At 54.6% G+C, this 57,671-nt stretch carries 52 protein-coding genes (2 of these 52 cut by a window edge); 22 read left to right on the forward strand and 30 right to left on the reverse strand.

The genetic code is table 11. From position 1 onward, the window contains the following. A protein-coding gene (locus tag VHE34_RS19960; RefSeq protein ID WP_325590929.1) for a response regulator transcription factor crosses the window boundary here: on the forward strand, window positions 1-595 show its 3' portion. It extends 65 nt beyond the left edge of the window; only the last 595 of its 660 coding nucleotides appear in the window; its start codon lies beyond the left edge, outside the window; the stop codon is at window positions 593-595. Here VHE34_RS19960 and VHE34_RS19965 read toward each other — a convergent pair. Beyond that, complete coding sequence (locus VHE34_RS19965; protein WP_325590932.1) at window positions 592-2,931, reverse strand: efflux RND transporter permease subunit; 2,340 nt, start codon at window positions 2,929-2,931, stop codon at window positions 592-594. The two genes, VHE34_RS19960 and VHE34_RS19965, sit on opposite strands and share 4 nt — an antisense overlap. A 41-nt stretch (window positions 2,932-2,972) precedes the next feature. Here VHE34_RS19965 and recO point away from each other — a divergent pair, with 41 nt between their 5' ends. Further along, a complete protein-coding gene (gene recO / locus VHE34_RS19970) occupies window positions 2,973-3,713 on the forward strand; it encodes a DNA repair protein RecO (RefSeq protein WP_325590935.1) in 741 nt (246 codons plus the stop codon). Here the strand turns inward: recO and VHE34_RS19975 are convergent. Next, the gene (locus VHE34_RS19975; protein WP_325590939.1) at window positions 3,710-4,897 is read right to left on the reverse strand and encodes an amidohydrolase family protein; all 1,188 of its coding nucleotides are present in this window, start codon (window positions 4,895-4,897) and stop codon (window positions 3,710-3,712) included. The genes recO and VHE34_RS19975 overlap by 4 nt on opposite strands. A gap of 49 nt (window positions 4,898-4,946) precedes the next feature. Here VHE34_RS19975 and prfA point away from each other — a divergent pair, with 49 nt between their 5' ends. After that, window positions 4,947-6,011, forward strand: a complete 1,065-nt coding sequence (prfA, locus tag VHE34_RS19980) for a peptide chain release factor 1 (protein WP_325590942.1) — start codon at window positions 4,947-4,949, stop codon at window positions 6,009-6,011. Window positions 6,012-6,558: 547 nt separating this feature from the next. Here prfA and VHE34_RS19985 read toward each other — a convergent pair. The 7 genes from VHE34_RS19985 to VHE34_RS20015 form a co-directional block, all read right to left on the reverse strand. Next, window positions 6,559-6,984 (reverse strand): VanZ family protein, encoded by a 426-nt coding sequence (locus VHE34_RS19985; RefSeq protein ID WP_325590946.1) that lies wholly within the window; start codon window positions 6,982-6,984, stop codon window positions 6,559-6,561. A 28-nt stretch (window positions 6,985-7,012) separates the two neighbouring features. Then, window positions 7,013-7,558 carry an anti-sigma factor domain-containing protein gene (locus tag VHE34_RS19990; RefSeq protein ID WP_414709910.1) on the reverse strand — a complete coding sequence of 182 codons (546 nt, stop codon included), beginning with the start codon at window positions 7,556-7,558 and terminating at the stop codon, window positions 7,013-7,015. Window positions 7,559-7,776: 218 nt separating this feature from the next. Next, window positions 7,777-8,325 carry an RNA polymerase sigma factor gene (locus VHE34_RS19995; RefSeq protein ID WP_325590948.1) on the reverse strand — a complete coding sequence of 183 codons (549 nt, stop codon included), beginning with the start codon at window positions 8,323-8,325 and terminating at the stop codon, window positions 7,777-7,779. Between the two features lie 37 nt (window positions 8,326-8,362). Beyond that, complete coding sequence (gcvH, locus tag VHE34_RS20000; RefSeq protein WP_325590951.1) at window positions 8,363-8,743, reverse strand: glycine cleavage system protein GcvH; 381 nt, start codon at window positions 8,741-8,743, stop codon at window positions 8,363-8,365. 67 nt (window positions 8,744-8,810) lie between these two features. Continuing rightward, window positions 8,811-9,536, reverse strand: a complete 726-nt coding sequence (locus VHE34_RS20005) for a peptidylprolyl isomerase (RefSeq protein WP_325590954.1) — start codon at window positions 9,534-9,536, stop codon at window positions 8,811-8,813. Next, complete coding sequence (locus VHE34_RS20010) at window positions 9,533-9,901, reverse strand: hypothetical protein (RefSeq protein WP_325590956.1); 369 nt, start codon at window positions 9,899-9,901, stop codon at window positions 9,533-9,535. The genes VHE34_RS20005 and VHE34_RS20010 overlap by 4 nt, the downstream gene beginning before the upstream one ends. A 19-nt stretch (window positions 9,902-9,920) precedes the next feature. Continuing rightward, window positions 9,921-10,253, reverse strand: coding sequence for a YbjQ family protein (locus VHE34_RS20015; protein ID WP_325590958.1), 333 nt, complete (start codon window positions 10,251-10,253; stop codon window positions 9,921-9,923). A 52-nt stretch (window positions 10,254-10,305) separates the two neighbouring features. Between VHE34_RS20015 and serS the strand changes: the two genes are divergently transcribed. After that, window positions 10,306-11,580 carry a serine--tRNA ligase gene (serS, locus tag VHE34_RS20020; protein WP_325590960.1) on the forward strand — a complete coding sequence of 425 codons (1,275 nt, stop codon included), beginning with the start codon at window positions 10,306-10,308 and terminating at the stop codon, window positions 11,578-11,580. A 104-nt stretch (window positions 11,581-11,684) separates the two neighbouring features. Here the strand turns inward: serS and VHE34_RS20025 are convergent, their stop codons facing one another. Then, on the reverse strand, window positions 11,685-11,888 hold the full coding sequence (locus tag VHE34_RS20025) for a hypothetical protein (RefSeq protein ID WP_325590962.1): 204 nt from the start codon (window positions 11,886-11,888) through the stop codon (window positions 11,685-11,687). Window positions 11,889-11,929: 41 nt separating this feature from the next. After that, window positions 11,930-13,909 carry a DNA topoisomerase (ATP-hydrolyzing) subunit B gene (gene gyrB, locus VHE34_RS20030; RefSeq protein ID WP_325590964.1) on the reverse strand — a complete coding sequence of 660 codons (1,980 nt, stop codon included), beginning with the start codon at window positions 13,907-13,909 and terminating at the stop codon, window positions 11,930-11,932. Between the two features lie 229 nt (window positions 13,910-14,138). On the opposite strand from gyrB, the gene VHE34_RS20035 reads away from it, so the two are divergent. Continuing rightward, complete coding sequence (locus VHE34_RS20035) at window positions 14,139-15,095, forward strand: AraC family transcriptional regulator (protein WP_325590966.1); 957 nt, start codon at window positions 14,139-14,141, stop codon at window positions 15,093-15,095. Window positions 15,096-15,115: 20 nt separating this feature from the next. On the opposite strand, the gene hemL is transcribed toward VHE34_RS20035, so the two are convergent. The 7 genes from hemL to hemA are packed head-to-tail and all read right to left on the reverse strand — an operon-like array spanning window position 15,116 to window position 22,191. Then, window positions 15,116-16,399, reverse strand: a complete 1,284-nt coding sequence (hemL, locus tag VHE34_RS20040) for a glutamate-1-semialdehyde 2,1-aminomutase (protein WP_325590968.1) — start codon at window positions 16,397-16,399, stop codon at window positions 15,116-15,118. Then, complete coding sequence (hemB, locus tag VHE34_RS20045; RefSeq protein ID WP_325590970.1) at window positions 16,392-17,369, reverse strand: porphobilinogen synthase; 978 nt, start codon at window positions 17,367-17,369, stop codon at window positions 16,392-16,394. The genes hemL and hemB overlap by 8 nt, the downstream gene beginning before the upstream one ends. Before the next feature lie 16 nt (window positions 17,370-17,385). Next, window positions 17,386-18,339 carry an oxygen-dependent coproporphyrinogen oxidase gene (hemF, locus tag VHE34_RS20050; protein WP_325590972.1) on the reverse strand — a complete coding sequence of 318 codons (954 nt, stop codon included), beginning with the start codon at window positions 18,337-18,339 and terminating at the stop codon, window positions 17,386-17,388. Then, complete coding sequence (hemE, locus tag VHE34_RS20055; protein ID WP_325590974.1) at window positions 18,323-19,366, reverse strand: uroporphyrinogen decarboxylase; 1,044 nt, start codon at window positions 19,364-19,366, stop codon at window positions 18,323-18,325. The genes hemF and hemE overlap by 17 nt, the downstream gene beginning before the upstream one ends. Continuing rightward, entirely contained in the window at window positions 19,363-20,031 is a 669-nt protein-coding gene (locus VHE34_RS20060) for a uroporphyrinogen-III synthase (protein WP_325590976.1), read from the reverse strand. Before VHE34_RS20060 ends, hemE begins: the two co-directional genes overlap by 4 nt. A gap of 1 nt (window position 20,032) precedes the next feature. Beyond that, window positions 20,033-20,965, reverse strand: coding sequence for a hydroxymethylbilane synthase (gene hemC, locus VHE34_RS20065; RefSeq protein WP_325590978.1), 933 nt, complete (start codon window positions 20,963-20,965; stop codon window positions 20,033-20,035). After that, on the reverse strand, window positions 20,965-22,191 hold the full coding sequence (gene hemA / locus VHE34_RS20070) for a glutamyl-tRNA reductase (protein ID WP_325590980.1): 1,227 nt from the start codon (window positions 22,189-22,191) through the stop codon (window positions 20,965-20,967). Before hemA ends, hemC begins: the two co-directional genes overlap by 1 nt. Window positions 22,192-22,333: 142 nt before the next feature. On the opposite strand from hemA, the gene hemH reads away from it, so the two are divergent. The 5 genes from hemH to VHE34_RS20095 all read left to right on the forward strand — a co-directional run bounded on the left by hemH (window position 22,334) and on the right by VHE34_RS20095 (window position 31,896). Then, window positions 22,334-23,386 (forward strand): ferrochelatase, encoded by a 1,053-nt coding sequence (gene hemH, locus VHE34_RS20075; RefSeq protein WP_325590982.1) that lies wholly within the window; start codon window positions 22,334-22,336, stop codon window positions 23,384-23,386. A gap of 13 nt (window positions 23,387-23,399) precedes the next feature. Further along, window positions 23,400-23,936 carry a CopD family protein gene (locus tag VHE34_RS20080; RefSeq protein WP_325590984.1) on the forward strand — a complete coding sequence of 179 codons (537 nt, stop codon included), beginning with the start codon at window positions 23,400-23,402 and terminating at the stop codon, window positions 23,934-23,936. Window positions 23,937-24,739: 803 nt separating this feature from the next. Further along, entirely contained in the window at window positions 24,740-28,195 is a 3,456-nt protein-coding gene (ileS, locus tag VHE34_RS20085; protein WP_325590985.1) for an isoleucine--tRNA ligase, read from the forward strand. A 4-nt stretch (window positions 28,196-28,199) separates the two neighbouring features. Beyond that, entirely contained in the window at window positions 28,200-29,117 is a 918-nt protein-coding gene (locus tag VHE34_RS20090) for a TraR/DksA family transcriptional regulator (RefSeq protein WP_325590986.1), read from the forward strand. Between the two features lie 250 nt (window positions 29,118-29,367). Then, the gene (locus tag VHE34_RS20095; RefSeq protein WP_325590988.1) at window positions 29,368-31,896 is read left to right on the forward strand and encodes a S9 family peptidase; all 2,529 of its coding nucleotides are present in this window, start codon (window positions 29,368-29,370) and stop codon (window positions 31,894-31,896) included. Here the strand turns inward: VHE34_RS20095 and VHE34_RS20100 are convergent, their stop codons facing one another. Continuing rightward, window positions 31,897-33,711, reverse strand: a complete 1,815-nt coding sequence (locus tag VHE34_RS20100; protein ID WP_325590991.1) for an ABC transporter ATP-binding protein — start codon at window positions 33,709-33,711, stop codon at window positions 31,897-31,899. A gap of 77 nt (window positions 33,712-33,788) precedes the next feature. Between VHE34_RS20100 and VHE34_RS20105 the strand changes: the two genes are divergently transcribed. Continuing rightward, window positions 33,789-34,220: a ribosome-binding factor A gene (locus tag VHE34_RS20105; protein WP_325590993.1), complete on the forward strand. Its 432-nt coding sequence runs from the start codon at window positions 33,789-33,791 to the stop codon at window positions 34,218-34,220. Continuing rightward, a complete protein-coding gene (locus VHE34_RS20110; RefSeq protein WP_325590997.1) occupies window positions 34,217-35,440 on the forward strand; it encodes an ABC transporter permease in 1,224 nt (407 codons plus the stop codon). Before VHE34_RS20105 ends, VHE34_RS20110 begins: the two co-directional genes overlap by 4 nt. 36 nt (window positions 35,441-35,476) lie before the next feature. On the opposite strand, the gene VHE34_RS20115 is transcribed toward VHE34_RS20110, so the two are convergent. Next, window positions 35,477-36,343, reverse strand: a complete 867-nt coding sequence (locus tag VHE34_RS20115; RefSeq protein WP_325591468.1) for a transketolase — start codon at window positions 36,341-36,343, stop codon at window positions 35,477-35,479. A 227-nt stretch (window positions 36,344-36,570) separates the two neighbouring features. Between VHE34_RS20115 and VHE34_RS20120 the strand changes: the two genes are divergently transcribed. From VHE34_RS20120 to VHE34_RS20145, 6 genes are all read left to right on the forward strand, one after another. Next, the gene (locus VHE34_RS20120; protein ID WP_325590999.1) at window positions 36,571-37,707 is read left to right on the forward strand and encodes an MraY family glycosyltransferase; all 1,137 of its coding nucleotides are present in this window, start codon (window positions 36,571-36,573) and stop codon (window positions 37,705-37,707) included. Between the two features lie 80 nt (window positions 37,708-37,787). Then, on the forward strand, window positions 37,788-38,351 hold the full coding sequence (gene frr / locus VHE34_RS20125) for a ribosome recycling factor (RefSeq protein ID WP_325591001.1): 564 nt from the start codon (window positions 37,788-37,790) through the stop codon (window positions 38,349-38,351). A 78-nt stretch (window positions 38,352-38,429) separates the two neighbouring features. After that, entirely contained in the window at window positions 38,430-38,804 is a 375-nt protein-coding gene (mscL, locus tag VHE34_RS20130) for a large conductance mechanosensitive channel protein MscL (RefSeq protein ID WP_325591003.1), read from the forward strand. Between the two features lie 80 nt (window positions 38,805-38,884). Further along, on the forward strand, window positions 38,885-39,886 hold the full coding sequence (locus VHE34_RS20135; RefSeq protein ID WP_325591006.1) for a DUF3078 domain-containing protein: 1,002 nt from the start codon (window positions 38,885-38,887) through the stop codon (window positions 39,884-39,886). Window positions 39,887-39,944: 58 nt separating this feature from the next. Beyond that, entirely contained in the window at window positions 39,945-40,823 is an 879-nt protein-coding gene (locus VHE34_RS20140; protein WP_325591008.1) for a segregation and condensation protein A, read from the forward strand. Between the two features lie 7 nt (window positions 40,824-40,830). Next, window positions 40,831-41,544, forward strand: coding sequence for a pirin family protein (locus VHE34_RS20145; protein ID WP_325591012.1), 714 nt, complete (start codon window positions 40,831-40,833; stop codon window positions 41,542-41,544). 30 nt (window positions 41,545-41,574) lie between these two features. Here the strand turns inward: VHE34_RS20145 and dxs are convergent, their stop codons facing one another. Next, complete coding sequence (gene dxs, locus VHE34_RS20150) at window positions 41,575-43,506, reverse strand: 1-deoxy-D-xylulose-5-phosphate synthase (protein ID WP_325591016.1); 1,932 nt, start codon at window positions 43,504-43,506, stop codon at window positions 41,575-41,577. 310 nt (window positions 43,507-43,816) lie between these two features. Here dxs and VHE34_RS20155 point away from each other — a divergent pair, with 310 nt between their 5' ends. Genes VHE34_RS20155 through VHE34_RS20170 form a run of 4 tightly spaced genes read left to right on the forward strand, consistent with a single transcriptional unit; the run spans window position 43,817 to window position 48,189 of the window. Continuing rightward, window positions 43,817-44,863, forward strand: coding sequence for a sensor histidine kinase (locus tag VHE34_RS20155; RefSeq protein WP_325591020.1), 1,047 nt, complete (start codon window positions 43,817-43,819; stop codon window positions 44,861-44,863). Between the two features lie 9 nt (window positions 44,864-44,872). After that, entirely contained in the window at window positions 44,873-45,607 is a 735-nt protein-coding gene (locus tag VHE34_RS20160; RefSeq protein ID WP_325591025.1) for a LytR/AlgR family response regulator transcription factor, read from the forward strand. Between the two features lie 10 nt (window positions 45,608-45,617). Then, entirely contained in the window at window positions 45,618-46,904 is a 1,287-nt protein-coding gene (locus VHE34_RS20165; protein WP_325591028.1) for a M28 family metallopeptidase, read from the forward strand. A 16-nt stretch (window positions 46,905-46,920) separates the two neighbouring features. Beyond that, window positions 46,921-48,189 carry a hypothetical protein gene (locus VHE34_RS20170; RefSeq protein ID WP_325591032.1) on the forward strand — a complete coding sequence of 423 codons (1,269 nt, stop codon included), beginning with the start codon at window positions 46,921-46,923 and terminating at the stop codon, window positions 48,187-48,189. A 4-nt stretch (window positions 48,190-48,193) separates the two neighbouring features. Here the strand turns inward: VHE34_RS20170 and VHE34_RS20175 are convergent, their stop codons facing one another. From VHE34_RS20175 to VHE34_RS20215, 9 genes are all read right to left on the reverse strand, one after another. Continuing rightward, window positions 48,194-48,871, reverse strand: coding sequence for a TMEM175 family protein (locus VHE34_RS20175; protein WP_325591035.1), 678 nt, complete (start codon window positions 48,869-48,871; stop codon window positions 48,194-48,196). 16 nt (window positions 48,872-48,887) lie between these two features. Continuing rightward, window positions 48,888-50,321 (reverse strand): amidohydrolase, encoded by a 1,434-nt coding sequence (locus tag VHE34_RS20180; RefSeq protein WP_325591038.1) that lies wholly within the window; start codon window positions 50,319-50,321, stop codon window positions 48,888-48,890. An 8-nt stretch (window positions 50,322-50,329) separates the two neighbouring features. Further along, window positions 50,330-51,640, reverse strand: a complete 1,311-nt coding sequence (gene argH / locus VHE34_RS20185) for an argininosuccinate lyase (protein WP_325591041.1) — start codon at window positions 51,638-51,640, stop codon at window positions 50,330-50,332. After that, on the reverse strand, window positions 51,637-52,698 hold the full coding sequence (locus VHE34_RS20190) for a M20 family metallo-hydrolase (protein ID WP_325591043.1): 1,062 nt from the start codon (window positions 52,696-52,698) through the stop codon (window positions 51,637-51,639). The genes argH and VHE34_RS20190 overlap by 4 nt, the downstream gene beginning before the upstream one ends. Beyond that, window positions 52,691-53,473: an acetylglutamate kinase gene (gene argB / locus VHE34_RS20195; protein ID WP_325591045.1), complete on the reverse strand. Its 783-nt coding sequence runs from the start codon at window positions 53,471-53,473 to the stop codon at window positions 52,691-52,693. The genes VHE34_RS20190 and argB overlap by 8 nt, the downstream gene beginning before the upstream one ends. Window positions 53,474-53,477: 4 nt before the next feature. Then, complete coding sequence (locus tag VHE34_RS20200; protein ID WP_325591047.1) at window positions 53,478-54,431, reverse strand: acetylornithine carbamoyltransferase; 954 nt, start codon at window positions 54,429-54,431, stop codon at window positions 53,478-53,480. Between the two features lie 6 nt (window positions 54,432-54,437). After that, complete coding sequence (locus VHE34_RS20205) at window positions 54,438-55,592, reverse strand: aspartate aminotransferase family protein (RefSeq protein WP_325591051.1); 1,155 nt, start codon at window positions 55,590-55,592, stop codon at window positions 54,438-54,440. Between the two features lie 10 nt (window positions 55,593-55,602). Further along, complete coding sequence (argC, locus tag VHE34_RS20210) at window positions 55,603-56,568, reverse strand: N-acetyl-gamma-glutamyl-phosphate reductase (protein WP_414709916.1); 966 nt, start codon at window positions 56,566-56,568, stop codon at window positions 55,603-55,605. 285 nt (window positions 56,569-56,853) lie between these two features. Next, window positions 56,854-57,671, reverse strand: the 3' portion of a protein-coding gene (locus VHE34_RS20215; RefSeq protein WP_325591056.1) for an argininosuccinate synthase. The gene runs 379 nt beyond the window's last position; the window shows 818 of its 1,197 coding nt (coding positions 380-1,197); its start codon lies off the right edge, out of view — the gene reads right to left on this strand; the stop codon is at window positions 56,854-56,856.

Genomic DNA, 57,671 nt, shown 5'->3' on the forward strand with positions numbered 1-57,671 from the left:
GCTGGCAAAACTCATCGGCTCCTTCGAGTCATATGCGGTCCTGTTCGAAGGAGACAACGGCAAGGATCTCAAGAATACAATCTCGCAAAATATCATTCCCGACCTGGTCCTGCTGGACGTGAATATGCCGGACATGGACGGTTATGAGACCGTCCGGTGGTTGCACAAGAACTATCCCCAGATAAAAGTCCTCGCCCTCTCGATGTTCAGCGATGAGAACACCATCATCCGCATGCTCCGCCTCGGCGCCAAAGGCTACATCCTGAAGAATATCGAACCCGAAGAGCTGAAACTGGCCCTCGACTCCATCATGAAAAAGGATTTCTATCTCTCGGAATATATCTCGGGTAAGATCATCAGCGGTCTGCATAAAGACCTCGGCAATCCCGAAGACCCCATCGTGCTCAACGATAAGGAGAAGGAGTTCCTCCGCCTGGTCTGCTCCGAACTCTCGTACAAGGATATCGCCGACAAGATGTTCATCAGTCCCAGAACCGTTGACAACTATCGCAACACCCTGTTCGAAAAGCTGAAGGTGCGCACCCGCGTCGGTCTTGTCATGTTTGCAATAAAGAACAGTCTCGTCGAATTCTAGTCCGCCTTCTTCTTTTTTCTCGTCAATCCGAGCAATAATACCGGCAGGAACACCAGGTTCGTGACCGTGGAGATCACCAGCGTCAACGATGTCAGCCAACCCAATGCCAGGATACCGCCAAAATCGCTAAAGCAGAAGATCACGAAGCCCGCCGTCAGCACCAGCGAAGTATAAAGAATGCTGATCCCCGTCGTATTGATCGTGTCGATCACCGCCTTCTCCGCGCCCTCGGCATTTCCCACCTGTTTGTAATTCACCAAAAACCGGATCGTGATATCGATCGCGATCCCCAGCGCAATGCTGAACACGATCACGGTCGAAGGCCGCAGCCGGACCCCCGCCCAGCCCATGATCCCCGCCGTGATCACCAGCGGGATGACATTGGGCACCAGCGAACAGATGAGGATGCGCAGGTTCCGGAACAGGAAAAGCATACAGGCTGCGATCAGCACGAACGCCCAGAGGATACTATCCTTCAGACCTTTGATGATGAAGCTGCTGCCCTCCAGGTACGTCACGCTCGTCCCCGTAAAGGTCACCTTGTATTTTGAGGAATCGAACAGGCGGTCGGTTTGATGTTGGAGATCGCTCAACACCGCCGGGAGCCGCCTGCTGCCGATATCCGCCATCTGGATGCTCACCCGCAGCCGCTGCTGGTTGCTGTCCACAAAGCTCAAGAGCAACTTGGTAAGGTTGTTATTGTTCTTTGCTCCCTCGGCGCTCTTTGCGCCGTTCAGGTTGAGATAGGCGACGATCAATTCGAGGTCCACTCCATTGGGAACGATGTATCCCGTGCTGTCCGTTCCATAATAGGCCTGGCGGACGAACTTCAGGCCCTCCACCAGTGACAGCGGTCTTGCCATATCGGGCTGTGCGGCGATGTAAGCGGAAAGCCGGTCGATGCTGTCCAACGTCTTCACCATCCCCGCCCGTAAGCCCTTTCTCCGCTTGGTGTCGATCACGATCTCCAGCGGCATCACCCCTTTGAAATTCTTCTCGAAGAACTTCAGATCGGCGTGCAGCTTATCCTTCTGCGGGAGATCATCCACGATAAACCCTTCCGACCGCAGCCGGAGCATACCCACGATGGAGACGGCAACGGCCAGCGCCGTCAGGAAGTAGATCATTCCCTGGTGATGCAGGGTCCAGCGTTCGAGCCGCCTCAGCACCGCCGACAGCATACGGTTTTCCAGGTATCTCGTGTGACCCGGCCTGGGCGCAGGCAGATAACTGAGCACTACCGGAATCAGGATAAAGGAAATAAAGAACAACGCCATGATATTGATCCCGGCGACCACGCCAAACTCGTTCAGGATCGAACTTCGCGTCAGCGCAAAGACCCCAAACCCGATCGCTGCCGTCAGGTTACAAAACAGCGTAACGACCCCCATCCGGCCGATCATCACCACCAATGCCTCCCGCTTGTCACCCGTATCGCGGTAGGCCGTATGGTATTTGTTCATGAAATAGATACAGTTCGGGATGCCGATGACCACGACGAGGGTAGGGGTTAGGGCATTCAATAAGGTGATCTTATATCCCAGCAGATCCAGCGTTCCAAAGCTGAAAACGACGCCGATGATGACCACCGCGAGGGACAGCAGCATGGTGCTGACGCTCCGGAAGAAAAGAAAAAGGATCAGCGACAGCATCAATACCGATCCCAGCAGGAACCACCGGGTCTCCGACGCCACTTTCGTCGCCATCCGGGTCCGGATCAGCGGAAGGCCGCTATAGTGCATGTCCAGCCCGTTACGCTGTCCAAAACTGTCGACCAGCTTCGTAATGCCATTCACCGTGACGATCCGCTGAGCCGAGTTCATTACGGCCTTGTTGACATGCACGGCCGTCAGCCAGGTGCCGGTCTGCCGGTTGAAAAGGAGGCCTTCGTAGAAAGGCAGTCCCAATAACACCGCCTTGCCGCTGTCGATCGCGGCCTGTGAAACGGGATGTGCGGGAAAGATCGGCACGGCCCTCATCTTCTGGCCGACCGTATCCCGCTCGAGATTCACCGCCGAAGAGATCCCCAGCACATCATCCACCCCGGGCACCTTTTTCAGCGCCTCGTTCATCGCGATATAGTCGGTAAACACCGGCAGCTGGAAAAGTTTGTCCGTTTGTACGCCGATGACCAGCAGGTTCCCATCCTCGCCAAACAACTTTCTGAATTCCTGGTAGGCCTTGTATTTGGGATTATCGGTGGGGATCGCGCTGTTGAAATCGTAGCTCAGTTGGACCCGGGATGCCCGAAAAGCCATAAAGCCAGTGAGCGTCAACAACGCAATGAGCCAAAATAACCGGAATTTCAGGACCAGACGGGCGATGGATTCCCACATGTATGAAAAATTTTACTTTGCAAATAAACGTATTTTTATAAGTGCAATTACACAAGACCAAAGGAATCGTCCTCAAGGGGGTGAAATACGGCGAAACGAGTCTCGTCGTCACGATCTATACCGAGCTGTTCGGTATCCAGTCCTATCTTGTCAACGGAGTCAGGACAAACACCCGCAAAGGCCCCGGCAAGGCCAATCTCTTCCAGCCTGCCGCCATCCTCGATCTCATCGTCTACCACAACGAGCTGAAGAACCTCCAGCGAATCCGGGAGTTCAAATGGAGCATCCTCTACCAGCATATCTTCTTCGACGTGATCAAGAATGCCGTTGCCCTCTTCATGGTCGAGCTGCTGCAAAAATGTATCAAGCAGCCCGAACCCAACCCGGAACTGTTCTATTTCATCGAGGACGCCTTCCTGCACCTCGACGCCGCCGATGGCCGCGTACTGGCAAATTTCCCGCTGTTCTTCATTCTCCACCTCGCCGGCTTCTTCGGATTTAAGATCGAGGACATGTACAGCGAGCGGAATTCCTTTCTCGATCTCAAGGAAGGTCAATTCGTGGCAGAACATCCGCAACACCCCCAGGTGCTCGAAGGGTCGCTCAGCTATACCACCGCTCAGCTGCTGCGCGTCCAGCAGCCGGCCGAATTGCAGGAGATCCCGCTCAACCAGGAGACCCGACGGACCCTGCTACTGGCCTATCGGACCTTTTATACGCTTCATGTACCCGATTTCGGCGAGATGCGTACGCTCAACGTGATGCAAACCGTGTTGTCTTAGAGCAGCCGCTGCGGCCTTGCGCCGGCAAGCCGCTGCCCATCCCCTCCTTCGATCAAAACCACACCTGGCTGCTTTCCAGGGACAAAGCTCCCCAGCCCGGCCTCCATTCCCAGCGCGCGGGCCCCATTCAGGGTTGCCCATTGCAACAGCTCTTCAGCCCGCAATGCCGGAAAAGCCCGTTCCAGCGTCTTCAATTCCTCCAACAGGGAAAGCTCATGATTCGAGGCCAGGCTATCCGTCCCCACGACAATCGGATGTCCGCTCCGCACCAGGCCCCCCACATCCGGTAGTTCCCCGCCGATATAAAGATTTGCATTTGGACAGAGACAAAAGGTCAACGCCCGTCCCGCGGCCACCCTCAAATCCACCTCGTTCGTCGTCACATTATGCACTGCAATCACCGGCTGACTCGGGTCGAAATACCCCAGCCAGCTTTCCAGACTCCGCTTGCCCGTTCCCCTGAAAAAAGACACATCCAGTCCAAGCGCGGCATACAGCCGCAGAAATTCCCCCTTCCCCGTGAGCAGGAACTCATTCTCTGCTTCATCCTCCTGGTTATGGATCGTCAGGATACTACCTTTCGCATCACCGGCGATCAATCGGAAAAGGGCCGGCGATACCGAATAAGGCGCATGCGGCACGATCGAGCCGCCGCCCAGTTCCTCCAGCACCCGTAGGGCATGGTCGAACCTCATCCGCGCCCCACCCTCGACAAACCCGATCGTCTCGATAAAATTATGATAGCGTAACCTTCCCTTTCGTTTCTGTTCCACGGTATCGGCCGTATTGCAGATATCACCCACCGCCACGATGCCGCCGGCCAGCATTTCCTCCTCGGCCGCCGCGATCGCCTTCCGGACCGGATCCTGCTCATCGCCAGGCCCGTCTGCGCCACCGCCCGTGCGAGCCGCAGCCCCCCGACCCCGGATCACCGTGCTCAGAAACTCCACAAGACCCGTACCCTCCGGGATAAAACCCCGCATATGAGATAGCTCCAAATGGCAATGACAATTGACAAAGCCCGGACTCAACACCCCCGGATAATACTGCACATCTTCCCCCGCCGCCGCAGCCGGGACCACATCCTGTACCCTGCCTTCAGCGGTGGTAACCAATACGCTGTCCGCCGGTGCAAAACCCTCGCCCGTAAATAAATAATCAGCTTTGAATTTTCGATAAGTCATTCGTAAACATTGTAATTTTGCAGTCCGCCGGACAAGCCGGCCCAAATATATGCTAGATAAACTGGAAGCCATAAAAGCCCGGTTCGAGGACCTTGGAGTTGCTCTGAGCAACCCGGAGATCGTCAGCGATAACCGGAAGTTCAGCGCGATGAGCAAGGAATACCGCAGCATCGAGAAGATCGTCCGTGCCCATGACGAATACAAAGAGCTGTTGGATACCATCGAATTCAACAAGGAAGCCCTGAATGGCGACGATGCCGAACTGCGGGATCTCGCCAAGGCCGAGGCCCCGGGCCTGGAAGAACGCAAGCTCCGGATGGAAGCCCATATCCGGCAGCTCCTGATACCCAAAGACCCGCAGGACGAGAAGAACGCCATCCTCGAGATCCGCGCCGGAACGGGCGGCGACGAAGCCAGCCTCTTTGCCGGCGACCTGCTCCGGATGTATATCAAGTATTGCGAACGCCGGGGCTGGAAGACGGCGATCCTCAGCGAAAGCGAAGGTACCGTCGGGGGTTATAAGGAAGTACAGGTGGAAGTCATCGGCGAAGATGTCTATGGCACCCTCAAGTTCGAAAGCGGGGTTCACCGGGTACAACGGGTCCCCGACACCGAACAGAGCGGCCGCGTCCACACCAGCGCCGCGACCGTGGCCGTGATGCCCGAAGCCGAAGAAGTTGACTTTGAACTGAAGGAAAGCGATGTCAAGATGGAGACCGCCCGAAGCGGCGGCGCCGGCGGCCAGAACGTCAACAAGGTGGAAACAAAGGTATTCCTCACCCATATCCCCACGGGCGTTGTCGTGGTCTGCCAGACCGAACGCAGCCAGCTTGGCAACCGGGAAAAAGCCATGCAAATGCTGCGCACCAAGCTGTATGAGGACCAGGTGCGTAAACAGGAAGAAGAGATCGCCCGCCACCGGAAAAGCCTCGTCAGCACCGGCGACAGGAGCGCCAAGATCAGGACCTACAATTTCCCCCAGGGTCGCGTCACCGACCATCGTATCGGCCTAACGGTCTATAACCTCGACGACGTCCTCAACGGCGAGATCAAGGAGTTCATCGACGCCCTGCAATTCGCGGAGAACGCTGAAAAGATGGCTCGGCAGAACTAATTCAAAACCCGCCAAAGGCCCGCCAGGCTTGATTGCCATGCAATTATAAGGGACTCGCGGTCTCTTGAAAGGTCAGCTTGACATTAAAACGGGGTTAAAAGCAGTAAAAAAAGCAACAGAAAAAAGGGCCTTTCACGTTATTTTAACGGGAGAACATTAAACTTTGCAGTTAGACGTTTGTCTCTATATAAATGGGACAATCCCATCAGTTCTTTAAATAATGTGGCTAAAATTTGCTATAAAGCCGGAACTTTTGTAACTTAAGTAGGGTAATGCTAAATAAATGTTATTACTCCCAAAGAGGGAAACGAAACGCCGGTTTGCATCGTAAATTTGTAGTGTGGATCGGGTGATGAGAGCGACACAACATTGGCACCTGATTTGCGTTATATAAGTTGAAAATCCAGTCTTTTCTATTTGACTCACATAAAGCAGTCAATTTTCTCATAAGCAGTTAGTTTTGGTTACGACCCCTGTTTCTACAGGGGTTTATTTTTTTCAGATCGGGCGAAGCCCGGCCTACCCCGAAGGTTGTATTTTCCCTTACCTAACTTTTATGGCTAAACGCTTCCTCCTTCTTACCCGGCAACAGCAACAGATTACTGAGTCCATAGCCGATGCCCGCTCCGAACATATCAGCAATGATATCCGCAAGATCGTAATCCCTCCCGGGGATCCAATACTTCTGGACGTATTCCATGGCGACTCCAAAGCCATTGGCCAGCAGATAGAAGCAAAAGAAGCCAAGCAGCAGTCTGCCGGAGCGAGACCGGGATGTCGCCAAATAAAGGCTCCACAGAAAGACAAAGCCCCCGAACAGCCCCATATGGACCAGCTTGTCGAAATTGGGTAATTTAAATCCCTGCTCATTGGGGATATAATTGCCGGGAAGACACATCGCAATTATGATCAGCAGGGTCCAGACAATGGGAACATATAACGCCGATAAGTATTTCCTGATAAAACGAGGCATAGTCCGAAAATAGAAAAAAATCCCGTTCCTACTGTGTCAGCATCGTCTTTCCCAGGGATTGCATCTTTTCCAGGGTTGGGCCGGCGCTTCCTCCCTTCTTCTCAATCGTAATGGCAAAAGCCTGCGCCTTTTTCGTACCCTTCATCTGCAGGATCACCTTCTGATCCCGGGCATCGAAAACGCCGAGATCGGTGGGTTTGCCGTCGATTAGCGCCCAAAGCTGGTATTGCTGGTCCGATGGCAGCTCCGGCATGTTCCTGACCACCAGATACACCTTGGAGGAGGTTGAGTCCCAATATACATTGGCCGAGGATTTCGGAGCAACCTTGGTTCCTACCATGTTAACCACCACGGTATTCGAATCGCTGATCGCTTTCTGCTCCCCGATGATCTGCTTTAGGATACTGTCCGTCTCCGTCACCTTGTCCCTGAGCCGGTCATTGGCGCTGCTCAGATCCCTGTTCTCCCGGCGGGTCTGGAAATACAGGTAACCCATGGCGACAAGCAATACAATGGCGGCAGCAACCACGAATCTCAGCACGCCCGAAGACCGGGTGTTTGCTGAATTTTCCATATTGATGATAGCTTTAAAAACTTTCACCTTGACCTCTGGGGGTGGAGGCACCGCATTCTCAGATGCATATGCTTCCAGATTTTCTTCAAACTTCCTGCGTGCCGCGACCAGCTCCGGGTATTCGGCACAAAGCCGTTCAAATTCAGCCCTTTCCGACTGACTGGCCAGACCCATCACATAACTTTCAATGATGCCGCTTTCTATGTATTCTTTTATGTTCACTTTAGAAATTGCCGTAGTAGCAACAACGCGTTCCTTATGCGGGTCTTGACTGTACCCAGGGGGATCGCCATTATCTCCGCAATCTCTTCATGCGTAAAACCCTTGAAGTAAGCCATTTCTACAAGCACCCGATGCTCAGGCCTAAGTGTTTCCAGCACCTTTTTCAAGCCGATGTTATCGACGTTGGGCAGCGTGAATGGATTGGCCGCCTCCTTATATACGTTATCCGGAAGCTCCTGGTTTTTCTGGGAGTTCTGATAGCTTTTAGATCGAAGGGTATCGATGGATGCATTCCTGGCAATATTCAGCATCCAGGTAAAGAGCCGCCCCTTGGAAGGGTCGTAGGTTTCTATTTTCCGCCAGATATTGATGAATACCTCCTGCAGTACGTCGCTGGCCAGCTCGTTGTTATCGACGATGATCTGCTTGATAATGCTATAGAGCGCCCCAGCATAGTGATCATATAGAAAGCCGAATGCCTGGTTGTTCCTCTCTTTCAGGGCCAGCACAAGCTCCTGCTCTGTATAGGTGGTTGGTATTCCCAAGATTTGTGGATGGATACTCTAAAGTAAGAATAAAAGATCAGTGGACGATGTTGCCGTAGGCTGCGGCATCCATCAGCTTATCCAGATCTGCCGGGTCCTTGACGGTCATCTTGATCATCCATCCTTTTCCATAAGGATCGGAGTTGACCAGGTCCGGTGCGGTCGTCAATTCGGGGTTCACTTCCAGGATCGTTCCTGCAACGGGCAGATAGAGATCGGAGACCGTCTTTACCGCCTCGACCGTTCCAAAAACGGTTTCCGCGGCCAGGGCCTTTCCTACCGTCTCCACTTCGACATAAACGATATCTCCCAATTCCTTTTGTGCAAATTCCGTGATGCCGATAACGGCGACATTGTCCTTTTCCAGCCGGATCCATTCATGATCTTTCGTGTAACGCAATTCTTCTGGGAAGTTCATGGTTGTTAAATTTTTATGCTGCAAAGATTAGAAAAAGCCATCGAAAATGATCCCCTTCCGGGATGAATTATTTGTTTCGTGGTATGAGCTTCATTTTCAATATTCTGACATCCGTTTTCGGCCGGTCCAGCGGGGGACCGCCGGTCTCCGACGCCGCGATGGAATCCACCGCTTCCATTCCCCGGATCACCTCGCCAAAGACGGTGTAGGCCTGGTCAAGATGCGGCGATCCCCCGATCTCCTTATACACCTCCCGGTCAGCCGCCGGAATCTTCCTGCCTTTCAGCCGGTAGGCCTCCACCGAGTCCAGACCTGCATCCGTAAATCGTCTTCCCTGCACGATATAGAACTGACTGCCGCTGCTCGCCCGGGTGGGATTGACGTCGTCGTTCTGCCGGGCGGCGCCCACCGCTCCGCGATGATGAAACAGGTCGGGCCGGATCTCTGCCGGTATCGTATAGCCGGGCCCCCCCTTGCCGCCCTGGCTGAGCGGCTTGCCGGGTTCGCCGGTCCGGCTGTTGGGATCGCCCGTCTGGATCATGAACCGGCGGATCACGCGGTGAAACAGCAGTCCGTCATAAAAGCCCGTCTTCGCCAGCAGCAGGAAATTATCCCGGTGTAGCGGTGTACTGTCGGAAAGCCGGATCACAAACGTCCCCCGGGTCGTGATGACCTCCACGTCACGTCCAAGGTCTTTCTTCCGGAGCCCATTCGATAATTTGGGATTGCAAGAGAAAAGCAGGATGAGCCCTGCCGCCAAAAAACCGGAAAACATCCGGGTTGTATGGTTCATAAGCTGTCAGGTTCTTCGCCGATTTCGCTGTTTGAGAAATACAGCAGGATATGATCCTTCATGAAGTTCTCCTGCTCCACGACATTCATCACCGGCAAGGCCTTTAGCTGAATGAAGTGGGGCCAGCCCTGCTCGTCCACGCGGTCAAGCCGGTAATAACCGCTCTGCGCAAAGAGCGTACACACCGCGACATGCATGAGATCCTGCTTCTCTTCCTTGGTGAACTTCTTCCGGATATCCCCGAACTCCTGTACCCCGATAAGGAACAGAAGGGTCTCCATGTCCGGCTTCTTGCCAAAGCGCTCGACCAGCTGTGCTTCCAGGTTCCACCAACGGGCTTGCAGGTCGTCCTGTAATTGTTGCATACCCGCAAAGATACATCATCTACCCTTTTTCCACCACGACGGCCGTCCCATAGGCAAGTACCTCGGTAACTCCGTTCATCACCTCATTGGCGTCATACCGGACATTGATGATCGCATTGGCCCCGCGTTCGGCGGCATTTTGCAGCATGAACCGGAACGCCTCCTCCCGCGTTTTCTCGCAAAGCTCCACGTAGATGGATATCTGTCCGCCGAAGATGGTTTGCAGTCCGCCGGCCAGGTTACCCAGGATGCTGCGGCTCCGGACGGTAATGCCGCGGACAACGCCAAGATTTCGGGTAACGCGATGGCCATCCAATGCGGTACTGGTGGTTACCATGGTAGGGTCTATCATATAAAAGGTTTTGAGATGAAATTACATATTACATTTGCACAAAATTCAGAAAATGTTACAAGTGGCATTTATCCGTCAGAACGTCGACTTTGTAAAGGAAAGGCTGGGTGTCAGGAATTTCGCCGATATCGGACTGGTCGACACCGTCGTCGCCCTCGACGATCAGCGCAGAAAGCTCCAGCTCGAGTCCGACACCACCCTGTCGAAGATAAATGCGGCTTCAAAAGAGATCGGCGTCCTGATGGCAAAAGGTCAGAAAGCCGAGGCGGAACAAAAGAAACAGGAGGTTGCCGCTCTGAAGGCAACACAAGCGCCCATTGCCGAACAACTTGCGGCGGTCGAAGAGCAGCTCAACGACACCCTGGTACGCCTGCCCAATCTTCCGGCCGCCGCCGTGCCGCCCGGCCGCACGCCGGAAGACAACGTGACCATCCGCGAAGGCGGGCGCAAACCCGTCCTCCCCGCCGGAGCCATGGCCCACTGGGACCTCGCAAAAAAATACAACCTCATCGATTTCGAGCTTGGAAACAAGATCACCGGCAGCGGCTTCCCGGTATACATCAACAAAGGCGCAAGACTGCAACGCGCCCTCATCCAGTACTTTCTCGACTACAATACCGCCGCAGGCTATACGGAGTACCAGCCGCCGATCATGGTCAACGAGGCCTCGGCCCGGGGCACCGGCCAGCTGCCGGACAAGGAAGGCCAGATGTACTATGTCGGCGAAGACAACCTCTACCTCATCCCCACCGCAGAGGTGCCGGTGACCAATATCTTCCGCGACGAGATCCTCAAGGAAAGCCAGTTCCCCATCCGGATGACCGCCTATACACCCTGTTTCCGCCGCGAAGCCGGCAGCTATGGCAAAGACGTTCGCGGCCTCAACCGCCTGCATCAGTTCGACAAGGTCGAGATCGTACAGCTGGTAGATCCGGTAAGAAGCTACGACGTGTTGGAAGAGATGGTTCTACACGTCGAACGGCTGCTGCAAAGCCTGGATCTTCCCTATCGCATCCTTCGGCTATGCGGCGGCGATATGGGATTCACATCGGCCATGACCTACGACTTCGAGGTCTTCAGCGCAGCACAGGAAAAATGGCTCGAGGTCAGCTCCGTCAGCAATTTCGAGTCCTTCCAAACCAATCGCATGAAGATCCGCTTCAAGGACGCCGGCGGCAAGACCCTGCTGGCCCATTCACTCAATGGAAGCTCGCTCGCATTGCCCCGTATCGTGGCCTGCCTGCTCGAGAATCACCAGCAGGATGGGTTCATCGCGTTGCCGCAGGCGCTGCACGGGTACTTCGGCGCCGATTCGATCCGTTTATGACAAACATACGGCTGCAGGCCCTTTGCGGCCTGCAGCTAAATTATGTTATGTATGGGGGAAGGGATGTCGGGAGCTGTAAGCTCTACGGTTTATAAGATGGACTATTACCAACCTTGCTTGGCAATACCGGCCTGGATCGCCGCCAGCGCCTTTTCCTCGCCCAGCAACGTCGTCAGCTTATTGCCTTTGCCGTCATGTCCCTGCGCCATATATGCACCCTTTGCGGTCTTGGTGATAACGGCGTCCTGGATAGGCACATTCTTCTCTTTCGTCTTAACGTTGTAGGCCGTAAGTGTTACAGTTGACATATTTAATTCGTTGATTTTAATGCAATAATAAGTATTTTTAGCTACACGTCCAACTTTGCATACTTGGCGTGCGACTCGATAAAGTCGCGGCGAGGCGCTACCTCGTCACCCATCAGCATGCTGAAAATGCGATCGGCTTCCGCGGCGCTCTCGATCGTCACCTGCTTGAGGGTCCGGGTATCGGGGTTCATCGTCGTATCCCACAGTTGGTCCGAATTCATCTCACCCAGACCTTTGTACCGTTGTACGGTAACACTGTCCTCCTTGCCGTTGCCCAGCTTTTCAACCCAGACGCGGCGTTGTTCCTCGTTCCAGGCATAGGACTGTTCCTTGCCCTTTTTCACGAGGTACAGCGGCGGCTGCGCAAGATAGACATAACCCTGCTCCACCATCTCCTTCATGTACCGGTAGATAAACGTCAGGATCAGTGTGGCGATATGGCTTCCGTCCACATCGGCATCGGTCATGATGATCAGCTTGTGGTAGCGCAGCTTGGCGAGATTCAGCGCCTTGGGGTCGTCCGGCGTTCCAACCGTCACTCCAAGGGCCGTGTACATGTTGCGGATCTCTTCGTTCTCGTAGATCTTGTGCTCCATCGCCTTCTCCACGTTGAGGATCTTACCCCGCAGCGGCAGGATGGCCTGGAAGCTGCGATCCCGGCCTTGCTTGGCGGTCCCGCCTGCCGAGTCTCCTTCGACCAGGAACAGCTCGCAGCGATCCGGATCGCGGTCCGAACAATCGGCCAGTTTCCCCGGCAGCCCGCCGCCGCTGAGGACGCTCTTGCGCTGTACCAGCTCTCTTGCCTTTTTCGCCGCCGCTCTCGCCTGTGCGGCCAGGATCACCTTGCCGATGATATTCTTCGCTTCCCGCGGATTTTCTTCCAGGTAATCGTTCAACACTTTGCTGACCGTGGAGTCCACGACACCGGCAACCTCATTATTTCCCAGCTTGGTCTTCGTCTGCCCTTCGAACTGCGGCTCCGGCACTTTCACCGAGATGATGGTACTCAGACCTTCCCGGAAGTCATCCCCCTCGATCTCCACCTTCGCCTTCTCGAAAAGACCTTCGCGATCGCCATAGGACTTGAACACCCGGGTGAGCGCCCGGCGAAAGCCCGCCACATGGGTGCCGCCTTCTATCGTGTTGATATTGTTAACGTAAGAATAGATATGCTCGCTGTAGCTGTCATTGTAGGTCAGGGCTACCTCCACGGCGACATTGGTGGCCTCATCCCGGCCTTCCACATAGATGATCTTCGGGATCAGCGCCTGCCGCCCGGCATTCTTGTCCAGCATATCCACAAACTCCACGATCCCGCCTTCGCTGTAGAAGGTCTTGCTGTAGCTGGTGCCATCCTCTTCCTTTTCCCGCAGGTCGCGCAGCGTAATGCGCACGCCCCGGTTCAGGAAGGCCAGCTCGCGCAACCGGCCTTCAAGGATATCCTTGCTGTACACCGTCGTGATAAAGATGGACGAGTCGGGCCAGAAATGGATCGTCGTACCCGTTTTGTCGCTCGTACCGATCTCACGGACCTCATATTGCGGCACGCCGATCTTATAGGCCTGCTCGAATATCTTGCCTTCCCGGTATACCGTCGCATGCAGATCGGCGCTCAAAGCATTTACGCAGCTTACCCCCACACCGTGCAGACCACCGGAAACCTTGTAGGTGTTCTTATCGAATTTGCCCCCCGCATGCAGGATGGTCATAACCATCTCAAGGGCGCTTTTCTTCTCCTTCGTATTGATCCCCGTGGGAATACCCCGGCCGTCATCCACCACCTCGATAGAATTGTCTTCAAAGATGGTAACCACGATGTTCTTACAATATCCCGCAAGGGCCTCGTCGATGGAGTTGTCCACCACCTCGTATACCAGGTGATGCAGACCCTTGACGCCGATATCCCCGATATACATGGCCGGACGCTTACGAACCGCCTCCAAACCTTCGAGTACCTGGATACTGTCCGCCCCATATCCGTTGCCGGCTGAGGTCAGAACTTCCTGTGTTGTTTCACTCATATTTTTTCGACTGGAAAAGTGTAGTTAACAATAAATTAATAAGGTTCGCAAATGTACGAAAAATAAGGGGGTTGGCCCGTTTTAATATCCCCAAACAGCCCCCTTTTTTCGCCTCTTTTCCAGTCTTTTGCCGGCCCCGTCCGGTCACGGTTTTGTCAAAAAACACCCGGTCTGAACCAATCGGTCTACCCGGACGTATTTATTCCCGGTTTAGAAGTAAATTTGCCGAATGATGACCAAGGTAGCGTACCAGGCTCCGGATATTTTGACGATGGCGTACAAACAACCCGTCATGCAGGATCAATTGATCCCGTTGCAGGAAAAAGACCAGCAGATACCCGGCTCGGTGCAATACACCATCAAACGCTACCGGAAAAATCCCCAATGGTCCCTGGATGATATGGGGATGATGGTCTACAACTACAAAAAAGAAGACCCTTCCCGCAACTATCTCGAGCTCCGCTTCTGCATTGCCGGGAACGTCTACTGCCAGAAGAAAGACATAGAATGCGATTCCTGCAAGCTCGGCGCCAGTCCAGGCTGCTCCGAAAGGATCGATACCGTCGACGTCCTCAACTTCCGCTTTCTGCCCGTTCACCTTTCGCAGTTTGCAAAACCGCGGCGCACCGACAGCACCGTCAGCGAAGACCTGCTCGAATTCCGGCATCCCGCGTCTTTCAGCAAAACCCTCTCCCTCTGCGGCCGGACCCGCCTGGTCCTCGAGACGCTGCTCAACCATAGCTATACCGGCAGCCACGAGAATATCTATATCAATGCCCAGAGCCAGATGCTGCTTCTCTACAGCCTGGAATGCATGGTAGGGGAAAAAGAGGTCGAAGGCTTCCAGTGCAAGTTCCTGGCGAACGAAGCCGACCGCGAAAAGATCGTCCAGGCCCGCGAGATCCTCCTCCAGCACATCGGCGAGCCCCTGACCATCAAGGAATTGAGCCGGAAGGTCGCGATCAACGAATGCTATCTGAAAAAAGGGTTCAAAGAGATGTTCGGCACCACCATCTTCGATTTTTACCAGGGCCAGCGGATGGAACACGCCCGCTACCTGCTCTATGAAAAAGGGCTGAGCGTCACCGAAGTCTCCGTTATGCTGGGCTATTCCTCCATCTCCCACTTCTCCACCGCGTTCAAGAAGCACACGGGCTTGAAACCCTGCGAGCTTTTATTGCATTAACCCGTGTCGTACGGTGGCCGTCACAATTCGGTCAGGCTTTCCTGCGCGGCCTTCACCGTCGCGTCCAGATCGGCCGTAGTCAGCGCATTGTTCAAAAACCAGCTCTCAAACGCCGACGGCGGCAGATAAACCCCGCGCCGCAGCATTGCGTGAAAGAACAATTTAAAAAGCCCGTTATTCGCACCCGAAGCAGACGTAAAGTCCGTCACGGGATGATCGCTGAAATGCACGCTGATCATCGACCCCAGCTGATTGATCCGATACGGCTGTCCCCAGGCCCGGAAGACCTTGTCCAGCCCGTCGCGCAGGTACATCGTTTTTTCCTCCAGCTCCTGGTAGATCGCCGGCCGCCGTTTCAGCTCCGACAACATCGTATATCCCGCGATCATCGCGATCGGGTTACCGCTAAGCGTACCCGCCTGGTAGACATTTCCCAGCGGCGCGATATGCTGCATGATATCCTTTCTTCCGCCAAAAGCGCCAACAGGCATCCCGCCGCCGATGACCTTGCCATAAGTGATCAGATCGGCCCGGACTCCCAGCCGCTCCTGGGCGCCGCCCGGCGCCAACCGGAAACCCGTCATCACCTCGTCGAAGATAAAGACGATGCCTTCGCGGTCGCAGATAGCCCGTAGTCCCTCCAGAAAGCCCGGTTCGGGAAGGATGCAACCCATATTCCCCGCCACCGGCTCTACGATAATAGCCGCGATCGCGCCCGGATAGGCAGCTACCAGCTGCTCCACGCCGGGCAGATCGTTATAAGCCGCGGTCAGTGTGTCCTGCGCTACACCGGGCGTCACCCCGGGTACGGTCTGAATATTGAAAGTGGCTACGCCGCTTCCGGCCTTGACCAGGAAGGGATCTGCATGCCCATGATAGTGCCCCTCGAACTTGATGATCTTGTTCCGCCCCGTAAATCCTCTGGCCAGCCGGATCGCACTCATACAGGCTTCCGTTCCGCTGCTCACCATCCTGACCAGGTCAACTCCCGGGACCATGCTGCGGATCAGCTCCGCCATTTCGACTTCCAGCTCGGTCGGCGCCCCGTAGGAGGTAGAGAGCCCGGCATATTGCTGGATGGCCTTTACGACCGGGCCCCAGGCATGCCCGAGGATCATCGGCCCCCAGGAGGCGATATAGTCGATATAGCGGTTGCCATCCACATCATACAGGTATGGGCCCTCGGCCCGTTGCATGAACACGGGCGTCCCGCCGACGCTGCGAAATGCGCGAACCGGCGAATTGACGCCGCCGGGAATGCTTTGCTGGGCCCGTTCGAATAATTCCTTGCTCTTTTTATACATGCAGCAATTTTACGGCATCTTTTGCAAAATAGGTAGCGATAACATCGGCGCCCGCCCGTTTCAGCGAGGTCAGGGTCTCGATTATCGCCTTTTCCTCGTTGATCCAGCCCATCTTCGCGGCGGCCTTTATCATCGCATATTCCCCGCTGATGTTATAGACGCTGACCGGCACCCGGACGGCATTCTTCACTTCCCGGATGATGTCGAGGTAGGGAAGACCCGGCTTTACCATCACCATGTCGGCGCCTTCTTCGACATCCATCAACGCCTCTTTCACCGCCTCGGTCCGGTTGGCGGGATCCATCTGGTAGGTCTTCTTGTCCCCAAATCCGGGCGCGGAATCCAGCGCGTCCCGGAAAGGTCCGTAAAAGCAGGATGCGTATTTGGCGCTATAGGCCATGATCCCCGTTCCTGTAAAATTGTTTTCCTCGAACGCCTTGCGGATCGCCCCGATCCGGCCATCCATCATGTCGCTCGGTGCAACCCAGTCGGCGCCGGCCGCAGCATGGCTCAGGCTCATCCGGACCAGCGCTTCCACGGTGGGGTCATTGACGATCTCGCCATTCTCCACGATCCCGTCATGCCCATACGAAGAATACGGGTCCAGCGCGACATCCGTCATCACGAGGATCTCCGGGACGGCATCTTTGATTGCCTTGATGCTTCGCTGCATCAGCCCATCGGGATTCCATGCCTCCTTCCCGGTATTGTCCTTCAGCTCGTCCTTGCTTTTTACAAACAGAAGGACACTCTTGATCCCCAGGCCCCAAAGCTCTTTCACCTCTTTTACCGTTCCATCGAGACTCCGGCGGTAATAGCCGGGCATCGAAGCGATCTCCGTCTCGATCCCCTCCCCCTCGTCGATGAACAGTGGTACAATAAAGTCATTCGGTGTCAACACCGTTTCAGCGACCATCGCCCGGATCGCCGGGGTCTGACGCAAAATTCGATTACGTCTCTGCAAATACATATCCTAAAATGTTTTTTTATTTTACCCAATCCTTCGGATGCTGACAGGCATCCAGCAACACCGCCTCCGGACTCCCTTCCTCGGGCTGATAGTCATACTCCCATCTCGCCCGCGGCGGCAGGCTCATCAGGATGCTTTCCGTCCGGCCATTCGTCTTCAGGCCGAACAGCGTCCCGCGATCGTGGATCAGGTTGAACTCCACATAACGCCCCCGGCGGATCTCCTGCCATTCCAGCTCCCGCTCACCATAAGGCATAACCGCCCGTTTCTCAACGATCGGCAGATAGGCGGGCAGAAAGGCATTCCCATTGGCTTGTTGAAAGGAAAAAAGCCGGTCCGCATCTGCGGAATCGGCAGGTCGCAAATGATCATAGAACACGCCGCCGATCCCGCGCATCTCGTTTCCCCGGTGTTTATTGGCGAAATATTCGTCACACCATTGCTTGTATTTCGGATACCAGCCGGTGTCGAACGCGTCCATTGCGTCCTTGAAACTGCGGTGAAAATGCCGCGCATCTTCCCGGAAAAGATAATAAGGCGTGAGATCGGCCCCGCCGCCCATCCATCGGTCGCTCACATTCCCCGAATCGTCATATAGCTCAAAATATCGCCAGTTGCCATGCGTGGTGGGGACATAAGGGTTCACCGGGTGTATCACCAATGACAATCCGCAGGCAAACCAGTTCTTCCCGTCGATCTTCAGCTGCGTACGCATGGTGTCCGTCACCTTGCCCCAGACGACCGAACTGTTCACGCCGCCCTTTTCAAACACCCGCCCGCCGCTCAGCACCCGGGTCTTGCCGCCACCGCCATGCTCCCGTTCCCATTCATCGGTCCGGAAAAGCGCCTGACCATCGAGGTCTTCAAGTGCGGCGCAGATCCGGTCCTGCAGGCCGTGGATAAAACCGATCCAGCGCTCCCGGTAGGATGCCGTCTCGGTCTTGTATAAGGGATTATCGGGCTGGCTCATATTGATAGTTTTTTACCGTTTCGACGAACGCGATGGCGTTCTCCACAGGTACATTGGGAAGGATGCCGTGACCCAGGTTGGCAATATGCGGTCCTCCGGCAAAAGCATCCAACATCGCCCTCACCTCTTTTTCGATCACGGGGATCGGCGACAGCAATTTCGCCGGATCGAAATTCCCCTGCAACGCCACCCGCGGTCCGGCGAGCTCTCTCGCCATCTGCGGCCGGATACACCAGTCGATGCCGAGGCCGTTCGCTCCCGTGGCCGCCATGTTTTCCAGGCTATGCCAGGCGCCTTTGGCAAAGACGATGGTCAACACCTCATCCTTTAATGCGGTGACGATCTGCCGGATATATTGCAGCGACAGCTGTTCGAAATCATCCGGTCCCAGCAATCCGCCCCAGCTGTCGAAGATCTGGACCACGTCCGCTCCCGCGGCTACCTGTCCCCGAAGATACGCGATCGTCGTATCCGTTATCATCTGCAGCAGCCGGTGAGCCGCCTTCGGCTGGGTATAACAAAAGGCCTTGGCCTCGTCAAAGGTCTTGGAGCCCTTTCCCTGCACCATATAGCACAGTAAGGTCCATGGCGCGCCCGCAAAGCCGATCAGCGGCACCCGCCCGGCAAGCCTCCGCTTCGTCAGTCGCAAGGCATCGAATACATAACCCAATCGCTCTTCTACGTCGGGCAGGACGAGGCGGTCCAGATCGGCCATCGATTGTATCGGGTCGGGCAACAGCGGCCCCTTCGATTCTATCAATTGCACCTCCATCCCCATAGCTTGCGGAACGACCAGGATATCCGAGAAGATGATTGCCGCGTCCACCCCTACCTGCTCGACCGGCTGGATCGTTATCTCCGTTGCCAGCTCCGGGTTCTGACACCGTTCGAAGAATGAATATTTCTCCCGCAGGACACGGTAGTCGGGAAGATATCTCCCCGCCTGGCGCATCATCCATACCGGCGTCCGTTCCGTCTTCTCCCCCCGCAGGGTGCGTAGCAATAGATCGTTCTTGAGTGTATTCATATCTTAAAATGGGTGATCAGTTCGTTGATCAATATTTCCTTGTCGGGTTTGCTGGCGATGATGGCCTCTCTGCCTGTTATCGCTTTTACGGCCGCCGCCGTGGTCGGGCCGATGGCGAAATAGATCGTCGCGGCATTCACGGGGTTCGCCAAAAAAAAACTTTCAACTCCGCTGGGGCTAAAGAAAGCGATCCCGTGGTATTCCCGTTCCACCCGCCGCGGTGTGAGCACTGTCCGGTACACGACCCGCTCTTCGACGGCCAGTCCCGCCTGCCGCAGCAAAGACGGCAACTCTTGCCGGCGCAGGTTGCCGCAAAAAAAGACGACGCGCCCTCCGGGGCTGCTTGCAATGATCTTGTTCGCCAGCTCTTCGGCTGAAAAGGCAGTGCCCGTGACTTTTCTTTCCATCCGTTTTTCTACCAGTTGCCGTGTGGCCCCCTCAATACAGAATACCTTCCATTCCGGATCGATCGCCGGCAATGCTTCCGCCGCGTGCTGACTCGTAAACACCACGATCGCGGGTCCGGCAGGCAGCTCACCGGGTTCCAGCAGCTCGATGTGGATGAAGGGAACCGCATCCAATTGGATCCCTCTCCGCACAGCCGCATCAAGAAGCGGAGCAGACAGGGTTTGGGTCGACAAAACAAATATCTCTGGAGGTTCCATCCTATTCTTTCACCGGAGTCTCTGAAGCGCGTATGCGGTCGGCGATAGCCCGCCCGCCATTATTCAGCAATTCTTCGGCCGCCTGCCGGCCCAGGTAATCAGCCCTATCGGCGGGCAATATCTTTTCGATCTCTGCCATCTGCTTCCCATCCAATGAATGGATCTGTCCCCTGAAATAAACATCCCCGTCTTCCACCTCCGCCAATGCACTGATCGGGGTCGAGCACCCTCCCAGCAGCGTCCGCAGAAAATCCCGCTCGATCCGCGTGCAAAGCGCCGTATCCGCATCATTCAACGGCTGACAGGCCTGCAGCAGGGCTTCTTCATCCCGGCTGACGACCACGATGGCGCCCTGCGCCGGGGCAGGCAGCATCCAATCCAGCACCAGGCTGTTCTCGGGGCGCAGATGAATGCGTTCGAGTCCCGCCTGCGCAAAGATAGCCGCGTCCCAGCCTTCTTCGCCCAATTTTCTTAGCCGGGTGTTGACATTTCCCCGCAAATTCTCGATCTGGTGATTCGGATACCGGTGCAGCCACTGCGCCTTCCGGCGGATGCTACTCGTCGCGATCCGCGCTACGCCTTCCCGCATTTGAAGAATGTCGGCGGAATTTTTATACACCAGCAGGTCGTGTACGGGACCACGCTTTAACACGGCCGCTTGCCCGAGACCCCGGGGCAGTTGAGTGGGAACATCTTTCATCGAATGCACTGCAATATCGATCCGGTTGTTCAGGAGTGCGATATCCAGGCTACGGGTGAATACACCTTGTACGCCCATCTCGTATAGCGGGGTCTTCAGATCGATATCCCCCTCGCTCTTGATGGGCACCAGCACCGTGGCAATGCCTTCTGCTTCCAAAAGTTGTTTCACCTGGTTCGCCTGCCAGAGAGCCAGCTCGCTCTCTCTTGTGCCTATGCGGATGGGATTCGGCATCAGCTTCCGATATACTCGTTTATGGCTTGAATATAATGACAGCCGCCTTGGTTGTGCTGGCGCATCCGGGTGGCCATGCCATTGATCACCCGCTGGATCTGTTCGTCCATATCCCCATTGCCGGGGACGGCTTGTGCGGCAAGCCGGGTATATAACGGGTGCGTATGCAGTTCCTTTAATTTCGTTTTGACGGCCTTCAGGACGGGAACATGCTTGCGCATTTCGTACCAGTCCATAAATTCCGAAATATGCTCCGCAAGGATCGCCTTGGCCTTCGGCACTTCGGCCTCGCGTTTTTGCAGCGTCTCATCCTTTATCTTCGACAGCTCATCGACGTTGATCAGCGTCACGCCGGGTAACTGCGCGGCAGTCTTCTCCACATTGCAGGGGATCGACAGATCGATCACCAGCTTGTCGCCTGCTCCTTCGAGATGCGAGCATAACAGCGTCGGCTGCTCCGCATTGGTGGCGACGAGGATGATATCGGTCTTCGCGGCATAGGCGGACAGCTGTTCGAGCGGGGCCGAGCTGACGCCGGTCTCTGCGGCCAGTTCGGCGGCCCGTGATTCGGTACGGTTCATCAGCGTAATGTTGCGCGTACCGAGATAGTCCACCATATTCCGGCAGGTGTTGCGACCGATCTTCCCGGTCCCGATCAGCAGGATTTGTTTGTCGCCAAGGTCGGCAAAATGTTCGCGGATATATTGAATGGCGGCAAAGGACACCGATACGGTTCCACCGCTAAGCTCGGTCTGGTTCTTTACCGATTTGGTGGACTGGAGAACGCAGTTGACAAGCCGGTCGAGAATGGCCCCTACGAATTGCCGTTCGCGGGCGAATTTCACCGCCTGCTTGATCTGCCCGACGATCTCATAGTCGCCGAGGATCTGCGAATCGATGCCGGCCCCGACCAGGAAAAGATGATCGATCGCCTCTGCACCCCGTTTGATATAAGCAATATCGAGAAAGGATTCGTAGTTGCCTTCTGTGGCCGAGCAGAGCAGGGCAGCCAGCTGACGGGCATTGTCGGCAAATCCGTAGATCTCGGTCCGGTTACAGGTGGAAAGGATGAAGAGTTCGGAGAGTTGATGAGAAGGAGCGAGGGTAAGCAGATGGGCGTATTGTTCTTCGCTGATGGCAAATTGCCCCCGGATAGCAGCATCTGTTTTTTTATAATTGATCCCGACTACGTAAAATTCAGAAATATCAGAGGTCCTTGTGCCCATTGCTACGGCTTATTGCTTAACAATAATAACTAACGCAAAGTTACCTCCATCAGTTCCCCCTTCACCATTTTTTATGTCATTAGACTGTCATTTCCCAAAAATCGGTCCTCCATTGCGTAAAGCGCATACCTTTGCAGGCATTATGACATCGACTGGCAAAAGAGCCATCATTCTCATGAACCTCGGCTCGCCGGATTCTACTGCAACTCCGGACGTTCATCGGTATTTAATGGAATTCCTGATGGACAAAAGGGTCATCGATTACCCCTGGCTGTTCAGGAAAATTCTCGTGGGCGGCTTGATCGTCCCCTTCCGCGCGAAAAAATCCGCGGAGGCCTATGAGACCATCTGGACAAAGGAAGGCTCCCCGCTCATCGTGCTGACGCAGCAATTGCAGGCCGCCTTGCAGCCGCTCGTTGCCGATCCGGTAGAAATTGCGATGCGCTATGGCAATCCGTCCATGGAGGACGCCTATCGCCGCCTGCTTAAAAAAGTGCCCGATCTGGAAGAGGTCATCGCCGTTCCGCTCTATCCCCACTATGCCATGGCCTCCTATGAGACGGCGGTCGAGTATGCCCGGGAAATCCATCGCCGGAACAAATATTCTTTCCGGCTGGATTTCATAAAGCCGTTCTTCGACGAGTCGCATTACCTGAATGCGCTGGCCGAACATATCCGCCCCTACCTGAAGCAGGATTACGATCATATCCTGTTCAGCTATCATGGGGTGCCCGGCCGGCATATCCGCAAGTCGGATCCCACCGGCAATCACTGCCTTCAGTCGGCCTCCTGTTGCGAGACCGCTTCGCCGGCACATGCCACCTGCTACCGGCATCAATGTTTTACCACAACCCGTGAAATGGTCCGGCTGCTGAACATCCCGGAGGGGCGATACAGCAATTCCTTCCAGTCCCGGCTGGGGAAGGGCTGGCTCGAGCCCTTCACCGATATCCGGCTTGAAGAGATGCCCAAAGAAGGGATAAAGAAATTACTGATCCTCTGCCCCGCCTTTGTCAGCGACTGCCTCGAGACGCTCGAAGAAATAGCCATCCGCGGCAAGGAGACCTTTCTCGGCGCCGGTGGCGAGGAGTATACCATGATCCCCTGTCTCAATATCGACTCCCGGTGGGTGGATGCATTGGCGGGCTGGGTCAGGGGATATGCGGAGGGAGACAAGACAATGGTTCTCGGTTGATCAAACACTTCCTATGTATAGTTATGTAAAGGCGCTGCACATCATTTTCATCGTCACCTGGTTCAGCGGTCTGTTCTACATGGTGAGACTTTTTGTCTACCATACGGAAGCCAATGAAAAGCCCGAGCCTGAACGGACGATCCTCATGCAGCAATTCAGAATGATGCTCCGCCGTCTCTGGAGGGGCATCACCTGGCCTTCCGCGATCCTCACTCTCATCTTCGGACCCTGGATGATGATCCTTCTCGGTTCGGTGCCGGCCTGGCTGGCCATCAAGCTTGGCTTTGTCCTTGGCCTCTATGGCTATCATTTTTCTTTACAGGTCATCTATCGTCAGCAGATGAAAGGCGTCTTCCGCTTTTCGTCCCAGCAGCTGCGGATCTGGAATGAGGTGGCTACCGTCTTTTTGGTTGCGATCGTGATGCTTGTCGTTGTCAAACAGAATATGAGTTGGGCCTGGGGGCTGCTGGGCCTCCTGCTGTTTGTGGCGTTGCTCATGAGCGCCATAAAGATCTATAAGGTTATTCGGACGCGGAAGGCTATAAAATAGGCAAGCCATTAAATGAACAACCCTCCCGGTCATAGACCGGGAGGGCTCAGAGCCGGCCACAGGCCGGCTGGCCGAAGGCCCGACAAAAAAAATTTGGCCCGGGGTGGTACTTTTTTCAATACCGCCCCTGGGCCAATACTCCGGGGTAAAAAAGGTGGTTTCCGGACTTGAAAATTTTAAAACCGGTAATTCAGGAATTGAGATCTTAAGCCTGGTCGCTTGTCGAACGGGTTTTTGTCAAGGTAATATCAGAGATTAAAAACGGGATGGCTACGGATCTCCATTGAATAAGGCAAATACAGTACACGGAATAAGGATGAGAATGGGGTGGATCGGTTGGGAGAGTTTATAACTGTTCTAGCGGACATGCCGCCCGCGGCGACGAGGTGTTTTTAAAAGGAAGGGGAGTAGGAATACCCCCCTTTTTAACCCCTAAACCCTAAACCGTAGAAAGAGTTAGAATTGCTTCCGATATCTTTTAGAAGCGCTTCTTAGTTTTATATCTTGTCGGATGCTGACCATCCGTGTGTATCGCGTTTCTGGAAAATAGTATCCAGAAACTATGCCAAAACCCGGAAATGTGGATAACTCCGGGGGTCGAGCCGCCTGTTTAAAACGTTTTAGCAAGCTTTTGGCAATCCTTTAACAATTTTCGTCTTGCCTACTGCAAATCTAATTCCATCGCCTGCAATCGCCCTTCCTACCGGCATTTTGCCCCTTTTTTCGTAAATTCGCGTCCCCAACGGCTCGCCTTTCTGCCGTCCAACCCCGGAACCGATCCCTAATCAAGCATTTATAGTACAATGGCCAATAAGTATAAGGAATACCAGCAATTAAATTTACCCGCCATCAGCCAGGATTTACTGGCAAAATGGACGGATGAGCGCACTTTTGAGAAAAGTGTGGAATTGAGGGAAGGCGCTTCCCCATTTGTGTTTTATGAAGGCCCCCCAAGCGCCAATGGACTCCCCGGCATCCACCACGTCATTAGCCGGACCCTCAAGGATCTCGTCTGCCGCTATAAGACCATGCAAGGCTTCCAGGTGAAACGCAAGGGCGGCTGGGATACCCATGGCCTCCCCGTGGAGCTGGGCGTGGAAAAAATGCTGGGTATCACCAAGGAAGACATCGGCAAAAAGATATCCGTAGCCGAATACAACGAGACCTGCCGTCGCGAAGTACTGAAATACAAGGATAAATGGGATGAGCTGACCCGCCTGATGGGCTATTGGGTCGATCTGAAGCATCCTTATATCACCTTTGAAAACAACTACATAGAGTCCCTCTGGTGGATCCTCGCCGAGCTCTATAAAAAAGGTCTGCTGTACGAAAGCATCAGCATTCAGCCTTATTCACCCGCCGCCGGCACCGGCCTCAGCTCGCACGAGCTTAACCAGCCCGGCTGCTATAAAGACGTTAAGGACACCACCGTCGTGGCCATGTTCAAAGCGGTTCGCAACACAAAAAGTGAATTCCTCTTCAAACTGGTCGCAGATGAATCCGCATCCCCCGCGAACCAGGCAACCGGCGACGAGGTCTTCTTCATGGCCTGGACGACAACCCCCTGGACCCTGCCTTCCAACCTGGGTCTCACGGTCGGACCGAAGATCGACTATGTGCTGGTCAAAACCTTCAATCCCTATACACATCTTCCCGTCAATGTAATTCTCGCAAAGGCGCTGACCGGCAAGTACTTCAAACCCGAAGGCGAGTCGGCCGACTTCAGCACGTTCACCCCCGACTCCAAGATACTTCCCTGGAAAATCCTCGGAGAGTTCAAGGGCAGCCGGCTTGAAGAGATCCGCTATGAACAACTCCTCCCCTTCGAGGCCAACAGCCCGGAAAAGGCAGGCGGCGATCCTTTCCGCGTCATCCCCGGCGACTTCGTCACCACGGAGGATGGTACCGGCATCGTCCACACCTCGCCCGCCTTCGGCGCCGATGACTATAAGGTCGGACAGAAATATAATATAGGTATCCTGATCATGGTCGATCGCCAGGGGAAATTCCTCGACGGCCTCGGCGAATTCAGCAACCGGTATGTAAAGAACTATAAGGACGACCCCAACTACTCCGACGTCAACGTCGACATCTGCGTCAAGCTCAAGAAGGAAAACCGCGCCTTCCGCGTCGAAAAATATGAGCACACTTATCCGCACTGCTGGCGCACCGATAAACCCGTTCTATACTACCCGCTCGACGCCTGGTTCATCCGCACCACCGCTCTAAAGGACCGGATGGTGGAGTTGAATAAGACGATTAATTGGAAGCCAAAGTCCACCGGCGAAGGCCGCTTCGGCAACTGGCTGGAGAATATGGTCGACTGGAACCTCAGCCGCAGCCGCTATTGGGGCACCCCGCTGCCTGTCTGGCGCACGGAAGATGAAGACCCTTTGAAGCGCGAAGAGATCTGCATCGGCAGCATCGCCCAATTGCAGGCAGCCCTAAAGGACGCCGTCAAGGCAGGCTTCATGCAGCCGGCCAAAGGTGACACCGAAGAAGCCTATATTCAACGGCTAACCGGCGATCTGCACAAACCCTATGTCGACGACATCGTCCTTGTCAGCAAAACCGGCCGGCCCATGAAAAGAGTAGCCGATCTGATCGACGTCTGGTTCGACAGCGGCGCCATGCCCTATGCCCAATGGCATTTCCCCTTCGAAAACAAGGCCGTCTTCGCTCAGAACTATCCCGCCGACTTTATCGCCGAAGGCGTCGACCAAACCCGCGGCTGGTTCTATACCCTGCATGCCCTCGGTGCACTGCTCAAGGAATCCGTGGAAGAAGAGCTGAAACAAGCCGGTCTGTATCCCGTCAACGGCGATAAGGTATACCCGGGCCTCGCCTATAAAACAGTCGTTTCCAACGGCCTCGTGCTGGATAAGAACGGCAACAAGATGTCCAAGCGCCTCGGCAACGTCGTCGACCCCTTCGACACCATCGGGAAATTCGGCGCAGACGCCACCCGCTGGTACCTGATCACCAATGCCTCTCCCTGGGAAAGCATGAAATTCGACATCGAAGGGATCAGGGAGGTGCAGCGGAAATTCTTCGGCACCTTATATAATACCTATCAATTCTTCGTCCTTTATGCAAATGTGGACGGCTTCACCTTCAAGGAAGCCTACATCCCGCCTGCCGAAAGACCGGAGATCGACCGATGGATCCTTTCTTCGCTGAACAGCCTGGTATCCAAGGTCACCGAACATCTCGACGACTACGAACCCACCATCGCCGGTCGCCTGATCGAGGATTTCCTCGACGAGCACCTCAGCAATTGGTATGTCCGCCTCTGCCGCCGCCGGTTTTGGAAAGGGGAGTATGAACAGGATAAGGTCAGCGCCTACCAGACGCTCTATGAGTGTCTCGAAACCCTCAGCAGGTTGATGGCGCCTATCTCTCCATTCTTTGCCGACTGGCTTTTTACCAATCTGAACGAGGTTACCGGCCGCATAAAGGCCGCTTCGGTCCACCATGCCGACTTCCCCGTCGCCGACCCCGGATTTATCGATTTGCCGTTGGAAGAACGCATGCAGCTGGCCCAGGATGCGTCGTCCCTGATCCTTAGCCTGCGCAAAAAGGTGAATATCAAGGTTCGTCAACCCCTTCAAAAAGTATTGATCCCCGTCCTCAACCCCGGCATGAAACACCAGCTGGAAAAAGTAGCGGACCTCGTAAAGGCCGAGGTCAACGTAAAGGAGATCCAGTACCTGGACGGCAGCGATGGATTTATCAAGAAGAAGATCAAGCCGAATTTCGTCGCCCTGGGTAAACGGCTGGGTGCTAGAATGAAGGCGGTCAGCACCGCTCTCAGCGAGTTTTCGCAGGAGAACATAGCAAAATTGGAAAAAGAAGGTGATATTACTTTATTTATTGATAAAGAACCCATAATATTGTCTCTCCAAGAAGTAGATATAACCAGTGAGGACATCCCAGGCTGGGTAGTAGCAAATAAGAATGCGCTCACCGTGGCCCTGGATGTGACTGTAACCCCAGCACTGGCCCAGGAAGGAAATGCACGTGAGTTTGTTAATCGCATCCAAAAAATCCGGAAAGACAATGGCTACGACCTGACCGACAGGATCCTGGTTAAAGTAGCGGACGTACCCCCCCTTACCGACTCCTTAACGCAATTTAATGACTATATTTGCGCGGAAATTTTGGCAGATTCGATTGAATTGGTCAAGGAACCCACGAATGGCACTGAAATTGAAGTGAATGATATTCTTTTAAAAGTGTTCGTCACTAAAAAAGCCTAACTGTATGGCAACCAAGAAGAAAGCGGCGAAACCAGCCGCGAAGAAAACGGTGAATGTCAAGAAAGTAGCCCCGGCTAAGAAAGCGGCCCCGAAATCTGCCCACTCGTCAGGTGGGAGTAAGACGGCCAAGAAAGCGCCGGCTGCTAAGAGTATTGCTAAACCCGCCGCTAAAAAGGTTGCCTCAGTTCCGGCCAAGAAATCCCCTGTCCTCCCGACAAAGAAACCAGCTGTATCCAATACATCAAAGCCCGCAGCAAAAGGTCACACCGCTGCAGCCCCTTTTTCAAAAGCAACCACCCATACCGCTAAAGCCCAGCAGCCTGCCCCGTCCGCTAAACCGGCCGCGGCTCCTGTCATCGCCAAAACCGCAGCCTCCGTACCCCCTTCCCCTCCACCCGTGGCGCCGAGGCCGGAACCCAAAAAGCCGGCTGCCCCCGCCAAACCGGTAAAGGTGGTCATCCCCGAAATAAAAACAAAAACGGTTCGCAAATACGAACCAGAATTTACAAAATCAGTATTAGACACCCCACAAGAAGAACAAACTGGACCCACTATGAGATACAGCGACGCAGAACTTGGAGAATTCAGGGAATTGATCAACCGCAAGCTGGACGCAGCAAAGAAGGAATTGGCGTACCTGCAGGGCCTGATCACTCGCAAGGATGAGATGGGCGGCGATAACGACGACGCCCGCTACATGACCATGGAAGACGGAAGCATGAGCATGGAACGAGAGCAGCTGAGTCAGATGGCCAGCCGCCAGATCACCTTTATCGACCACCTGGAGAAAGCCCTGATGAGGATCGAAAACAAGACCTATGGTATTTGCCGGGTCACCGGTAAACTGATCGATAAAGCCAGACTCAGAGCCGTACCGCACGCAACACTGAGCATCGAGGCGAAACAGATGATGAATAAATAAGGATGATCATCCTTTGAGTTCCTCTTTTGACTTTTGGATCCAGAGATAATTGGCCCTACGTTCCCTGGAGCTGAGGTGCGGTCCTTCCCTGGCTATATCTCCCAGTACATTCTGGGCCTCCCCGTCACGCCCAGCGCGCTGCAGGAAAAGTTTTTCCACCCATTCATCCCTAAATGCGGCCGTGGATGGATATCGCCGAATTCCCTGGAAAAGAAAATGTTATATAGCAGAATCAAACGTATAGCTGCTTATGCCCCGCCTCCTTTTAACCTTGTTGCTGCTGATGGCAGCCTTTGCCGGTTATTCCCAGCCCGCTCTCGCTACAAAAGCCAATTACGGGGCCGCCGCCCGGTTCTCCCCTAAGAAACTCGAGAAACTCATCTTCACCACCCAGGTCGACGCTCATTGGTTAAAACGATCGGCCCGCTTCTGGTATATGTATGAGACTACCGAAGGAAAGAAATGGTACATCGTCGATCCTGCCAAAGGAGAGAAGAAGCAACTATTCGACAACGATAGACTGGCCGCCGCCATCTCCCGCGTCGTCAAAGACCCTTTCGAAGCCAAACACCTCGGCCTCGACAGCATACGGTTCATAAAAGACGAGAACTGGATCCAGTTCGAGGTAAAAAGCTCCGGGAATTTGCATAAAGAGGGCTCTGCAAAAGACTCGACGGCTAAAAAGGTCTATTACTTCGAATACAGCCTGCTCGACGGAACGCTCAACGAGCTTACCGGCTACAAGAAGCCCAAACGCAAACCCAATTGGGCCAGCATCTCGCCCGACAGCAACGTGATCGTCTTCGGCCGCCGCTTCAATCTTTACTGGATGGATCGCGCCAACTATGAAAAGGCATTGAAAAATGAGGACGACAGCACCATTGCAGAGCACGCCCTGACCACCGACGGCGTCGAGAATTACAGCTATCACGGCAACGGCATCCTGGGTGGAGGCGGTGAGACCAATGTCGACCAGGAAAAGAACAGGAATAAGCGTAAACCGGCCCAGGTCTTCTGGAGTCCCGACTCCAAACACTTCGCCATGTCCCGCTCGGATATGCGAAAAGTAAAGGATCTCTGGGTCATCAATTCCATCGCCGATCCCCGGCCTACGCTCGAGACCTACAAGTACATGATGCCCGGCGACAAGGAAGCACCCATCGAACAGTTGCTCGTCTTCGACATGACGACCCATACCCGGCAGATCGTCAGCTCCGCCGAATTCAAGGACCAGGACCTCGCCATTTGGTCCGCGCCCAACCCCGAGCGCCGCCGCGACGATGACTATCGCGTCCAGTTCTGGCTGGGAACAAATTCCAAATTCTATTTCACGCGCACCAGCCGCGATCTCCATCGCATCGACGTCTGTGTCGTCAATGTCGGTGACAGTGTCGCTCAACCTCTCATAAAAGAGCGGCTCAACACCTATGTCGAAGTCCGCCGGCTCGGCCTCGTCAACGAAGGAAGGGAGCTTATCGAATGGAGTGAACGCGACGGCTGGGCACATTTCTATTTGTACGACGGTACGGGTAAGCTGAAAAACCCCATCACCAGCGGCGCCTTCCACTGCGAGGACATCGTTGGCATCGATGACAAGCGGCGCATCCTCTATTTTACCGCCGGCGGCAAAGAGCCCGGTGAGAACCCCTACTATCTTCACCTGTATAAAGTGAATCTCGACGGCACCGGTCTCACCCTCCTTGACCCGGGCGACTTCGAACATGCCGTCAACATGGACGACGACCAGCAATTCTTTGTCGACAATTTCTCACGCGTTAATACCGTTCCTAAGTCGGCGCTCTATAACAACACCGGTCACAAGATCATGGACCTCGAGACCGCCGACCTCAGCTCGCTCTTTGCCACCGGGTATAAATTTCCGCAGCCCTTCACCGTGAAAGCCGACGATGGCATCACCGATCTGTATGGGGTCATGTATAAACCCTTCAACTTCGACAGCACAAAAAAATACGCGCTGATGGAATACGTCTACCCCGGACCACAGACCGAATCCGTCAACGCCGCTTTCGGGCGAAGCATGGACAGGGTCGATCGCCTGGCCCAACTCGGGATGATCGTCATCACCGTTGGCAACCGCGGCGGCTCACCCTCCCGAAGCAAATGGTATCACAACTATGGTTATGGGAACCTGAGGGATTATGGACTCGCCGACAAGAAGGCGGCGGCGGAACAGCTCGCCGATCGTTACTCGTTTATCGACATCAACCGGGTCGGTATCCATGGTCACAGCGGCGGTGGCTTTATGAGCACCGCGGCGATGCTTGTCTATCCCGACTTCTTCCGGGTTGCCGTTTCCTCCTCGGGTAACCACGACAACTCCATCTATAACCGATGGTGGAGCGAGAAACATCATGGCGTAAAGGAAATGATCGGCGACAAAGGCGATACCAGCTTCGTCTATTCCATCGAGAAGAACGCCGATCTCGCAAAAAACCTGAAAGGTCATCTGATGCTGTCGACCGGCGATATCGACAACAACGTTCATCCGGGTAACACCATTCGCGTGGTCAACGCGCTGACGAAGGCCAACAAGCGGTTCGATCTCGTACTGCTCCCGGGCCAGCGCCACGCCTATACGGATATGACCGAGTATTTCTTCTGGCGCATGGCCGACTATTTCTCGCGCTACCTGATCGGAGATGCCTCGGACCGGCCCGTAGCCATCGAAGAAATGGACCGGGAACAGGAACAGGTCGGCAATAAGGCGGCCTCGGAAAATCGCCGCACACCCGATTGGGATGAGGACGAATGGCAGTAGCTATTTTACCTCCTGCATCTCGACCAGCTTCTTGTAAAATCCGCCCCGGGCGATCAACTCATCGTGCGTCCCGCGCTCCACGATCTGGCCCTTCTGCAACACGATGATCTCGTCCGCATGCCGGATCGTGCTCAGGCGGTGGGCGATGACGATGCTCGTCCGGTGCTCCATCATCTTGTTGATGGCATCCTGCACAAGCCGTTCGCTCTCGGTATCCAGCGATGAAGTGGCCTCGTCGAGGATAAGAATGGGCGGGTTCTTCAACAGCGCCCGGGCGATGGTCAGCCGTTGGCGCTCGCCACCGCTGAGCTTGCTGCCCCGGTCCCCGATATTCGTCTGGTAACCCTCCTCTTTCCGGATGATGAAATCATGAGCGTTTGCGATCCGGGCCGCCTGTTCGATCTCTTCCTGCGTGGCATCGGGCTTGCCCAGCGCGATATTCGCCGCAATGGTATCATTAAAGAGAATGGGCTCCTGCGTGACGATGCTCATCTGCTCCCGCACGGATTTGAGCGAATAGTCTTTGATATTGATTCCGTCGATCAGCAATTCACCGCCCGTAACGTCGTGAAACCTGGGTACCAGGTCGGCCAAAGTAGACTTCCCCGCGCCGCTGCTACCCACCAACGCGATGGTCTTCCCCTTCCCGATCACCAGATTGATATTGTTGAGGATCCCCGTCTCCTCATAAGAGAAGCAGACCCCACGAAACTCGATGCGGCCGGTAAAGACCTCCAGTTTTTTGGCACTGGGATTGTCCCGGATGGCCACCGGCGCCTTCAACAGGTCCTCCACCCGTTCCATGGCGGCGGCGCCACGCTGGATATTGAACATCGAGGTCGAAAGATTCTTGGCCGGGTTGATCAGCAACCCAAACACACCGATATAGGTGATCAGATCACCGCCGGAAAACCCGTTGCCATGCGTGCGGAGGATCAGCATCCCGCCGTAATAGAGGATGATGGTCAAAATGAAGATACCCAAAGTTTCGGTCAGCGGAGAAGCCAGGTCCCGGCGGGCATTCATCCTATTACGGATATGGAAAAGACTATCGTTGATCTGCGTAAATTTCTTGCGAAGCAGAGACTCAGCGCCAAAGCCCTTGATCACCCGGATACCTCCCAGCGTTTCATCGAGGACAGAAAGACTTTCTCCCAGCCGGATGGACGCGTCTTTGGATTGCCGCTTTAGAGTCCGGCTGATACGCCCGATCAGGAATCCCGTCACCGGCAATAAGATCAACAGGAAAAGGGAAAGCCAGGGGCTGAGATAGACCATATAAGCCAGGTAACCGATGATGGTCAACGGATCTTTGATCATGCCTTCCAGCGTACTTACTACCGAAGACTCGATCTCATAAATATCATTGGTCATCCGGGAGATCAGATCGCCCTTTCGCTGCTCCGTAAAATAGCCAATCGGCAACGACAGGATCTTTTCATAGACGTCGTTCCGCAGAAAAGTGATCGTGGCGCTCCGGATAGGAGAGGAGATATAGGAAGACCAATAATAGAACAGGTTCTTCAGAATCGTGCTGATCAGGATCAGGAAACAGATGACAAGCAGCGTCGTGGATTTGTCATTGTGCTGGATCACCTGATTCAACAAGTCCTTTAATCCACCCACGGCGTTGGTAGTGAGGGTCACCGATTGACCTGTACCTCCTTCACCCTTGAAAAGGAAGGTCAGGAAGGGGCTAAGCATGCCAAGGGAGATCAGCCCGAAGACAATGGAAAGAACGTTAAAGACCAGGTACACTACGATCTTTCCCTTATACCTGGAAAGGTAGTGTAGGATCACCGAAAATTTCTTCATGCTGAAATCCGTAAATTTGGGGGCAAAATTACCGTTAATATCTATAAGTTGCGGATTTTGAAACGTTAAAGCAAATAATGCAAGAAAGTAAAAGACAAAAACAGGTGGGTGCGCTGCTGTTGCAGGAGTTGAGCGATATCTTTCAACGCCTGGGACTCAGCATGATCGACGGCGGACTGGTATCGCTTACGACCGTAAAAGTGACGCCCGATCTGCTGGAAGCCCGCGTCCATCTCAGCTTCTTCCAGGTAAAGGACATCCCGGCAGCCCTAAAGAAGATCGAAGAAAGGGCCTGGGAGATCAAACGGGAGCTGGCCACCCGCGTAAAACATCAGCTGCGCCGTATCCCCACACTCGACTGGTTCCACGACGATACCCTCGAGCACGCCGATAGAATGGAGGAACTTTTCCGGCGGATAAAGGCCGAACGTCCCGCAGGCAGCCCCGAAGCCTCCGCAGGCCCCGAAGCGGGTAGCGACAACCCCGACGGAAAGGAGGGGCCCCAATGAATTTCCTCTTCGCCTGGCGATATTTTCGGGCAAAGAAGTCTACCAACGCGATCAATATCATCGCCTGGGTAAGCATGTCGGCCATTGTGGTCGGCGCCGCCTCCCTGATCCTCGTCCTAAGCGTGTTCAACGGGTTCGAGGACCTCGTAAAATCCCTTTATACCAGCTTTTATCCCGATATAAAGGTTTCCCCTATCGCCGGGAAGACACTCACCCTGACTGCCGATCAGATCCAGCAGCTCAAAGGCGTCGGCGGCGTCGGCGCAGTCTCGCTCGTCGCAGAGGATAAAGGCATTCTCGAGAACAACGGGTCATGGCTACCCGCATATATCAAAGGAGTGGATGACCAGTTCCTGAAAGTCACCGGCGTGGGCAAAACATTGGAAAGAGGGACGTTCGTGACCGGCAACGGGGATCATCCACAGGCCATTCTCGGTTCGGGCATCGCCAACACCCTGGGAGTGGAAGCCGAAAAGGAGCTGTTGCCCCTCGGCGTATATCTTTTCCGGCGTGGAAGTACGGACTACAGCGCGGACCCGATGGCGTCCATGAATCATGAGCCTCTCATGACTTCCGGCATGTTTCGGATCCAGCAGGACTTCGACGAACACTATGTGATCACGAATATCGATTTTGTCAAACGAATGGTGGGATTGGGCCCCAATGAGTACAGCGGCGCCGAATTATCGGTTACCGATCCCAAACAGGTCCTGGCCGTAAAGGAGGCCATCGTCCGGTTGCTGGGCAAGGGGTATAAGGTACAGACCCGCTATGAGCAGAATCAAAGTCTGTACAATGTCATGGGGACCGAAAAGTGGGTAATTTACATTGTGCTATCCCTTATCCTCATCGTGGCGGCGTTCAACATGGTGGGTGCGCTGACGATGCTGGTCTGGGAGAAACAAAAGGATATTCACGTACTCAAGGCCCTCGGCGCAAATGATGCGAGGATCCAACGTATCTTCCTGAGCGAAGGCATATTATTGGCCCTGATGGGCGGGATAGGGGGGATCGCCCTTGCCGCAATTGTCTGCCTGCTCCAGAGCAAATACCATCTTATTCCCCTGCAGGGCGGCTCCTTCCTGATCGACTACTACCCCGTCAAATTAGTGGCAACCGATTTCGCGCTGGTCCTCTCCACCATCGGGGTCATCGCCCTGTTAGCCTCCTGGTTACCCGCTCGCAAAGCCGCCAACCAACCGATTGCATTAAAAACCTAAAAAACCCCCGCGGAGCGGGGGTTTAATAATCTAAATCTAATAATCTCCAAGCGTCTCCGGTAGTTGCGCCAGCGCCTTCGCCAACTGCTCGTCATTAGGAGCGATCCCATGCCAATGGTGGTCGTTTTCCATGAAATCAACTCCCTTACCCATAATAGTATGCATCATGATGGCGATCGGCTTACCCTGACCCGTGAGACTCCGGGCCTTATCAAGCGTCGCCAGAACCTCATCCATATCGTTACCGTTCATCTCCAGCGTGGTCCAGCCAAACGCATCGAACTTGGAGTGGATATTCATCAGATCCATCACCGACTTCGTCGTGCCATCTATCTGCTGACCGTTCCAGTCGACCGTGGAGATCAGGTTGTCTACCTTTTTGGCAGCCGCGAACATGATCGCCTCCCAGTTCTGACCCTCATCCAGCTCGCCATCCCCGTGGAGCGAATACACAATATTTTTATCGTTATTGAGTTTTTTGCTTAGCGCGGCGCCGATGGCAACGCTCATCCCCTGGCCCAACGAACCGCTGGCAACCCGAACGCCCGGCAGATGTTCATGGGTTGTAGGATGACCCTGGAGGCGGGAGTTGATCTTACGAAAAGTAGACAGTTCTTTGATATTGAAATAACCGGATCTGGCCAATGCCGAATAGAAGACGGGGGAAATATGACCATTGGACAAAAAAAAGATGTCTTCATTTTTGCCATCCATATGAAAATTCGGGTCGTGTTTCAGGACTTTGAAATACAGTGCGGTGAAGTAATCTGCACACCCGAGCGAACCACCCGGATGACCGCTTGCTGCGCCATGAACCATTCTGACGATATCTCTTCTGATCTGCGAAGCGATTGCTTTTAAGTCTGCCATATGAAATTGATTTATTGATTCCTTTTGACAAATCTAACGGTTTTTTGCATGTCGATCGATCCAAATTTGCCCGATTGCTTGGAGGCCTTAAACTTTTGTATTATCTTTCGGTCTCATTCTTTTACTACATCAACGACTCCGCCTGACCAGGTAACCGCCGCAGAAACACCAGGCCCAATCTTTGCAATAAGACTTAGTCGTATATATCGGATACATTAATAAAGAATTCCTATTTTTGTTCACGAATCAAAATCAGACTGATGTTTGATGTTTTACTTTCGATCGCTATTTCCTTTACCGTTACCTTCCTTGCCATCCCAGCCGTTATCAATGTGGCGGAAATGAAAAAGCTGTTCGACATGCCCGATGCCCGGAAAGTCCACCATATGCCCATCACACCTCTGGGCGGGATCGGCATCTTCGCCGGCTTCATCTTCGGCAGTCTGCTTACTCTTCACTTTAATCAATTTGCTGATCTTCAGTATTTTATTGCAGCATCCTTTGTCATCTTCTTTCTCGGTCTCAAGGACGATATCCTCGTCATTTCGCCCGTCAAGAAGTTTATCGGCCAGGTGCTCGCCGCCTTTATCATCATCTACTACGGAAATATCCAGATCCGCAGCATGCATGGTTTCCTGGGATTGTATCAGCTACCCGAAATGTTTAGTCTGCTGCTCACTTATTTTGCCGTTATCGTGGTGATCAACTCTTTCAACCTCATCGATGGTATCGACGGCCTTGCCGGTAGCCTCGGCCTGCTTTCGACGGTTGTCTTCGGCATCTATTTCCTCTACGTGGGATTGTCACCCTATGCCGTGATCGCCTTCTCGCTGGCCGGCAGCCTCCTGGCGTTCCTGATCTTTAACTTCCAGCCGGCCAAGATCTTTATGGGGGATACGGGTTCCTTGTTAGTGGGTACGATTAACGCCATCCTGGTGATCAAATTCATCAATGTCGCCAACACCGCCGATGTAGCGTTCCCCATTCCCGCATCACCGGCCGTCGGCTTCACCATTTTGATGATCCCGCTGCTCGATACCCTTAGGGTATTCGGCATCCGCATCCTGCATCGCCGCTCCCCCTTCAGCCCGGACCGGAATCATATTCACCATCTCCTTCTCGACCGGGGCTTCTCACACCGGGCGATCACCCTGACCCTTGTCACGGTCAACCTGCTGATGATCGTCGCCGTTTTCCTCGGCCGGTCATTGAACGTTACCTACCTTCTTGCAGGCGTATTCCTTGTCTTCTTTACGCTCATCGCCGCCATCTACTACCTGCTCCCCGGACCACGGTTGTTTATCGCCAAGACAGCCAAGGAAGAAAACGCTCAACTCACCAAGGCTTCTCAGCTGGTATCCCTGAAGAAAGACTCTATTCTCGAGCAAAACAATTAATTGGCCTTCGGCCAACAAGCCTTCGGCTTGTTATGAATTGATTTTTGACGTAGGTTTGCAGGGTTGTTAATCAATCATCTATGTCAGACGATCTGGAACTTATCCTGGAAGATGCCCGGGATAGTATGCAAAAGGCACTCAATCACCTTGAATCTGAACTGATTAAGATAAGAGCAGGCAAAGCCAACCCGCAGATGCTGGAAGGCCTTACCGTCGACTATTACGGCAGTCCCACCGTCCTCAACCAGGTGGGCAATATCTCCGTAATGGACGCCCGTACCCTGACGATCCAGCCCTGGGAAAAGAATATGCTCCAACCTATCGAAAGAGCCATTATCAACGCCAACCTGGGCGTTACCCCTCAGAATGACGGCAATATCATCCGGCTCTTTATGCCCCCCCTGACGGAGGAGAGAAGAAAGGAGTTTGTAAAACGTGCAGGCGGCGAAGGCGAAGCCTCGAAGGTCGCCATCCGCAATATCCGGCGCGACGCTATCGAACAGATAAAGAAATTACAAAAGGACGGCCTTAGCGAGGACGAAGCCAAGGACGCCGAAAAAGAGATCCAGGATATCACCGACAAACATATCAGCCTGGTGGAAAAGCACCTGGCGACGAAGGAAAAAGAGATCATGTCGGTATAATCGCTTACCTCCCTCTGAGAACTCCCACCCTTAGGCATTCGAGTCGCAAAAAAGTTTTCATAACCAAAAACATCTATCATGGGAATGCTAAAAGAGTTCAAAGACTTTGTAATGCGCGGTAATGTTCTTGATCTTGCCGTCGCGGTAGTTATCGGTGCGGCTTTCGGCGCCATCGTTTCATCCCTCGTCGATCACGTCATCACTCCGCTGCTGCTGACCCCGGCATTGAAAGCGGCTCATTTGGACGATATCGATAAATTAGCCTGGGGCGCGGTGAAATATGGCAACTTCCTTTCCGCAGTCATAAAATTTGTCATCATCGCCTTCATCCTCTTCCTCATCGTGAAATTCTTCAAGTCCATCGAAAAGAAGAAGGTCCCGCCGGCCACTGAGCCTACCGCAACGGAAAAACTCCTGGCCCAGATCCTCGAAGAGCTGAAGAAACGCCCCTAAAAAAATTTATAACCGGTTGCCGGCCCTCCCGGGCTGGCAACATTTTTGTTAAAGTCCAGAAAATAAAAAACTGACGATTTATGTTGAAGATTTGTGCCCGCATCCTGCCTGTCCTGATTTTTGCAACTCTCGGACTTACCCCTTTATTGCACGCGCAGAACGATGTCCAGGGCCTGAAGGACGCATTGAGCAGCGTTAAAATAACAAAAGACCCTCACGACACCACAAAGATGACCTGGAAAACGGGCGGTCTCTTAAGCCTCACCTTCAACCAGGCCGCCCTCAGCAACTGGTCGGCGGGCGGCGACAAATCGGCGTTATCCCTCAATTCCACTGTCAATCTTTATGCCTTCTATGTGGATGGCCGCCGGAGCTGGGATAACTTCCTGAACGCTCAGTATGGCATCGCCAATACCACCAGTCTCGGAACCCGCAAGACTCAGGATCTCTTCAACGTCACCTCGAAATACGGCTATGACGTGGGAAAAAAATGGTACCTCAGCGGACTCTTCGACTTTCGGACCCAGTTCGCTCCCGGTTACAACTATCTCGACGCAAAAACAAAAGTGCTTACCAGCGACCTGCTGGCGCCGGCCTACCTTCTCCTCTCCCTCGGGATGGACTATAAGCCGACCAGCAATTTTTCCGTCTTCCTGTCTCCCGCCACCTTGCGCGAACTGATCGTCAATAATGACTCCCTTGCCGCCGTCGCGGCATTCGGTGTGGATTCGGGCAAGAAGTCCCGGCTCGAATTCGGCGCGTATGCCACCATTAACTACACCACCCCGCTCAGCAAGACGGCCGTGTATACCGGTAGGCTCGACCTGTTCTCGGACTACCTCAACCATCCGCAGAATATCGCGTTCTTTATGACCAACGTCCTCACCGTCAAGGTCACCAGCATCATCAGCATGAACCTTGCGCTCACCCTGATCTACGACGACCGGGTCAAGTCCGTCAAATCCAATGGCGCCGCCGGCGGCCCGGCACTCCAACTACAGGAGGTGATGGGGATCGGCCTGGCCTATAAATTCGCCAAAAAGGCCCGGAAACCCACCCCGCCGCCCGCCGTCACACAGTAGACAACTTGGGGAAAACCCGGGCCCCCGTTCCCCCGGAAAAAGTTATTTTCGCCTGGTCATGACCAACTACCAGATCAAGCTACCTCAATTCGAAGGTCCCTTCGACCTCCTGCTCTTCTTTATCGAAAGAGACGAATTGGACATTTACAATATACCTATTCATACCATCATCCAGGACTTTCTCTCCTATATCCACGGAGAAGAAGCCCTGAATATCGAGTTGTCCAGCGAGTTCATCCTGTTCGTTTCGACGCTCATGCGGATCAAGGCCAAGATGCTCCTGCCCCGCAAAGAGCTGGACGCCCAGGGTAACGAGATCGATCCCCGCCAGGAACTCATCGACAAGCTGCTCGAATACAAACGCTACAAGGAAGCCGCGGCTACCCTCGCCGAAATGGAGGCCATCCGTCACCTCATGGTGCGCCGGGGTAATCTCCAGAAGGAACTTTCGCAGATCGGCGAAGAGGCCGGCGAAGGCACCGAGATCCAGGCGATCACCCTCTTCAAACTGATGAAGACCTTCGAGCGGCTGATGCAGAAGATCCAGCAGCGGCAGAATAAACCCGTCCACACCGTCGTACAGTACAACTACACGATGGAGAGTAGCCGAAAACATATTCTCAGCACCATCCGCGAACAGCGGACGATGTCCTTCGAGAAGCTTTTCGATATCTGCAATGACCGGCTGCATGCCATCTTCCTGTTCCTTTCGATGCTGGAAATGGTGCAGCTGAACTATATGAGCATCCTTGTAGGGGAAGGCCGGAATAATTTTATCGTGGAGTACAATCCCGACCGGCCGGAAGATCCTCTCGGCGATGCCGCACTTCTGGGCGAAGAGCCTGAGCCGGGTCCCGACGACGATGGTCCCACAAACGGTATTAACAACGGTCTCGGCGGTCTCTTCCCCGGCTTTTTAGACGCATCCGCAAACTAGGGCGCTTATGGAAACCATATACCATCCCTCGGCCGAACGCGGCCATTTCAATTTCGGCTGGCTCGACAGCCATCACTCCTTCAGCTTCGGCAACTGGCACGATCGGGATAAAGTACACTTCGGTGCGCTGCGAGTCCTCAACGACGATATCGTGAAAGGAGGAGAAGGCTTTGACAACTACCCGCACGAGAACATGGAGATCATCGCCATTCCGTTGAAAGGCGCTCTCTCACACAAGGACAGCGCCGGCAACAAGGGCATCGTCTACACCGGCGACGTACAGATCATGAGTGCCGGCAGCGGTATAAGTCATTCCGAATACAACGCTTCCCACTACGACAACGCAAATTTCCTCCAGATCTGGATTTTCCCCAAGCAACCCGGCATCCGTCCCCGGCGCGACCAACGTTCTTTCCATCCCGACGACCGCAAGGACAAATGGCAGATCATCGTCAGTCCCCGGGCCGAAGACCATGCGCTCTGGATCAACCAGGACGCCCGTCTCGCCCTCGCCCGCCTCGGCGCCGGCAAGACCCTTCCCTATCATCCGGCCTTTCCCGGCAACGGAGTCTATCTTTTTGTATTGGAAGGAAGCATCACCGCCGGCGGCCGCGCGCTCGAAAAGCGTGATGGACTCGGCATCGCCGGGCCCGCCGATGTGTCATTCACCGCAACCACCGATGCCGAAGTGCTGGCGATCGAGGTGCCGATGTTTGCCTAGTCGAAGGAATAAAGATGGGTATAAAGCCGTTCAGCCCAGCAGATGGTTGACGCTGACCACATCCCCCGTCATCTCCCGCACCGCGGCGGCTATCGCCGGTGCATCATACCCGCATTCATGCTGCAACTCCTTCAGCGTTCCATGCTCGACGATATCATCGGGGATGCCGAGGATACGCACCGTAGCGTGATATCCATGCGCGGCCTGGAACTCGAGGATGGCCGAGCCGAATCCGCCGACCACGGTACCGTCTTCGACGGTGATTACCCTGTCAAACTTGTGGAAGACCTCATGCAACAGCTCCTCGTCCAGCGGCTTTACAAACCGCATATCGTAATGCGCAGGATCGAGCCCGGTCGCCCGAAGCTCGCGGATGGCGGTCGTCACGAAATTGCCGGGGTGACCCAGGCTGAGAATGGCAACGCCTTCGCCGTCCTTGATCTTCCGGCCCTTGCCGACGGGGATCTCCTGGAACGGAGTCTTCCATTCCGGCATGACGCCCTCCCCACGGGGATAGCGGATGACAAAGGGATATTTGTTGCTCTCCAGCTGGGCAGTATAGAGAAGATTACGTAACTCACTTTCGTTCATCGGCGAGCTGACGATCATATTGGGCACGCAACGCATAAAGGGGATATCATAGGCCCCATGATGCGTCGGCCCATCTTCGCCGACAAGTCCGGCCCGGTCAAGGCAAAAGATCACGGGCAGCTTCTGGATCGCAACATCGTGGATCACCTGGTCATAGGCCCGTTGCATAAAGGAAGAATAGATATTGCAATACACCCGCATCCCCTGCGTGGCCATCCCGGCGCTTAAAGTCACGGCATGCTGCTCGCAGATACCGACGTCAAAAGCCCTGTCCGGCATCTTTTCCATCATGAACTTCAAGGAGGAACCACTGGGCATTGCGGGAGTGATCCCGAAGATCTTTGGATTCTGCCCGGCCAGTTCGATTATGCTATGCCCGAATACATCCTGGTATTTGGGCGGCTGTGGGGTAGGGTAGTGTTTCTTGTAGATCTCACCGGTGATCTTGTCAAAGAGACCTGGAGCATGCCACTTGGTTTGCTCTTTCTCGGCAAGGGAATATCCCTTCCCCTTTACGGTCATGATATGCAGCAGCTTGGGACCCGGTATCTGCCGCAGATCCTGCAGGGTGTCCACCAGCTTGGTGATGTTATGACCGTCGATCGGCCCGAAATAACGCAGGTTCAGCGATTCGAAAAGATTACTGCTCCGGCTGACAAAGCTCTTGATGCTATGCTCGATCTTGCTGGCCATCTCCCGGCTGAACGTGCTGCCCGGCAGCTTGCCAAGAGCCTTCCAGATATCGTCCTTGAGCCGGTTATAAGTCTTGGATGTCGTGATATCGGTAAGATATTCCTTCAACGCGCCGACATTGGGATCGATGCTGATACCGTTGTCGTTTAGCACGATCAGCAGATCGGTATCGGCGACGCCGGCATGGTTCATCCCCTCAAAGGCAAGCCCCGCGGTCATAGCCCCATCACCAATGATCGCGACAGCCTTGCGATCCGTTTCACCCTTGTATTTGGCCGCCATCGCCATTCCCAGCGCAGCACTTATCGACGTGGACGAATGCCCGACGCCGAATGAATCATAGACGCTCTCGGTTCTCTTGGGAAATCCGCTGATCCCGTTGTATTTCCGGTTGGAGGCAAAAACTTCGCGGCGGCCCGTAAGGATCTTATGGCCATAGGCCTGGTGGCCGACGTCCCAGACCAACTGATCATAAGGCGTGTTGAAAACATAGTGCAGGGCTACCGTCAGTTCGACCACCCCCAGGCTGGCGGCAAAGTGCCCTCCATGAACGCTGACGATATCGATGATATACTGGCGGAGTTCATCACAGAGCTGGTACAATTGCTCCCTGCTCAATAGCTTCAGATCATCGGGCGAGTTGATCGTTTGTAACAGGGGACCGGGAGTGATTTCCATAATTTGCGAAAATTGACCTTTGTAACGCCAAAATTACGACTTTAGCGCCTGGTTTGCAAGTCCAACCGGGCTTACGCGCGGGCAGGGCCCGCGGGATATGCCTGCAGGAACCGTACCAGCCCGCAGTAGCCCGCCCGGAGATACATCCGACCCATCGGGAACACCCCGATGCTCCAAAATCCGGCTCGTCGATGCTGCCGGACCGATGAGCGGGATAAATTCGCCATTAATACAAAATAAGGGCCCGGGGTATGTGGAAAACCCTAGATTTGACCCCAGCCGGACGACTTCCGGCCCATTGATACCTCGTATGACCAAAAACGGAAGCAGATACTACTGGTGGTGCCAGATAGGTGGATGGGGCACCCTCGCCCTTTTGTTGGTATTGAATTCCACTACCCTGGAGCAAAAGCTCACCCACAAAGACGTCGAGATCATGCTGATCACCGTGCTGACCGGCATCCTCGTAACCCACGTTTTCCGGGAAGTGATCAGAAGCTCGGGTTGGGCACTTCTTTCGGTCGAAAAAGCCATCCCCAAATTTCTCCTCGGTATCGTCCTTGTCTGTATCGCTGACGGCCTTATCCGGATCGGCCTGGCCGATGCACTGGGTCTCAGCTCTATGAAGGCCGAATTCATGACCCGGCTGCTGACCCTTACCGCCGACACGGGGGTCGTAATCGTTCCCTGGACCCTGATCTACTATTTATTTCATTATATCCAGATCAGCTCCAAACAGCAGCTCGATACCTTCAAGCTCGAAGCCCTGGTCAAAGAGCTGGAGCTGAAGACCATCAAGGCCCATATCAATCCTCATTTCATCTTCAACGCCCTCAATAGCATCCGCGCCCTCATCGACGAAAACCCTGCCCGCGCCCGCACCGCCATCACCGAGCTGAGCAATATCCTCCGTAGCAGCATGCAGGCCGAAAAGCTCGAGACCGTCACGTTCGAAAAAGAGCTGAACATCGTAAAAGACTATCTCGCCCTCGAACATATCCGCTTCGAAGACCGGCTTCAGGTGGAATACGAGATCGACGAAGACACCCTCGATCAGCCCATCCCCCCGATGATGCTCCAGACGTTGGTGGAAAACGCCATCAAACACGGCATCAGCCGCCAGGTGGAAGGCGGAAAAGTCCGCATCGTCTCCGACTTCAAAGATGATTATCACGAACTGGTGATCCTCAACACCGGTGTCCTTAACGGCAACCGTAACTCCGACGGCTTCGGCCTCGCCAGCACCAAAAACAGACTCCAGCTTCTTTTCGGACAAAAAGCTAACTTCGACATCAGGGAAGTCAATGACAACACGGTGGAAGCCCGTGTACTCATCCCCGTAGACATGAGTAAATAAATACCAACTATGATTCGCGCTATCATCATCGACGACGAACGCCTCGCCCGTAACGAACTCAAGAAACTATTGCTGGACTTCCCCGAGATCGAAGTCATCGCCGAAGCCGCCAACGCCGTCGAAGGGATAGAAAAGATCGACAGCCTCAACCCCGACCTTATCTTCCTCGATATCCAGATGCCCGGCAAGACCGGGTTCGACATGCTCTCCGAGCTGGAACGCGCCCCCAACGTCATTTTCACCACGGCCTATGACGAATATGCACTTAAAGCCTTCGAAGTCAATGCTTTGGATTATCTCCTAAAACCCGTCGAGCCAAAACGCCTCGCCGACGCCCTCCAAAAGCTGCAGATAGAGGAAGACAAAGAGCCGCTTTCCGACCACCCCATTTCCGTCAACCGCAGCATCCTCAACGAACACGACCAGGTATTCGTCAAGGACGGCGAACGCTGCTGGTTCGTAAAACTCTCCGACATCCGCCTCTTCGAAAGCGTCGGCAACTATGCAAAAGTGTATTTCGGCCCCAATAAGCCCCTGATCCTGAAATCCCTCAACGCACTCGAAGAACGGCTGGATGAAAAGGTATTCTTTCGGGCCAACCGCAAGCATATTGTCAACCTCCGGCTCATCGAGAAGATCGAGCCCTATTTCAACGGCGGCCTCCTGCTGGAAATGAAAGGCGGGGAGAAGATCGAAGTCAGCCGCCGCCAAACGGTCAAATTCAAAGAGATGATGAGTTTATAAACCCTTTCACATGAGACTTATTGCTTCCACGCTGGTATTCTTATCGTTTTCCGCCTGCCTGTCCGCGCAGAACATCGACAAGATCATTAACGAAACCTCTGTCGAACAGACGGAGCGGACCCTTTCTTCCGATGACATGCGCGGCCGGGCCGTTTTCACCCCCGATATCGAAAGAGCTGCCGATTACATCGAGTCGCGCTTCAAGGCGGCCGGGCTCAAGACCTGGAACGGCAGTGACAGCTATCGCCAGCCCTTTACCATGGTGCAGGCGACACCCGTCTCCGCGGCCGGTATCCTCGATGGAGAGGCGGTGCCCGCCGCACATGTCATTGCCATGAGCTCGGCAACGGAGCTCTCGATCGACGAGAACAGCGGGTATGAAAAAGTATGGATAAAGGCCGGTCATAATTTCGCGACCGAGGTAATGCATTATATCCACGAAAAAAAGAACTACCTGGTATTGGTCGACACCTCTTATGCCGCAAACTTCTCCCGGCTGTCGCGGTTCGGCCGCCAGCAATTCAAGTCGCCTACCAATGTCATCTGTGTTCTCTCAAGCGTAAATCCCACTCATTACTCGATAAAGGTCCAGCAGGAAATAAAGGAATCCGCCCTCGCCAATGTGGTCGGCATCCTCCCCGGCAAAAAGAAGAAGAATGAGATCGTCATCTTTTCCGGTCATTATGATCACCTGGGCGTTACCAAACAACCCATAAAGGGCGATTCGATCTATAACGGCGCCAACGATGACGCAAGCGGCACAACCGCGGTCATCGAGCTGGCCGATTACTTTTCAAAACAAAAGAACAATGGACGCACACTGGTCTTTGCGGCCTTCACCGCCGAAGAGGTCGGCGAATACGGCTCCCAGTATTTCTCCAGCCAGTTCGACCCCGAACGGGTAAAGGCCATGTTCAATATCGAGATGATCGGCTCCGAAAGCAAATGGGGCGGCAACTCGGCCTTTATCACGGGCTTCGAACGCTCCGATATGGGCAAGATCCTGCAAAGGAACCTGGAGGGCAGCAAATTCACCTTCTATCCCGATCCCTATCCGGAGCAGCAGCTGTTCTACCGATCGGACAATGCCAGTCTTGCCAGGCAGGGCGTACCGGCACACACGATCTCGACGACCCAGATCGACAAGGATAAATATTACCACCAGCTGACCGACGAGCTGAGCACCATCGATATCCCGAATATGGTCCGGATCATCAAGGCCATCGCACTCAGCTCCGCTACGATCGTCGACGGGACGGATACTCCTTCGCGGGTGGATAAGAACCAGATAAGATAGTGAAAAACATCGACCTATGCTGGACAACGCCACCGGTCTGGAACAATGCAAACGGCTTATCGAAGCCTCGCTGGGCTGGGGGGATGCCACATCATGGACGAATGAGGATTTCGAAACGCTAAGCGATCGCATCGCCGATAGAACATCGGTCCGCCTCAGCGTATCCACACTGAAACGCATCTGGGGGAAGGTGAGATACGATTCCTCCCCGACCATGGCTACGCTCAATGCCCTGGCGCGCTATGCCGGTTTCGACGGCTGGCGCGATCTCCTGGCGCAGGCGCCGCAATCGCCGGAGCCGCAACCGGGCCAGCCGCATCCGGCGCAGCCGAAAAAATCCCGCTCCTTCATCACCCCGCTGATCATAATTACCCTGGCAATAGCCACACTCCTCTCCTTTATCAGCGCCCGCATCGTCCATAAGCCCGCCGGCTCCACGGCAGTACGCTTCGAACACCACGAGACCTCGGACGAGCTGCCCAACTCCGTCGTCTTCGACTACGATGCAACCGCCCTAAACCCGAAAAAGGTGATGATCCAGCAGTCCTGGGATCCCACTCGCCGGGAAAAAGTGGATCCCGAAGGAAAACAGTATACGTCGATCTATTATTACCCGGGCTTCTTCCGCGCAAAACTGGTTGTCGACGGGGAGATCAAACGACAGTCGGATGTCTATATCCCGACAAGAGGCTGGAAAGCTATCGTCGCCAGGGACCCGCTGCCTGTCTATCTCTCCGCAAAAGAGACGACCCTCGACTCCGGCCGCATGGGCGTTAGCGCGACCACCCTGGAAGCCAAGATCGGCTCCCCGGTGTTTTCCAACCGGGCAGTGAATTTCTTCGACGTTCATGAATTTCCGGGATTCAACGGCAACCATTTCCTGTTTCGAACCACGATCCGCAATACTTCCACGGTCGAGCAATCCCTCTGCCGCAAGATGCAGATCTTTGTAATGGGAACAGAAGATCCTATCGTACTCTCGTTCGCCGATAAAGGATGTATCTCCGGTCTGTACCTCTACACCGGCTCGCGTACCATCAGCGGCAAGGATCATGATCTCAGCGCCTTTGGTTGTAGCAGCGGTCAATGGCACCAGATAACCTGCTCGCAGGAGAACGGCGTCTTTACGGTCGGGCTCGACGGGAAGCCCATCTATACGGTGCAGCGGAACAAGTCCATCGGCGGCATCATCGGGGTCCGCATCGCCTTCGAAGGCGCCGGCGAAATAAAGGAGGTAATACTAAAAGGCGGGGAAAAGACGCTCGATCTGCTGAAACAACCCTAGGCCGTCAGAAATGGCCCGGTGGCCGCAGCTTATTGGCTTTTTTATTGGCCGCCCGCAGAAATATCCATCCGCTCACACAGCTGTACCCGGTGAGATCGAGCCGGTGCGGGAAGATCAGGGAAACACCGGTCACCACTCCGATCATGGCCAACATCGCATACGTGGTATACAGGCTTCGGACATAGAAATAGTTCTTCTCCGCGGCTCGCCCCTCGACACCGAGATAAGGTTTGAGGCGGAAGACATACCGGCAGAGGTTGAAATTAGCAGCGGAGACCAGCACCAGGTTCGCCAGGTAAATGTACAGCGGCGATACAAAGCCATCCCGCAGGTGACCGAACAGCCCGGATGCCGTGAACGGAAAGGTGATGATGAAGAAAAGGAAGAGTAGGTTGCGGTTGATTAGTCCTACATCATATTTTGTTACCAGTCGGAACAGCCGCAGATGCACCTGCCAGAACCGGCCGATGAAGAAGAAGCTCAGTACAAAGCCGACGAAGCTGAATATCATCCGCGCAAGCGCCTGGTCGAATTCGGCAGACGGGGCATTCCCGGGCAACTCCGGCCACTTGACCTCGATGATCAGCAACGTAATGGCGATCGCGAAAACGGCGTCGCTGAACAGGCCGATCCGCTCCAGCTCGAAATCCATTTCCTGCAGTCGGTCCAGGTGTCTTTTCATAATTCCTAAGATAAGATTAATCCCGGTAATTCAAGGCCGGCTTCCGGTCACCCAGCAACGCTTTATATTGATAGTCGCCCTTGTCCTTCCGGAACTCCTCCTTTGCCTTCGCCACGAGGCCCGGGTTCAAAAAGCAATCCATCGCCGTGAGCACCATCGTCTTGGCTGCAACCATCATCCCCTTGGTCCCAATCTCCGTCCCGCCACAGGCTGTCGCCTGCCAGCTGTGCGCAAGCGTCCCCGCGACCCAGGTCGCCGCTTCGAGTCCGACAGTCGGCACCGCATAGCTGACATCCCCGACATCGGTTGACCCTCCGCCGGCGTCATTCACCTCTTTGAGTGGCTTCACGCCGGCGACCGAACCGATCGCTTCCGCCTTATAAGTAAACGATGCCTGGATCTTTTGTGCAAACTCCGCCTCGGCCGCCGTGTAGCGGACACCGCCGACCAGCAGCAGGTTTTGCTGCATGTCCTCCGCCAGAGTCCGGTTCAGTAACAGGTCATGCGTGCCCCCGATGACCTCGTAGTCGACATGCGTCTGAGTACCCAGCGCTGCCCCTTCCGCAGCCTTTGCCACCCAGTCGAAGATCCGCACCACCTCGTCTTTCTTCGGATGACGGACATAATAGTAGACCTCGGCATAGTCGGGAACGACGTTCGGAGCTTTGCCCCCGTTTGTGATCACATAGTGGATGCGCGTCTCCTGGGGGATATGCTCCCGCATCATATTCACCATATAATCCATGGCTTCTACTCCGTCCAATGCCGACCGGCCCTTGTCGGGAGCCATGGCGGCATGCGCGGACAGTCCATGGAACCGGAATTTCGCGGATTTATTGGCAAGTGCAGACGTGAGGGTAACCGCATTCCCGTCCCCCGGGTGCCAGTGGATCACCACATCCACATCGTTGAAAAGACCCGCCCTTACCATATAGACCTTCCCCGAGCCACCCTCTTCCGCCGGACATCCATAAACGCGGATGGTGCCGCTCAGCTTCTTTTCGGCAATTAGCTTCTTCAGCTCGATCCCCGCCGCCACCGATGCCGTCCCAAACAGATGATGCCCGCAGCCATGTCCGGCATTCCGGCCTTCGAACGGCATTTTTTCGGCGACCGCCTGCTGGGAAAGCCCCGGGAGCGCATCGAACTCCGCCAGGATGCCGATCACGGGACTCCCGGAACCATAGCTGGCCACAAACGCCGTCGGAATATCGGCTACCCCCGTCTTTACAGAGAAACCATTGTCGGTAAGAGTCTTTTGCAACAAGGCGGAGCTCTTCACTTCCTTATACCCCACCTCGGCATAGTCCCAGATCTGCAAAGCGATAGTCTTGTATTCGTCGTAATGTGCCTGGATATCGGCAATGGCGCGTGTTTTGAGCGTACTGTCCTGCGCGAAGACGCCGGCCGCGGGAAGCGCCGCAACCATTAAAAAGCAGAAAATTCTCATTTCCTAATTTAAGCAAATTTCGCCAGCACTCTCGTCATTTCCTCCACGATCTTTTCATTGCCCGGGTTCCCGATACTCCCGGTATGCGTGTGATGCAGCCCCTTGCTGTAGTCGAAATGGAATTTCCCCTGGTCTATCTGGTTACCCACCTGCCGGTAAGCTTCGCGGAACGGAACCCCCTGGTTCACCAGCTCGTTCACCGCTTCGACACTGAACAGGTATCTGTATTTCTCATCCTCCAATATATCATCCTTGATCTCGATATTCGACAGCATCAGCGAAGTCATCCGCGAACAGGCCTTCACTTCCTCGATGGCGGGGAAAAGGATCTCCTTGGTCAGCTGCATATCCCGGTGATAGCCCGAAGGCAGGTTGTTGATCAGCAGGGTAAGCTCGTTGGGCGTGGACTGGATGCGGTTGCATTTGCCCCGGATCAACTCGAAGACGTCTGGGTTCTTCTTGTGCGGCATGATGCTGCTGCCCGTGGTCAGCTCGGGGGGAAAGGAAATAAAGCCGAAGTTCTGGTTGATATAAAGACAGCAATCCATTGCCAGCTTGCTCAGCGTTGCCGCCACCGAAGCCAGTCCCATGGCCACGATCTTCTCCGTTTTGCCGCGGCTCATCTGCGCATAGACGGAATTCACGTTCATCGCTCCAAAATGCAGTAGCTGCGTGGTCAGCTCCCGGTCCAAAGGAAAGGAAGAACCATAACCCGCTCCGCTGCCCAGCGGATTCTTATCAGCTACATGATAAGCCGCGGCCAGCACTTCCAGGTCATCGACAAGGCTCTCAGCATAGGCGCCAAACCAAAGCCCAAAGGATGAAGGCATCGCTATCTGTAAGTGCGTATAACCCGGCACCAGCTTGTCTTTGTAGCGGTTGCTCAGCCCGATCAACAGCTCGAACAGCTGTCTGACCTCCTCCTTTACCGCCAGCACCTGCGCCCGCAGATACAGCTTGATATCGACGGCTACCTGGTCATTGCGGCTCCGTCCGCTATGTATCTTCTTGCCTGCCTCGCCGATACGATTGGTCAGCAGCAGTTCCACCTGCGAATGAACGTCCTCGACATCCTTGTCGATGACAAAGGAACCTGAGCGGATCTCGGCAAGGATCCCATTCAACCCATCCTGAACCTTCGCCAGGTCTTCCGGCGAAAGCAAACCCACCTCCGCCAGCATCTTCGTATGTGCCAGCGAACCCAGCACATCATATTCCGCCAGCAGAACGTCGAATTCCTTATCCCGGCCAACCGTAAAGGTCTCGATCAATTCCGAAGTGCTGGTGCCGGCCTTACTCCATAGTTTGTTTCCGCTCATAAAATCAGTGGTTTTAAGAGATCGATATACCCCTTGATCCCCTCGCCGATCTCCGCCATATAAATATACTCATCTGCCGTATGACTCCGTGCCGAGTCGCCCGGTCCCGTCTTCAGGGCAGGGAACGGCATCAGCGCCTTATCCGAGGTGGTGGGACTCCCATAACAGGTCCGGCCCAGCCTCACTCCCGACTGAACGATGGGATGATTCAGCGCGATCCCCGACGACCGCATCCGCAGGCTCCGGGGCGTCACCTCGCAGGAAACCGAGGATCGGATGATGTCCAGCAGCTCTTCGAAAGTATAACACTCATTCACCCGCACATCTACCACAAAATGGCATTGCGACGGAACGACATTATGCGCTTTGTTTTCCGTATCGATAACGGTCACGCTCATTTTCACCGGGCCCAGCAGATCGGACACCTTCGGGGCGCGATAGCTATGGAACCATTCGATGTCCTTCAGGGCCTTGTAGATGGCGTTATCCCCTTCTTCACGCGCCGCATGACCCGCCTTGCCATGACTGACGCAATCCAGCACCAGCAACCCCTTTTCGGCGACGGCCAGGTCCAGTTTCGTTGGCTCACCGACAATGGCCCACTCGATCCGCGGCAGCGAGGGTAGAAGCAGCTCGATACCGTTATGACCGGAGATCTCTTCCTCCGCGGAAGCGGCCAACACAAGGTTATATGCCAGTCCCGGGGTCTCGTTAAAATACAGGAATGTGGCGATCAGCGAGACCAGGCACCCCCCCGCATCGTTGCTGCCAAGCCCGAAGAGCTTGCCGTCCATTTCGATTGGCGTAAACGGGTCCAGCGTATAAGCTTTGTTAGGTTTTACCGTATCGTGATGGGAATTCAGCAGGACGCTCGGCTTGGCAGGATCGAAATATTTGTTGGTGGCCCAGACATTGTTTTGAAGCCGGTGAGCGGTAACCCCCTTCGACGACAGATACCCCACAAGGAGTTCGGCCGTCCGGTCCTCCTCCTTGCTGAAGGAGGGAATGGCGATCAGCCGTTTCAGTAATTCGATTGCTTCCGCTTGCAGGTTATTCATGTTGGATAGTTGTTCCGGCTTTCCCGGAAAGCAATAAAGATAGCTCTTCCGCCCTTCCGATGATCACCCGGCCCACCCCGCTGCGCAGGGCCGCAAAGGCGTTGTCCAGCTTGGGGATCATCCCCGCAAAGATCACCTTCCGGGCTTTAAGGTCTTCATATTCGGCCGGCCGGAGCAGACCGATCACCGATGCATCATTTTCCGTGTCCATCAGAACACCGGCTTTTTCAAACGAATAGACGAGACTTACTTCGAAGCTCGTGCTCAGCGCCCGCGCCAGCTCCTGGGCGATGGTATCGGCATTGGTATTCAGCAGCTGCCCCTTGCCGTCATGGGTGATCGGGGCAAAGACGATCGTCTTGTCCTGCAACAGCAGGCTCGTCAGCAGCGGAGTATTCACCTGGTCCACATCGCCGACGAACCCATAATCGACGGTCGGATGCACGCGCTTATGCGACAGGATCGCGTTACCGTCGGCACCTGTCAGCCCGATGGCTGCACAGCCCCGGGCCTGCAACTGCGCCACGATATTCTTATTGATCGTGCCCGCATATACCATCGTCACCACCCTAAGCGTCTCCGCATCGGTGATCCGCCGCCCATCCACCAGCTGCTGCCGGATGCCGAGCCCTTCGGCAACCTTGGTAGCCAGTTTTCCGCCGCCGTGGACCAGTATTTTCTTCCCGGGCGCCGCGGCAAAGGCATCGAGAAAGGCCAAAAGCTTGGCCTCGTCGTCGATGATGTTACCGCCTATCTTGATAATGGAAAGCTGCATAATGTTATTTTTTACATAACAACTCCGCAAGCACTGCCTGCGCTGCCCAAACCCGGTTGGACGCCTCCTGGGTTACGATGCTCGAGGGCCCGTCCAGTATCTCATCGCTCAGTTCCACATTCCGCCGCACCGGCAGGCAGTGCATCACCCTGGCGCTATTCGTCGCCCGCATCTTTTCGTTGGTCAGCATCCACTCGGGATCATTGTTGTAGATCTTGCCATAATCAGCGTAGGTGCTCCAATTCTTCACGTACACGAAATCGGCATTCTTCAGCGCCTCGTCCTGGTTATGTGTGATGGTTGCACCCTTTGTGAATTTTGTATCCAGCTCGTAGTCTTCGGGATGAGTGATCACAAAGTCCGCCTTCCCCCACGCGTTCACCCACTGTGAAAAACTGTTGGCCACGCACTGCGGCAGGGCCTTTACATGCGGCGCCCAGCTCAGCACTATTTTCGGTTTCCGCTTTTCCTTCCAGACCTCCTGGATCGTCGTGATATCCGTAAGGCTTTGCAGGGGATGGAGGGTGGCGCTCTCCAGGCTCACAACCGGAATGCCGGAGTATTTGATGAACTGGTTGATATAGAGTTCGCTGTAGTCGTCTTCCTTGTTCTTCAGGGAAGGGAACGTGCGGATGCAAAGGATATCGAAGTAATGCCCCATGATCGGGGCCGCATCCTTTACATGCTCCACCGTATTGCCGCTCATGATCGCCTCCTCTTCAAACTCCAGCGCCCATCCTTCCTTGTCGACATTGAAGACGATCGCTTCCGCCCCGAGGTTCTGCGCAGCGATCTGCGTCGACAATCGGGTCCGCATGCTGGGGTTCAGGAAGAGCATCCCCACGCGCTTGTTGGCGCCAAGGGTCTTGTCTTTCAACGGATCGGCTTTATAGGCCAGGGCCGACTTTACCAGGCTGTCGATATCGGCGACATCGGCGGCGGAAACAAAATTTTTCATTCTATGTTAGTTTGCTTTTACCCCTTTCATTGCGTGGATCTCTTCCCGGATCGCTTCCAGGAATTCGTCGGCATCCTTTTTCCGCAGCGCCAGCGAAGGCAACAGACGGATAGTATTCGGCTTCGCTTCCCCGGTGAAGATGTGCTGATGCCAGAGGAGGTTCTTCCGCAGGTCCTTTAAGTTCTCCGGCAGGTCAAAGCCGATCATCAACCCCCTTCCCCGGATCTTCTGCAGTTGCGGGATCTTCTTCAGCTCGCTCATCAGGTAGTTCCCGACCTCGGCGGCATTGGAAATAAGGTTTTCCTGCCCGATCACTTCCAATACCGCCAGTGCGGCGGCGCACGCCAGGTGGTTGCCCCCAAAAGTGGTTCCCAACATCCCGTGCTTCGAGTGTAAATGCGGAGCGATCATGATCCCCGCTACCGGGAACCCATTGCCCATACCCTTGGCCATACTGTAGATATCGGCATCTACGCCCGCATGGTCCTGTGAGAAGAACTTCCCGCTCCGTCCATAGCCGCACTGTACGGCATCGGCGACGAAAACCGATCCGTATTGCTTGCAAAGCCGGCTGATCGCCTGCAGGAAGCCCGCTTCGGCCACATTGATCCCGCCGATTCCCTGGATACCTTCGATGATCACCGCGGCGATCTCATTCCCCTGTTTGGTAAAGCATTCTTCGAGCGCGGCCTCATCGTTAAAAGGAAGGAAAATGACATTGTCCGTTTGATTCACGGGCGCGACGATCGCCGGGTTGTCGGTAACGGCAACGGCCAGCGAGGTGCGGCCGTGGAACGACTTGCGGAAAGCGACGATCTTTTTTCGTCCTGTATGGAAGCTGGCGAGCTTCAGCGCGTTCTCATTGGCCTCGGCCCCGGAATTGCAAAGGAACAATTGATAGTCGGGCCGGCCGGAAACCTTTCCGAGCTTCTCCGCCAGCTCTTCCTGCAGGGGGATACGGATGGAATTGGAATAGAACCCTACCTTATTCAGCTGGTCCGTGATGCGTTGTACATAGTGCGGATGCGTATGTCCGATAGAGATCACCGCATGCCCGCCATACAGGTCGAGGTATTGCTGACCATCCTGATCCCAAACATAACTGCCTTTTGCCTTTACGATGGTGATGTCATTGATCGGATAAACGTCGAATAGTTTCATATAATGCTGTTTAAAATGCGTTTGCCTTCAGACGGAGCCCCATGGTCTCATCGAGTCCGAAGAGAAGATTCATATTTTGCACGGCCTGCCCGGAGGCTCCTTTCAGGAGGTTGTCAAGCGCCGAATGCACCACCAGTTGTGATCCTTCCTGCTCCAGCTGGATCAGACATTTGTTCGTGTTCACCACCTGCTTCAGCGAGATCGGCTTGCGGCTGACGATCGTAAAAGGATGTCCCTTGAAATATTCTTCAAACAATGCCAGCACTTCCTCCGGCTTCCGCTCCACTTTCAGCTGGCTGCTGATAAAGATGCCCCGGGTGAAGTCCCCGCGCCACGGGGTGAAATGCACCGCCGGTTGAACTTTTGGCTGCAGCTGCCTGAGCGTTTGGCCGATCTCCTTCAAATGCTGATGGGTCAGCGTCTTATAAGCCTGGATATTATTGGCGCGCCATGAAAAATGGCTGGTGGCCGACATCGATTGCCCGGCCCCGGTGCTACCCGTAATACCCGTCGTGTAGACATCGGCCAGCAATCCTGCCTTCGCCAGCGGCAGAAGCCCCAGCTGAATGGCCGTCGCAAAGCAGCCCGGGTTGGCAACGGCCTGCGCCGACCGGATCTCTTCGCGGTTCAACTCCGGCAGTCCGTAGACCCAACCGGGCGCTCCAAGCCGGAAATCCTGCGACAGATCGATCACCAATACCCCATCGAACTGCGACCCATGCTCGTCCATAAATTTCTTCGCCTCGCCATGGCCCACGCAAAGGAAGACCACATCCACCTCGCTATGCCATTCCGCATCAAAGCTCAGCGCCGTATCCCCCGCCAGGTCCTCATGGATATCCGCAACGGGCTTACCCGCATTGCTCTTGCTGTGGATGAACCGGATGTCTACGGCCGGGTGGTTGATCAGCAACCGGATCATCTCTCCGCCGGTATACCCCGCGCCACCGATAATGCCTGCTCTTACTCGTCTCATCATAATACTTGGGTCGGCCACGGGCCGACCATCCGAAGGATAATCATTGAATGTTGTGGCCCCAGGGGCCATATTTGGCTAAGGCCCTAAGGGGCGTCAACCCTATCATTAAACGTCGAAGGCTGTGAACATAAGATAAACACCAGGTCGGCCTCGCCTCCTCGGTGTGAGGCGGCATTCTTTCCTGTTTTACCGACAGCTCCGGCTGATCCACCAGGTTCCATCCGTCACAACCCGCGCCCCACTGGTAGTGTTTCAACGGCCGTTGGATGGATACGACCGGGTTCATTTGGCAGGCTCGTTAACCTTGTGAAAAATAGCGGTCTGGTTGCCGAAGATCTTCGCAAACCCTTTCACGTCATCCCCGCTCCAACCCTTATTCATCTCTCCATAGCTGCCGAACTTGCTGCTCATCAGGTCATGCTCGCTCTCGATGCCCGTGATCGTATATCGGTAGGGCTGGAGGGTAACAAATACGTTCCCGCTGACGGTCTCCTGGGTGTCCTGAAGGAAACTCTCGATGTTCCGCATCGTGGGATCCAGCAGCTGCCCTTCATGCAGCCAGTTGCCATACCAGGTGCTCAGCTGATCCTTCCAATATAGCTGCCACTTGGTAAGCGTATGTTTTTCCAACAGATGATGCGCCTTGATGATGATCACGGGAGCTGCGGCCTCGAAACCGACACGACCCTTGATCCCGATTATGGTATCCCCGACATGGATGTCCCTGCCTACGCCATAAGGCTGGGCTATTGCCTGCAGGTGCTGGATCGCCTCTACCGGATTGGTAAAGACCTCGCCATCCACCGCTATCAGCTCTCCCTTGGCAAACTCCAATGTCAGCTGGCGCACCCCCGTCGCCGTGACCGGTGTCGGCCAGGCGTCCTCGGGCAGATAGTCCTTCGAGGTCAGCGTTTCCTTTCCGCCGACCGAAGTGCCCCAGAGTCCTTTATTGATGCTGTATTTGGCTTTCTCCGCATTGATCTCTACTCCATTCTCCTTCAGAAAGGCGATCTCTGCTTCCCGGCTCAGCCGCAGGTCCCTGATTGGGGTGATGATCTCCACCCCCGGCAACATGCTCTGGAAGACCATGTCGAAGCGAA

It is taken from the genome of Puia sp. (genome assembly GCF_035546395.1).
Classification (GTDB): domain Bacteria; phylum Bacteroidota; class Bacteroidia; order Chitinophagales; family Chitinophagaceae; genus Puia.

Coding starts and splice junctions, on each gene's coding strand:
- VHE34_RS19965 (WP_325590932.1), bottom strand. CDS start 2,931: ATGTGGGAATCCATCGCCCGTCTGGTCCTGAAATTCCGGTTATTTTGG.
- VHE34_RS19975 (WP_325590939.1), bottom strand. CDS start 4,897: ATGACTTATCGAAAATTCAAAGCTGATTATTTATTTACGGGCGAGGGT.
- prfA (WP_325590942.1), top strand. CDS start 4,947: ATGCTAGATAAACTGGAAGCCATAAAAGCCCGGTTCGAGGACCTTGGA.
- VHE34_RS19985 (WP_325590946.1), bottom strand. CDS start 6,984: ATGCCTCGTTTTATCAGGAAATACTTATCGGCGTTATATGTTCCCATT.
- VHE34_RS19990 (WP_414709910.1), bottom strand. CDS start 7,558: ATGGAAAATTCAGCAAACACCCGGTCTTCGGGCGTGCTGAGATTCGTG.
- gcvH (WP_325590951.1), bottom strand. CDS start 8,743: ATGAACTTCCCAGAAGAATTGCGTTACACGAAAGATCATGAATGGATC.
- VHE34_RS20005 (WP_325590954.1), bottom strand. CDS start 9,536: ATGAACCATACAACCCGGATGTTTTCCGGTTTTTTGGCGGCAGGGCTC.
- VHE34_RS20010 (WP_325590956.1), bottom strand. CDS start 9,901: ATGCAACAATTACAGGACGACCTGCAAGCCCGTTGGTGGAACCTGGAA.
- VHE34_RS20015 (WP_325590958.1), bottom strand. CDS start 10,253: ATGATAGACCCTACCATGGTAACCACCAGTACCGCATTGGATGGCCAT.
- serS (WP_325590960.1), top strand. CDS start 10,306: ATGTTACAAGTGGCATTTATCCGTCAGAACGTCGACTTTGTAAAGGAA.
- VHE34_RS20025 (WP_325590962.1), bottom strand. CDS start 11,888: ATGTCAACTGTAACACTTACGGCCTACAACGTTAAGACGAAAGAGAAG.
- gyrB (WP_325590964.1), bottom strand. CDS start 13,909: ATGAGTGAAACAACACAGGAAGTTCTGACCTCAGCCGGCAACGGATAT.
- VHE34_RS20035 (WP_325590966.1), top strand. CDS start 14,139: ATGATGACCAAGGTAGCGTACCAGGCTCCGGATATTTTGACGATGGCG.
- hemL (WP_325590968.1), bottom strand. CDS start 16,399: ATGTATAAAAAGAGCAAGGAATTATTCGAACGGGCCCAGCAAAGCATT.
- hemB (WP_325590970.1), bottom strand. CDS start 17,369: ATGTATTTGCAGAGACGTAATCGAATTTTGCGTCAGACCCCGGCGATC.
- hemF (WP_325590972.1), bottom strand. CDS start 18,339: ATGAGCCAGCCCGATAATCCCTTATACAAGACCGAGACGGCATCCTAC.
- hemE (WP_325590974.1), bottom strand. CDS start 19,366: ATGAATACACTCAAGAACGATCTATTGCTACGCACCCTGCGGGGGGAG.
- VHE34_RS20060 (WP_325590976.1), bottom strand. CDS start 20,031: ATGGAACCTCCAGAGATATTTGTTTTGTCGACCCAAACCCTGTCTGCT.
- hemC (WP_325590978.1), bottom strand. CDS start 20,965: ATGCCGAATCCCATCCGCATAGGCACAAGAGAGAGCGAGCTGGCTCTC.
- hemA (WP_325590980.1), bottom strand. CDS start 22,191: ATGGGCACAAGGACCTCTGATATTTCTGAATTTTACGTAGTCGGGATC.
- hemH (WP_325590982.1), top strand. CDS start 22,334: ATGACATCGACTGGCAAAAGAGCCATCATTCTCATGAACCTCGGCTCG.
- VHE34_RS20080 (WP_325590984.1), top strand. CDS start 23,400: ATGTATAGTTATGTAAAGGCGCTGCACATCATTTTCATCGTCACCTGG.
- ileS (WP_325590985.1), top strand. CDS start 24,740: ATGGCCAATAAGTATAAGGAATACCAGCAATTAAATTTACCCGCCATC.
- VHE34_RS20090 (WP_325590986.1), top strand. CDS start 28,200: ATGGCAACCAAGAAGAAAGCGGCGAAACCAGCCGCGAAGAAAACGGTG.
- VHE34_RS20095 (WP_325590988.1), top strand. CDS start 29,368: ATGCCCCGCCTCCTTTTAACCTTGTTGCTGCTGATGGCAGCCTTTGCC.
- VHE34_RS20100 (WP_325590991.1), bottom strand. CDS start 33,711: ATGAAGAAATTTTCGGTGATCCTACACTACCTTTCCAGGTATAAGGGA.
- VHE34_RS20105 (WP_325590993.1), top strand. CDS start 33,789: ATGCAAGAAAGTAAAAGACAAAAACAGGTGGGTGCGCTGCTGTTGCAG.
- VHE34_RS20110 (WP_325590997.1), top strand. CDS start 34,217: ATGAATTTCCTCTTCGCCTGGCGATATTTTCGGGCAAAGAAGTCTACC.
- VHE34_RS20120 (WP_325590999.1), top strand. CDS start 36,571: ATGTTTGATGTTTTACTTTCGATCGCTATTTCCTTTACCGTTACCTTC.
- frr (WP_325591001.1), top strand. CDS start 37,788: ATGTCAGACGATCTGGAACTTATCCTGGAAGATGCCCGGGATAGTATG.
- mscL (WP_325591003.1), top strand. CDS start 38,430: ATGGGAATGCTAAAAGAGTTCAAAGACTTTGTAATGCGCGGTAATGTT.
- VHE34_RS20135 (WP_325591006.1), top strand. CDS start 38,885: ATGTTGAAGATTTGTGCCCGCATCCTGCCTGTCCTGATTTTTGCAACT.
- VHE34_RS20140 (WP_325591008.1), top strand. CDS start 39,945: ATGACCAACTACCAGATCAAGCTACCTCAATTCGAAGGTCCCTTCGAC.
- VHE34_RS20145 (WP_325591012.1), top strand. CDS start 40,831: ATGGAAACCATATACCATCCCTCGGCCGAACGCGGCCATTTCAATTTC.
- dxs (WP_325591016.1), bottom strand. CDS start 43,506: ATGGAAATCACTCCCGGTCCCCTGTTACAAACGATCAACTCGCCCGAT.
- VHE34_RS20155 (WP_325591020.1), top strand. CDS start 43,817: ATGACCAAAAACGGAAGCAGATACTACTGGTGGTGCCAGATAGGTGGA.
- VHE34_RS20160 (WP_325591025.1), top strand. CDS start 44,873: ATGATTCGCGCTATCATCATCGACGACGAACGCCTCGCCCGTAACGAA.
- VHE34_RS20165 (WP_325591028.1), top strand. CDS start 45,618: ATGAGACTTATTGCTTCCACGCTGGTATTCTTATCGTTTTCCGCCTGC.
- VHE34_RS20170 (WP_325591032.1), top strand. CDS start 46,921: ATGCTGGACAACGCCACCGGTCTGGAACAATGCAAACGGCTTATCGAA.
- VHE34_RS20175 (WP_325591035.1), bottom strand. CDS start 48,871: ATGAAAAGACACCTGGACCGACTGCAGGAAATGGATTTCGAGCTGGAG.
- VHE34_RS20180 (WP_325591038.1), bottom strand. CDS start 50,321: ATGAGAATTTTCTGCTTTTTAATGGTTGCGGCGCTTCCCGCGGCCGGC.
- argH (WP_325591041.1), bottom strand. CDS start 51,640: ATGAGCGGAAACAAACTATGGAGTAAGGCCGGCACCAGCACTTCGGAA.
- VHE34_RS20190 (WP_325591043.1), bottom strand. CDS start 52,698: ATGAATAACCTGCAAGCGGAAGCAATCGAATTACTGAAACGGCTGATC.
- argB (WP_325591045.1), bottom strand. CDS start 53,473: ATGCAGCTTTCCATTATCAAGATAGGCGGTAACATCATCGACGACGAG.
- VHE34_RS20200 (WP_325591047.1), bottom strand. CDS start 54,431: ATGAAAAATTTTGTTTCCGCCGCCGATGTCGCCGATATCGACAGCCTG.
- VHE34_RS20205 (WP_325591051.1), bottom strand. CDS start 55,592: ATGAAACTATTCGACGTTTATCCGATCAATGACATCACCATCGTAAAG.
- argC (WP_414709916.1), bottom strand. CDS start 56,568: ATGAGACGAGTAAGAGCAGGCATTATCGGTGGCGCGGGGTATACCGGC.